At 35.7% G+C, this 55,715-nt stretch carries 61 protein-coding genes, 20 tRNA genes, 1 rRNA gene, 1 pseudogene and 4 riboswitches (1 of these 87 running past the window's edge); of the genes and pseudogenes, 66 read left to right on the forward strand and 17 right to left on the reverse strand.

What is annotated here, in order from left to right:
- The 23 genes from rrf to ACVWY7_RS03525 form a co-directional block, all read left to right on the forward strand.
- Positions 1–93, forward strand: a 5S ribosomal RNA gene (rrf, locus tag ACVWY7_RS03415); the annotation flags it as partial.
- A gap of 5 nt (positions 94–98) precedes the next feature.
- Positions 99–174 (forward strand) — tRNA-Val (locus ACVWY7_RS03420).
- Between the two features lie 8 nt (positions 175–182).
- Positions 183–266: transfer RNA gene (locus ACVWY7_RS03425), tRNA-Tyr, on the forward strand.
- An 11-nt stretch (positions 267–277) separates the two neighbouring features.
- Positions 278–352: transfer RNA gene (locus ACVWY7_RS03430), tRNA-Gln, on the forward strand.
- A gap of 4 nt (positions 353–356) precedes the next feature.
- Positions 357–432, forward strand: a tRNA-Lys gene (locus tag ACVWY7_RS03435).
- 14 nt (positions 433–446) lie between these two features.
- Positions 447–527 (forward strand) — tRNA-Leu (locus ACVWY7_RS03440).
- A 29-nt stretch (positions 528–556) separates the two neighbouring features.
- Positions 557–631 (forward strand) — tRNA-Gly (locus ACVWY7_RS03445).
- 16 nt (positions 632–647) lie between these two features.
- A tRNA-Leu gene (locus ACVWY7_RS03450) sits at positions 648–736 on the forward strand.
- 3 nt (positions 737–739) lie between these two features.
- Positions 740–813: transfer RNA gene (locus ACVWY7_RS03455), tRNA-Arg, on the forward strand.
- An 8-nt stretch (positions 814–821) separates the two neighbouring features.
- Positions 822–895: transfer RNA gene (locus ACVWY7_RS03460), tRNA-Pro, on the forward strand.
- 16 nt (positions 896–911) lie between these two features.
- A tRNA-Ala gene (locus tag ACVWY7_RS03465) sits at positions 912–984 on the forward strand.
- 20 nt (positions 985–1,004) lie between these two features.
- Positions 1,005–1,097: transfer RNA gene (locus ACVWY7_RS03470), tRNA-Ser, on the forward strand.
- A gap of 55 nt (positions 1,098–1,152) precedes the next feature.
- Positions 1,153–1,245 (forward strand) — tRNA-Ser (locus ACVWY7_RS03475).
- 20 nt (positions 1,246–1,265) lie between these two features.
- Positions 1,266–1,342: transfer RNA gene (locus tag ACVWY7_RS03480), tRNA-Met, on the forward strand.
- A gap of 4 nt (positions 1,343–1,346) precedes the next feature.
- Positions 1,347–1,422: transfer RNA gene (locus ACVWY7_RS03485), tRNA-Asp, on the forward strand.
- An 8-nt stretch (positions 1,423–1,430) separates the two neighbouring features.
- Positions 1,431–1,506 (forward strand) — tRNA-Phe (locus tag ACVWY7_RS03490).
- A gap of 9 nt (positions 1,507–1,515) precedes the next feature.
- Positions 1,516–1,588 (forward strand) — tRNA-Thr (locus ACVWY7_RS03495).
- 6 nt (positions 1,589–1,594) lie between these two features.
- A tRNA-Trp gene (locus ACVWY7_RS03500) sits at positions 1,595–1,665 on the forward strand.
- A 13-nt stretch (positions 1,666–1,678) separates the two neighbouring features.
- Positions 1,679–1,755 (forward strand) — tRNA-Ile (locus ACVWY7_RS03505).
- Positions 1,756–1,763: 8 nt separating this feature from the next.
- Positions 1,764–1,838 (forward strand) — tRNA-Asn (locus tag ACVWY7_RS03510).
- Between the two features lies 1 nt (position 1,839).
- A tRNA-Glu gene (locus ACVWY7_RS03515) sits at positions 1,840–1,911 on the forward strand.
- 129 nt (positions 1,912–2,040) lie between these two features.
- A complete protein-coding gene (locus ACVWY7_RS03520; RefSeq protein ID WP_000199022.1) occupies positions 2,041–2,460 on the forward strand; it encodes a CBS domain-containing protein in 420 nt (139 codons plus the stop codon).
- 294 nt (positions 2,461–2,754) lie between these two features.
- Positions 2,755–3,906: a DUF3965 domain-containing protein gene (locus tag ACVWY7_RS03525; RefSeq protein ID WP_000648923.1), complete on the forward strand. Its 1,152-nt coding sequence runs from the start codon at positions 2,755–2,757 to the stop codon at positions 3,904–3,906.
- Between the two features lie 228 nt (positions 3,907–4,134).
- Here the strand turns inward: ACVWY7_RS03525 and ACVWY7_RS03530 are convergent, their stop codons facing one another.
- Together ACVWY7_RS03530 and ACVWY7_RS03535 are read right to left on the reverse strand one after the other, a co-directional pair.
- Positions 4,135–4,467: a hypothetical protein gene (locus ACVWY7_RS03530; protein WP_001137826.1), complete on the reverse strand. Its 333-nt coding sequence runs from the start codon at positions 4,465–4,467 to the stop codon at positions 4,135–4,137.
- Positions 4,468–4,472: 5 nt separating this feature from the next.
- Positions 4,473–5,633: an SH3 domain-containing protein gene (locus ACVWY7_RS03535; RefSeq protein WP_001056057.1), complete on the reverse strand. Its 1,161-nt coding sequence runs from the start codon at positions 5,631–5,633 to the stop codon at positions 4,473–4,475.
- 269 nt (positions 5,634–5,902) lie between these two features.
- Positions 5,903–6,015, forward strand: a riboswitch (TPP riboswitch).
- Between the two features lie 60 nt (positions 6,016–6,075).
- A riboswitch (TPP riboswitch) is annotated at positions 6,076–6,179 on the forward strand.
- Positions 6,180–6,263: 84 nt separating this feature from the next.
- Between ACVWY7_RS03535 and tenA the strand changes: the two genes are divergently transcribed.
- From tenA to kdpDN, 18 genes are all read left to right on the forward strand, one after another.
- Entirely contained in the window at positions 6,264–6,959 is a 696-nt protein-coding gene (gene tenA, locus ACVWY7_RS03540; protein WP_000666826.1) for a thiaminase II, read from the forward strand.
- Entirely contained in the window at positions 6,928–7,677 is a 750-nt protein-coding gene (locus ACVWY7_RS03545) for an ABC transporter ATP-binding protein (RefSeq protein WP_073526360.1), read from the forward strand. Before tenA ends, ACVWY7_RS03545 begins: the two co-directional genes overlap by 32 nt.
- Positions 7,677–8,429, forward strand: coding sequence for an ABC transporter permease (locus tag ACVWY7_RS03550; RefSeq protein WP_212114557.1), 753 nt, complete (start codon positions 7,677–7,679; stop codon positions 8,427–8,429). Before ACVWY7_RS03545 ends, ACVWY7_RS03550 begins: the two co-directional genes overlap by 1 nt.
- On the forward strand, positions 8,426–9,433 hold the full coding sequence (locus tag ACVWY7_RS03555) for an ABC transporter substrate-binding protein (protein WP_073526364.1): 1,008 nt from the start codon (positions 8,426–8,428) through the stop codon (positions 9,431–9,433). The genes ACVWY7_RS03550 and ACVWY7_RS03555 overlap by 4 nt, the downstream gene beginning before the upstream one ends.
- Before the next feature lie 10 nt (positions 9,434–9,443).
- Complete coding sequence (gene tenI, locus ACVWY7_RS03560; RefSeq protein WP_212114559.1) at positions 9,444–10,064, forward strand: thiazole tautomerase TenI; 621 nt, start codon at positions 9,444–9,446, stop codon at positions 10,062–10,064.
- Positions 10,057–11,166: a glycine oxidase ThiO gene (gene thiO, locus ACVWY7_RS03565; protein WP_212114561.1), complete on the forward strand. Its 1,110-nt coding sequence runs from the start codon at positions 10,057–10,059 to the stop codon at positions 11,164–11,166. The genes tenI and thiO overlap by 8 nt, the downstream gene beginning before the upstream one ends.
- A gap of 15 nt (positions 11,167–11,181) precedes the next feature.
- Entirely contained in the window at positions 11,182–11,385 is a 204-nt protein-coding gene (gene thiS / locus ACVWY7_RS03570; protein ID WP_001049505.1) for a sulfur carrier protein ThiS, read from the forward strand.
- A gap of 2 nt (positions 11,386–11,387) precedes the next feature.
- Positions 11,388–12,158 (forward strand): thiazole synthase, encoded by a 771-nt coding sequence (thiG, locus tag ACVWY7_RS03575; RefSeq protein ID WP_000931990.1) that lies wholly within the window; start codon positions 11,388–11,390, stop codon positions 12,156–12,158.
- Positions 12,151–13,170, forward strand: a complete 1,020-nt coding sequence (gene thiF / locus ACVWY7_RS03580) for a thiazole biosynthesis adenylyltransferase ThiF (protein ID WP_001065438.1) — start codon at positions 12,151–12,153, stop codon at positions 13,168–13,170. The genes thiG and thiF overlap by 8 nt, the downstream gene beginning before the upstream one ends.
- A gap of 6 nt (positions 13,171–13,176) precedes the next feature.
- Positions 13,177–13,998 carry a bifunctional hydroxymethylpyrimidine kinase/phosphomethylpyrimidine kinase gene (thiD, locus tag ACVWY7_RS03585; RefSeq protein WP_011732513.1) on the forward strand — a complete coding sequence of 274 codons (822 nt, stop codon included), beginning with the start codon at positions 13,177–13,179 and terminating at the stop codon, positions 13,996–13,998.
- Between the two features lie 83 nt (positions 13,999–14,081).
- A riboswitch (cyclic di-AMP (ydaO/yuaA leader) is annotated at positions 14,082–14,229 on the forward strand.
- Between the two features lie 93 nt (positions 14,230–14,322).
- A complete protein-coding gene (locus ACVWY7_RS03590; protein WP_000424076.1) occupies positions 14,323–14,709 on the forward strand; it encodes a hypothetical protein in 387 nt (128 codons plus the stop codon).
- Between the two features lie 16 nt (positions 14,710–14,725).
- Positions 14,726–14,956 (forward strand): hypothetical protein, encoded by a 231-nt coding sequence (locus ACVWY7_RS03595; protein ID WP_033682530.1) that lies wholly within the window; start codon positions 14,726–14,728, stop codon positions 14,954–14,956.
- A 258-nt stretch (positions 14,957–15,214) separates the two neighbouring features.
- A riboswitch (cyclic di-AMP (ydaO/yuaA leader) is annotated at positions 15,215–15,360 on the forward strand.
- Between the two features lie 99 nt (positions 15,361–15,459).
- Positions 15,460–15,564 carry a SipW-dependent-type signal peptide-containing protein gene (locus tag ACVWY7_RS03600; protein ID WP_000887892.1) on the forward strand — a complete coding sequence of 35 codons (105 nt, stop codon included), beginning with the start codon at positions 15,460–15,462 and terminating at the stop codon, positions 15,562–15,564.
- On the forward strand, positions 15,561–15,641 hold the full coding sequence (gene kdpF, locus ACVWY7_RS03605) for a K(+)-transporting ATPase subunit F (RefSeq protein ID WP_000972378.1): 81 nt from the start codon (positions 15,561–15,563) through the stop codon (positions 15,639–15,641). The genes ACVWY7_RS03600 and kdpF overlap by 4 nt, the downstream gene beginning before the upstream one ends.
- Positions 15,642–15,660: 19 nt before the next feature.
- Complete coding sequence (gene kdpA / locus ACVWY7_RS03610) at positions 15,661–17,328, forward strand: potassium-transporting ATPase subunit KdpA (RefSeq protein ID WP_000638351.1); 1,668 nt, start codon at positions 15,661–15,663, stop codon at positions 17,326–17,328.
- A gap of 13 nt (positions 17,329–17,341) precedes the next feature.
- Positions 17,342–19,417 (forward strand): potassium-transporting ATPase subunit KdpB, encoded by a 2,076-nt coding sequence (kdpB, locus tag ACVWY7_RS03615; protein WP_001247979.1) that lies wholly within the window; start codon positions 17,342–17,344, stop codon positions 19,415–19,417.
- Between the two features lie 16 nt (positions 19,418–19,433).
- Positions 19,434–20,015 (forward strand): K(+)-transporting ATPase subunit C, encoded by a 582-nt coding sequence (kdpC, locus tag ACVWY7_RS03620; RefSeq protein WP_212114563.1) that lies wholly within the window; start codon positions 19,434–19,436, stop codon positions 20,013–20,015.
- 56 nt (positions 20,016–20,071) lie between these two features.
- The gene (gene kdpDN / locus ACVWY7_RS03625; protein ID WP_456523672.1) at positions 20,072–21,226 is read left to right on the forward strand and encodes a KdpD-like non-kinase potassium sensor; all 1,155 of its coding nucleotides are present in this window, start codon (positions 20,072–20,074) and stop codon (positions 21,224–21,226) included.
- 24 nt (positions 21,227–21,250) lie between these two features.
- Here the strand turns inward: kdpDN and ACVWY7_RS03630 are convergent, their stop codons facing one another.
- Complete coding sequence (locus tag ACVWY7_RS03630; RefSeq protein WP_456523673.1) at positions 21,251–22,432, reverse strand: MFS transporter; 1,182 nt, start codon at positions 22,430–22,432, stop codon at positions 21,251–21,253.
- 141 nt (positions 22,433–22,573) lie between these two features.
- On the opposite strand from ACVWY7_RS03630, the gene ACVWY7_RS03635 reads away from it, so the two are divergent.
- From ACVWY7_RS03635 to ACVWY7_RS03665, 7 genes are all read left to right on the forward strand, one after another.
- Entirely contained in the window at positions 22,574–23,035 is a 462-nt protein-coding gene (locus tag ACVWY7_RS03635) for a MarR family transcriptional regulator (protein ID WP_000683329.1), read from the forward strand.
- A gap of 128 nt (positions 23,036–23,163) precedes the next feature.
- A complete protein-coding gene (locus ACVWY7_RS03640) occupies positions 23,164–24,018 on the forward strand; it encodes a patatin-like phospholipase family protein (RefSeq protein ID WP_000892680.1) in 855 nt (284 codons plus the stop codon).
- 198 nt (positions 24,019–24,216) lie between these two features.
- Positions 24,217–24,612 carry a hypothetical protein gene (locus ACVWY7_RS03645; protein ID WP_000676979.1) on the forward strand — a complete coding sequence of 132 codons (396 nt, stop codon included), beginning with the start codon at positions 24,217–24,219 and terminating at the stop codon, positions 24,610–24,612.
- Between the two features lie 87 nt (positions 24,613–24,699).
- Positions 24,700–25,773, forward strand: a complete 1,074-nt coding sequence (locus ACVWY7_RS03650) for an ABC transporter permease (RefSeq protein ID WP_105989900.1) — start codon at positions 24,700–24,702, stop codon at positions 25,771–25,773.
- A gap of 9 nt (positions 25,774–25,782) precedes the next feature.
- Entirely contained in the window at positions 25,783–27,015 is a 1,233-nt protein-coding gene (locus ACVWY7_RS03655) for an ABC transporter permease (RefSeq protein WP_139371896.1), read from the forward strand.
- Positions 27,016–27,666 carry an ABC transporter ATP-binding protein gene (locus tag ACVWY7_RS03660; protein ID WP_000615286.1) on the forward strand — a complete coding sequence of 217 codons (651 nt, stop codon included), beginning with the start codon at positions 27,016–27,018 and terminating at the stop codon, positions 27,664–27,666.
- Positions 27,667–27,711: 45 nt separating this feature from the next.
- A complete protein-coding gene (locus ACVWY7_RS03665) occupies positions 27,712–27,915 on the forward strand; it encodes a hypothetical protein (protein ID WP_000432825.1) in 204 nt (67 codons plus the stop codon).
- Between the two features lie 97 nt (positions 27,916–28,012).
- Here ACVWY7_RS03665 and ACVWY7_RS03670 read toward each other — a convergent pair whose 3' ends face one another.
- Positions 28,013–29,314 (reverse strand): NCS2 family permease, encoded by a 1,302-nt coding sequence (locus ACVWY7_RS03670; protein ID WP_000482728.1) that lies wholly within the window; start codon positions 29,312–29,314, stop codon positions 28,013–28,015.
- A 201-nt stretch (positions 29,315–29,515) separates the two neighbouring features.
- On the opposite strand from ACVWY7_RS03670, the gene ACVWY7_RS03675 reads away from it, so the two are divergent.
- From ACVWY7_RS03675 to ACVWY7_RS03685, 3 genes are all read left to right on the forward strand, one after another.
- Positions 29,516–30,382: an SDR family oxidoreductase gene (locus tag ACVWY7_RS03675; RefSeq protein WP_001136281.1), complete on the forward strand. Its 867-nt coding sequence runs from the start codon at positions 29,516–29,518 to the stop codon at positions 30,380–30,382.
- Positions 30,383–30,448: 66 nt separating this feature from the next.
- On the forward strand, positions 30,449–31,210 hold the full coding sequence (locus ACVWY7_RS03680) for a L,D-transpeptidase (protein ID WP_000717598.1): 762 nt from the start codon (positions 30,449–30,451) through the stop codon (positions 31,208–31,210).
- A gap of 106 nt (positions 31,211–31,316) precedes the next feature.
- Complete coding sequence (locus ACVWY7_RS03685; RefSeq protein WP_000834195.1) at positions 31,317–31,568, forward strand: hypothetical protein; 252 nt, start codon at positions 31,317–31,319, stop codon at positions 31,566–31,568.
- Positions 31,569–31,601: 33 nt separating this feature from the next.
- Here the strand turns inward: ACVWY7_RS03685 and ACVWY7_RS03690 are convergent, their stop codons facing one another.
- The 9 genes from ACVWY7_RS03690 to ACVWY7_RS03730 form a co-directional block, all read right to left on the reverse strand.
- A complete protein-coding gene (locus tag ACVWY7_RS03690) occupies positions 31,602–31,817 on the reverse strand; it encodes a DUF1540 domain-containing protein (RefSeq protein ID WP_001115487.1) in 216 nt (71 codons plus the stop codon).
- Between the two features lie 72 nt (positions 31,818–31,889).
- Complete coding sequence (locus tag ACVWY7_RS03695) at positions 31,890–32,309, reverse strand: thioredoxin family protein (protein WP_000738456.1); 420 nt, start codon at positions 32,307–32,309, stop codon at positions 31,890–31,892.
- A gap of 12 nt (positions 32,310–32,321) precedes the next feature.
- Positions 32,322–32,741, reverse strand: coding sequence for a disulfide formation protein C (locus ACVWY7_RS03700; RefSeq protein WP_212114569.1), 420 nt, complete (start codon positions 32,739–32,741; stop codon positions 32,322–32,324).
- 164 nt (positions 32,742–32,905) lie between these two features.
- On the reverse strand, positions 32,906–33,154 hold the full coding sequence (locus ACVWY7_RS03705) for a YhdB family protein (protein WP_001195458.1): 249 nt from the start codon (positions 33,152–33,154) through the stop codon (positions 32,906–32,908).
- Positions 33,155–33,271: 117 nt separating this feature from the next.
- A complete protein-coding gene (locus tag ACVWY7_RS03710; protein ID WP_000761019.1) occupies positions 33,272–33,781 on the reverse strand; it encodes a PCYCGC domain-containing protein in 510 nt (169 codons plus the stop codon).
- Between the two features lie 45 nt (positions 33,782–33,826).
- The gene (locus ACVWY7_RS03715; protein ID WP_001095026.1) at positions 33,827–34,936 is read right to left on the reverse strand and encodes a GerAB/ArcD/ProY family transporter; all 1,110 of its coding nucleotides are present in this window, start codon (positions 34,934–34,936) and stop codon (positions 33,827–33,829) included.
- 16 nt (positions 34,937–34,952) lie between these two features.
- The gene (locus tag ACVWY7_RS03720) at positions 34,953–36,035 is read right to left on the reverse strand and encodes a Ger(x)C family spore germination protein (RefSeq protein ID WP_073526390.1); all 1,083 of its coding nucleotides are present in this window, start codon (positions 36,033–36,035) and stop codon (positions 34,953–34,955) included.
- Positions 36,032–37,549 (reverse strand): spore germination protein, encoded by a 1,518-nt coding sequence (locus ACVWY7_RS03725; RefSeq protein ID WP_000467476.1) that lies wholly within the window; start codon positions 37,547–37,549, stop codon positions 36,032–36,034. The genes ACVWY7_RS03720 and ACVWY7_RS03725 overlap by 4 nt, the downstream gene beginning before the upstream one ends.
- 125 nt (positions 37,550–37,674) lie before the next feature.
- On the reverse strand, positions 37,675–38,271 hold the full coding sequence (locus ACVWY7_RS03730; RefSeq protein ID WP_144507777.1) for a hypothetical protein: 597 nt from the start codon (positions 38,269–38,271) through the stop codon (positions 37,675–37,677).
- A gap of 232 nt (positions 38,272–38,503) precedes the next feature.
- Here ACVWY7_RS03730 and ACVWY7_RS03735 point away from each other — a divergent pair, with 232 nt between their 5' ends.
- From ACVWY7_RS03735 to ACVWY7_RS03790, 12 genes and pseudogenes are all read left to right on the forward strand, one after another.
- Positions 38,504–39,064, forward strand: a complete 561-nt coding sequence (locus tag ACVWY7_RS03735) for a nitroreductase family protein (protein ID WP_000214804.1) — start codon at positions 38,504–38,506, stop codon at positions 39,062–39,064.
- A 115-nt stretch (positions 39,065–39,179) separates the two neighbouring features.
- A complete protein-coding gene (gene spoVR / locus ACVWY7_RS03740; protein ID WP_212114588.1) occupies positions 39,180–40,598 on the forward strand; it encodes a stage V sporulation protein SpoVR in 1,419 nt (472 codons plus the stop codon).
- 118 nt (positions 40,599–40,716) lie between these two features.
- Positions 40,717–41,022 (forward strand): annotated as a pseudogene (locus tag ACVWY7_RS03745) (neutral/alkaline non-lysosomal ceramidase N-terminal domain-containing protein); the annotation flags it as partial.
- A 226-nt stretch (positions 41,023–41,248) separates the two neighbouring features.
- Positions 41,249–41,635, forward strand: a complete 387-nt coding sequence (locus tag ACVWY7_RS03750; protein WP_105989896.1) for a DUF2606 family protein — start codon at positions 41,249–41,251, stop codon at positions 41,633–41,635.
- 157 nt (positions 41,636–41,792) lie between these two features.
- A complete protein-coding gene (locus ACVWY7_RS03755; protein WP_000456206.1) occupies positions 41,793–42,056 on the forward strand; it encodes a metal-sensitive transcriptional regulator in 264 nt (87 codons plus the stop codon).
- Between the two features lie 88 nt (positions 42,057–42,144).
- Positions 42,145–42,705 carry a sulfurtransferase TusA family protein gene (locus ACVWY7_RS03760; RefSeq protein ID WP_144507779.1) on the forward strand — a complete coding sequence of 187 codons (561 nt, stop codon included), beginning with the start codon at positions 42,145–42,147 and terminating at the stop codon, positions 42,703–42,705.
- A gap of 38 nt (positions 42,706–42,743) precedes the next feature.
- Positions 42,744–43,874: an MBL fold metallo-hydrolase gene (locus ACVWY7_RS03765; RefSeq protein WP_000453271.1), complete on the forward strand. Its 1,131-nt coding sequence runs from the start codon at positions 42,744–42,746 to the stop codon at positions 43,872–43,874.
- Positions 43,875–43,913: 39 nt separating this feature from the next.
- Positions 43,914–44,144 carry a sulfurtransferase TusA family protein gene (locus tag ACVWY7_RS03770; protein ID WP_033682521.1) on the forward strand — a complete coding sequence of 77 codons (231 nt, stop codon included), beginning with the start codon at positions 43,914–43,916 and terminating at the stop codon, positions 44,142–44,144.
- A 30-nt stretch (positions 44,145–44,174) separates the two neighbouring features.
- Positions 44,175–44,534, forward strand: a complete 360-nt coding sequence (locus tag ACVWY7_RS03775; RefSeq protein ID WP_001092315.1) for a rhodanese-like domain-containing protein — start codon at positions 44,175–44,177, stop codon at positions 44,532–44,534.
- A 14-nt stretch (positions 44,535–44,548) separates the two neighbouring features.
- Positions 44,549–44,845: a rhodanese-like domain-containing protein gene (locus tag ACVWY7_RS03780; RefSeq protein WP_144507781.1), complete on the forward strand. Its 297-nt coding sequence runs from the start codon at positions 44,549–44,551 to the stop codon at positions 44,843–44,845.
- Between the two features lie 60 nt (positions 44,846–44,905).
- Positions 44,906–45,385, forward strand: coding sequence for a DsrE/DsrF/DrsH-like family protein (locus ACVWY7_RS03785; protein WP_000437725.1), 480 nt, complete (start codon positions 44,906–44,908; stop codon positions 45,383–45,385).
- 33 nt (positions 45,386–45,418) lie between these two features.
- Positions 45,419–46,183: a sulfite exporter TauE/SafE family protein gene (locus ACVWY7_RS03790; RefSeq protein ID WP_000060718.1), complete on the forward strand. Its 765-nt coding sequence runs from the start codon at positions 45,419–45,421 to the stop codon at positions 46,181–46,183.
- A 33-nt stretch (positions 46,184–46,216) separates the two neighbouring features.
- Here ACVWY7_RS03790 and ACVWY7_RS03795 read toward each other — a convergent pair whose 3' ends face one another.
- Positions 46,217–46,657 carry a hypothetical protein gene (locus ACVWY7_RS03795; protein ID WP_000642359.1) on the reverse strand — a complete coding sequence of 147 codons (441 nt, stop codon included), beginning with the start codon at positions 46,655–46,657 and terminating at the stop codon, positions 46,217–46,219.
- A gap of 148 nt (positions 46,658–46,805) precedes the next feature.
- On the reverse strand, positions 46,806–48,002 hold the full coding sequence (locus ACVWY7_RS03800; protein WP_144507783.1) for an LCP family protein: 1,197 nt from the start codon (positions 48,000–48,002) through the stop codon (positions 46,806–46,808).
- Positions 48,003–48,316: 314 nt separating this feature from the next.
- On the opposite strand from ACVWY7_RS03800, the gene ACVWY7_RS03805 reads away from it, so the two are divergent.
- A complete protein-coding gene (locus ACVWY7_RS03805) occupies positions 48,317–49,315 on the forward strand; it encodes a YhdH/YhfP family quinone oxidoreductase (protein WP_001016987.1) in 999 nt (332 codons plus the stop codon).
- Between the two features lie 34 nt (positions 49,316–49,349).
- On the opposite strand, the gene ACVWY7_RS03810 is transcribed toward ACVWY7_RS03805, so the two are convergent.
- Together ACVWY7_RS03810 and ACVWY7_RS03815 are read right to left on the reverse strand one after the other, a co-directional pair.
- Positions 49,350–51,005 (reverse strand): Na/Pi cotransporter family protein, encoded by a 1,656-nt coding sequence (locus tag ACVWY7_RS03810; RefSeq protein ID WP_212114592.1) that lies wholly within the window; start codon positions 51,003–51,005, stop codon positions 49,350–49,352.
- Positions 51,006–51,335: 330 nt separating this feature from the next.
- Positions 51,336–52,538 (reverse strand): MFS transporter, encoded by a 1,203-nt coding sequence (locus ACVWY7_RS03815; protein WP_000503262.1) that lies wholly within the window; start codon positions 52,536–52,538, stop codon positions 51,336–51,338.
- 318 nt (positions 52,539–52,856) lie between these two features.
- Between ACVWY7_RS03815 and ACVWY7_RS03820 the strand changes: the two genes are divergently transcribed.
- Entirely contained in the window at positions 52,857–53,945 is a 1,089-nt protein-coding gene (locus ACVWY7_RS03820) for a DUF871 domain-containing protein (protein WP_144507785.1), read from the forward strand.
- Positions 53,946–54,017: 72 nt separating this feature from the next.
- Positions 54,018–55,715: the 5' portion of a BglG family transcription antiterminator gene (locus ACVWY7_RS03825; RefSeq protein ID WP_000169823.1), read on the forward strand. Its footprint extends 243 nt past the window's final position; the window shows 1,698 of its 1,941 coding nt (coding positions 1–1,698); the start codon lies at positions 54,018–54,020; its stop codon lies beyond the right edge, outside the window.

A 55,715-nucleotide genomic window follows, 5' to 3' on the forward strand; every position in this document is an offset into this window, starting at 1 on the left:
CACACCCGTTCCCATACCGAACACGGAAGTTAAGCTCTCTAGCGCCGATGGTAGTTGGGACCTTGTCCCTGTGAGAGTAGGACGTTGCCAGGCAAAATGGAGGATTAGCTCAGCTGGGAGAGCACCTGCCTTACAAGCAGGGGGTCGGCGGTTCGATCCCGTCATCCTCCACCATATATGTCGGAGGGGTAGCGAAGTGGCTAAACGCGGCGGACTGTAAATCCGCTCCTTCGGGTTCGGCAGTTCGAATCTGCCCCCCTCCACCATTCTTAATTAATGGGCTATAGCCAAGCGGTAAGGCAACGGACTTTGACTCCGTCATGCGCTGGTTCGAATCCAGCTAGCCCAGCCATTAAGAGCCATTAGCTCAGTTGGTAGAGCATCTGACTTTTAATCAGAGGGTCGAAGGTTCGAGTCCTTCATGGCTCACCATTTTAACAAAATATGCGGGTGTGGCGGAATTGGCAGACGCACTAGACTTAGGATCTAGCGCCTTTGGCGTGGGGGTTCGACTCCCTTCACCCGCACTTTTAATAAAATAACTCATACATGTCTTGCGGAAGTAGTTCAGTGGTAGAATACAACCTTGCCAAGGTTGGGGTCGCGGGTTCGAATCCCGTCTTCCGCTCCAATTTTCAATATGACATGCCGGGGTGGCGGAACAGGCAGACGCACAGGACTTAAAATCCTGCGGTGGGTGACCACCGTGCGGGTTCGACCCCCGCCCTCGGCACCATATGCGCCCGTAGCTCAATTGGATAGAGCGTTTGACTACGGATCAAGAGGTTAGGGGTTCGACTCCTCTCGGGCGCGCTTACTCTCGGGAAGTGGCTCAGCTTGGTAGAGCACCTGGTTTGGGACCAGGGGGTCGCAGGTTCAAATCCTGTCTTCCCGATATTCCCAAAAAACATGGGGCCTTAGCTCAGCTGGGAGAGCGCCTGCCTTGCACGCAGGAGGTCAGCGGTTCGATCCCGCTAGGCTCCACTTTATTTATTATATGTCTCGGAGGTATACCCAAGTTCGGCTGAAGGGATCGGTCTTGAAAACCGACAGGCGGTGAGAATCGCGCGGGGGTTCGAATCCCTCTACCTCCTCCATTTTCTTTTTAAGTGGTTTAGACATAAATAATAAAATATTTCTTTTTTCCTTCATGGAGGTATACCCAAGTTCGGCTGAAGGGATCGGTCTTGAAAACCGACAGGCGGCGAGAGTCGCGCGGGGGTTCGAATCCCTCTACCTCCTCCATTTTTTTAATTTTATATTGTCGCGGGGTGGAGCAGCACGGTAGCTCGTCGGGCTCATAACCCGAAGGTCGCAGGTTCAAATCCTGTCCCCGCAACCAAAATGGTCCCGTGGTGTAGTGGTTAACATGCCTGCCTGTCACGCAGGAGATCGCCGGTTCGACCCCGGTCGGGACCGCCATTTATGTTGGCTCGGTAGCTCAGTCGGTAGAGCAGAGGACTGAAAATCCTCGTGTCGGCGGTTCGATTCCGTCCCGAGCCACCATTTTTTTATGCCGGCTTAGCTCAATTGGTAGAGCAACTGACTTGTAATCAGTAGGTTGGGGGTTCAAGTCCTCTAGCCGGCATCCTTTAGGGGCATAGTTTAAAGGTAGAACTGAGGTCTCCAAAACCTCCAGTGTGGGTTCGATTCCTACTGCCCCTGTTCTAAAGTATATGGGCCTATAGCTCAGCTGGTTAGAGCGCACGCCTGATAAGCGTGAGGTCGATGGTTCGAGTCCATTTAGGCCCACCATATATTATTCCGCAGTAGCTCAGTGGTAGAGCTATCGGCTGTTAACCGATCGGTCGTAGGTTCGAGTCCTACCTGCGGAGCCATGGCCCGTTGGTCAAGTGGTTAAGACACCGCCCTTTCACGGCGGTAACACGGGTTCGAATCCCGTACGGGTCATAAAAAAAGAGTCAGCAATGTGCTGACTCTTTTTTATTGTGCGTGAATCCTCCTTTATCAACTGATTTTCTTGAAATAAATAAAGGGATTTAGGAAAAGCTATGGTATGTATAAAAAGGAGGAGACAAAATGACACGAGTGAGAGACGTTATGAGTACTCATATTGTACAGTGTACACCGCTAGATAATGTATATGAGGCTGCTGTAAAGATGAAAGAAGAATCAATTGGATTGATTCCGGTTGTTGAAAATGAGCAAGTTGTTGGGCTTGTTACGGACCGAGACTTAGTTGTTCGAGGAATTGCTGAGAAACATCCTGGATCTAATAAAATTACAAATGTAATGACAACAAACATTATTTCAGTTTCTCCAGACGATTCTATTGAAAAAGCTACAGAGTTAATGGCCCAGCATCAAATTAGACGATTACCAGTCGTTGAGAGTGATCAACTTGTTGGGATGTTAGCGCTAGGTGATTTAGCTATAAGAGAATCAGCAGATGATCAAGCTGGATTTGCTTTAAGTGAAATCTCGGAGCATACGGAATAAAGCAAGACTTTAATTAGTGGGATAAGTTACGTATAAAAATCAGATGCATTATACTAGTATATAGAATTAAGCTAATATGTTAGCATGATGTATCTGAGACATTATATAATAAGTATACAGTTAGTAATTTCGACAGTTTATTTAAATTTGTCATTCCTAATTTTAAATAAGAGAAAAAATGATATACTGATAGATATAAGTATTATGTTAGATTTCGAATATAACAATATTTATTATTAATGATGTAATAATGGATTAATATCTCCTATGTAGACAAAAGGGAAGGGGAATTATATGAAGGCTGTACAGCGCGATCCAAATTGGAATTTGGTTACAGATACATATATAGAGCCAAATAATTTCGCTGAATTATTTTCTTTGCTTGTACCTTGTCACCCAAAAGGTGAAGGGAAAGAACGAACTATATTAGTGTGGAAAGAAAAAGAATTTTATAAAGAAGAAAATTTAGCGGCATTTATCGTATATGGAATGAATAAAGCAAAGAATTTACCGCAGTTTCATAAAGATGAAATTCCAACTTTAGTACGTATTCTTCGCTTATGCCAAGAGATTGGTTGGTATGAAGAAGCAAATACTTTTATGGTAAATCAAGGACTAGCTGAGTTTGTTCACACTTCATTGGAATATGAAACGTGGGATCTTTTGACGCAGGCGGTTGCTTTAAACTATTTAATTATTAAATATCGTATTGGTGAATTAACTGATGGGGATGTAGAAATTTGGGATAGAGTTAAATTTAATGAGAAATGTATAACAGACTGTAAGCATTTATTATCCCATAAAGAAGTATTAGAATTTACATTCTTTTATATGTGTAAGAGAGCTAAGTCACTATCAAAAGAGCAATTAAATAGTGACATGATGAGTCTAGCGATGTATTGTAACACTTTTGTGTATGACTTATATACATATGATTTATTACGGAAGTATCGTAAGTGTACAGATTTTCTATCATATTATGGACCTAGTCAAGCGGTGTTAGCTTGCCAAAGAGCTGTACTTTCTCAAATTTCAGATCGATTAGACCCACTCAAGACTACTCATGTAGATGATTATTTATATGTAATGAAAGATATGATGGAGCATATGACGATAGGAATAATGGATCGATATGATCATTTTATCGGAAAGTTATTATCATATGTGCCATTTTTCGAAATGATCCAAGTTCCACAACATGCATATTATTGTGAAGAATTATTGTATATTTGTAAGGGCATTGCATATAAAGAAGAAATATTACGCAATTATTTATTTATACAATTACATGATTGTTTACCATCATTCTTTAAACTATTTCTTAAAAATAAGCGTTATGCAACGATTCATGATATTCTATTTTATTGGTGCGATGATGAACAGAGAATGAGCTTAGAGAGAAAATATAATCTTAGCTTTATTTATGAAAAATATGCTTGTGGGTAAAGAGCATTTTCTATATAAATAAAAAAGGATCTCACATAAACGTGAGATCCTTTTTTTGTTAGTAAAGCAAGGAGAATGTGATTAAGACGAGAAATAACATTCCATAAAGGAGAGATTGTGCCGTATAGCTTCCTTGTATACCAAAAAAAGTATTTATTTTTTTATATAAATTCAATATATATTTTAGCGGATTATCTTTGAAAGATTGGTACACAGTGTCTCCTCTTTCTAAGCTTCTTGTTCGTGTTTTTTGTTATTAGGGACATGAATGTACCTAGCTATGAATAATAAAATAGCCATAAAGAATACGGGAAATACGGTAGTTAAATAAAAACCATTACTAATAATATTTGTTATTAGCGCACTTAATAGAAAGATTGCATTATAAATATGGGCAATTTTTTGTTTTAGTTGAACTTGAAAGGCTTCCATCATAATTTCTAAAGCAACAAAAGCAATGATAATAGATAAAAATAAAGTATTTGTATTGTAAATGATTAAACAACAGATTAAGCCTAAAAAGGCTAAGTATTCAATTAAGAGAGGTATATTGCGTGGCATACAATTTACCTAACTAAATATGGCAGTGGGTTTACTGCATTTGTCTTTTCAAAATTCCATTCTCCATTGTGCAATTCAAAATGAAGATGTTGCCCGTATGAATGACCTGTGTTTCCCATATGACCTACTAATTGTCCAGCTTGTACTTGATCACCAGCTTGTACAGTGCGATCTTTCATGTGAGCATAGACTGTTGTATATAATTTCCCGTTTATTTGATGGGCGATGAACACAACATTGCCATAGCTAGCTGAATAATATGATTTCACGACTTTACCTGCAGCCGCTGCCTGGATAGAGACATTACCCTGAGCTGCGATATCTATACCATAATGCATTTGTTCCCAGCGCATATCAAAGGTTGAGCTAATTCTTCCTTGAGTAGGGAATTTGAAAACTGCTGGAATGGAAGTAGGTTGAGCTGTTTGAGTTTGTGATTGCGTTTGATTTTGCACCACATAATGCTTTGCCACATATCCGTATCCTGTGCCAAAACGAATTTTATACCAAGTTCCTACAGTTTCCACTACTTGTAATTGTGTACCATTTTGTAATGAACCAAGTAGTGCGCTACTTGTACTAGCGTTGCTACGTACGTTAAGTTTAGGTGTTGCAACTGTGTATTTCGTATTATTTTGAACTGTGATGCCTTTTACTAAAGGCTGTGAATCATTGGATACGAATGCTTTTTGTACGTAACCTGCTTTGCCATTATGTAAAATTTTATACCACTCGCCTTGTTCTTCTTGAATGGTAACGAATTTCCCATTTGGTAATACATCTAAAATTGAAGATTCTAAATTAGGTTCAGAACGAACGTTTAATGCATTGGCATTGACGATATATTGATTATTAGATTGAAGTTTGTTTTTTAGTAGAATAGAATCTTTTTGTACGTAACCTACTTTATTATTAACAGATACTTTATACCAGCCATTAGTTGTTTCAAGTATATTCACTTTCGTATTAAAGCGAATTGTATCAATTGATGAGCTATTTGCGTTATCTTTTGTATGTAAGGCTACTTGATCGACTTTGACATATCCAGTTTTCACATTAGATAATTGTTCAGCGTTGGCTGTTTGTACATTTGTTTCTCCCATAGAAGGAAGTAAAGAAGCAATTGCGACAGTAGTTGCTGTTAAAGCAGTAGCTTTCATATTCATATAATAGAGACCTCCTCTAGTTGTATAGTTGTAATTTTATTATAGTATAAAGATATAATATAGTGGGTGTATTCACATAAATGTAATATGAAATCAATATAAAAATAAATTTTTTGAGGATAATGATTCCTTTTTATCCAATTTATTAGGATAATAATTTCTAAGATAGAATATAAGTATTATATGGCTTAGTGATTTTGTTGACAATTGAGAAAATTAAAACAGTTGATGATGTCTTATTACGGTGTTATACTGACAGTGATAATTTTATAGTTTGCTAGGAGAGCTGGTGTTGCCAGCTGAGAGTAAGACCTTAAGTCTTTGATCCTTTTTATTACCTGATCTAGATTATGCTAGCGTAGGGAAGCAATTCGGACACTAATAATGAGTCCCCGTTTCTTTGCGTATAGAAACGGGGCTTTTTTATTTGAAAATTTCATATTGAAACCACTAGGGGTGCTTGTTGTGCTGAGAGAGGAATAATCCTTAACCCTTATAACACCTGATCTAGGTAATACTAGCGAAGGGAAGTGGAACAACGAATAAATTATAATTTTATTTGCTGTAACCACTTCTTATATAAAGAAGTGGTTTTTTATTTATACACACATATCGGAAGGGGATAGAGAAATGAAATTTTGCGATAGATTATTAGAAACTGTACAACCAGTTTGGGAGATGAGTCATAATCATCCGTTTGTAGTAGGTATGGGGGATGGTACGTTAGAAAAAGATAAGTTTCAGTATTATATTATTCAAGATTATTTATACTTGTTAGATTATGCAAAGCTATATGCTATTGGCGTTGTAAAGGCAACGAATCCACAAGTAATGGGGAAATTTGCTGAACAAATTGATGGAATATTAAATGGAGAAATGACAATCCATAAACAGTATGCAAAAAGACTTGGAATTTCTATAGAGGAGATAGAGTCTGCAAAGCCATCTGCTAAAAATTTAGCTTATACAAATTACATGATGTCTGTATCTCAAAATGGCACACTTGCAGAATTAATAGCAGCACTTCTTCCGTGTATGTGGAGCTACTGGGAAATTGGAAAGCGTTTAAATGATATTCCTGGAGCAAGGGATCATGAATTTTTTGGTGAGTGGATTCAAGGATATAGTTCTGAAGAGTACGGCAACCTCTGTATTTGGTTAATCGATTTATTAAATGAAATGGCAGTTGGAAAGTCTGAAAAAGAGCTAGACCGATTAGAGGAGATTTTCCTATATTCCAGTCGATTTGAATATTTATTCTGGGATATGTCCTATCGTAAGGAGATGTGGGGATTTGAGGAGCAAGAACATACTACAGTTTCATAATGTTTCTTTTCATTATGATGAGAAGCCAATCATCAATGAATTAAATGCTTCTATACAAGATAAAGAGTTTGTAAGTATTATCGGACCGAGTGGTTGCGGAAAAAGTACTTTATTTCGTCTTATTACAGGTTTGGAAGAAGCAAGTACGGGACAGATAGAGCTGACAGAAACAAAGAGACACCCTGTAGGGTATATGCCCCAAAAAGATATGCTCTTGCCGTGGAGAACGATTATTGAGAATGCTGCCTTGCCGCTAGAGTGCCAAGGTGTACAGAAGAAAGAAGCACAAATAAAGGCAAAGGAACTGTTACAGAAATTTGGTTTACAAGGGTATGAGACAAAATATCCGAAAGATTTATCTGGTGGTATGAGACAACGCGTATCTTTTATTCGAACTTTATTAACAGGCGGAGAGATATTGCTCTTAGATGAACCGTTTAGCGCGTTGGATGCTTTAACGAAGGCATCTTTGCAGGAATGGCTGTTTGAACAATGGAAAGAGTGGGAAAAAACAATTTTATTTATCACTCATGATGTGGAAGAAGCATTGTTTCTTTCTAATCGAATTTTCGTTGTAGAAAATCAACCGATAACTACTTTAACCGAGAGGATTGTACCGCTTGATCGTAATCGGACAAGAAAAGATTTATATAAGCCTGAAGTGTTAGCGCTTAAAGATGAGCTACTTAGTATGTTACAAAGGCAGGTACTTGTATAATGAGCCGTTTGAAAGAATTAATTCCTGCCCTTACGCTTTCTAGTATTTTACTTACTATATGGGAAGTAGGAGCAAGAATTGTAGATGAAATGTACATTTTACCGTCACCATCTGCAATTGTAATGAAAATATGGAAACTAAAAGATATATTATTTACGGTTCATTTGCCGGCAACATTATATGTCGTTTTGATAGGTGTTGTTATTTCTGTTGTATTAGGTGTAGGGCTAGCGATGTTAATGAATGCGAGTTTATGGATGGAGAGAGCATTTTATCCATTATTAGTTGCTTCACAAACGATTCCTATTACAGCGCTCGCTCCGCTTTTCGTTTTATGGTTTGGATATACGATTTGGAGTAAGGTCGTTGTTACAGTTTTAATTACGTTTTTCCCAATTGCGGTCAATACGTATGACGGGCTACGCAGTACGAAAAAAGAATGGGAAGAGCTTTTAGTTACGTACGGGGCAACGAAAAAAGGTGTTTTTCTTAAATTAAAATTGCCGTCTGCTCTTCCTTATTTTTTCTCAGCTTTAAAAATTGCAGTTCCGCTTAGTGTAATTGGGGCAGCAATTGGTGAATGGCTCGGAGCGCAAGCGGGGCTAGGATATTTCAGTAAGAGAATGATGACACAGTTAGACGGAGCAGGTGTATTTGCACCCATTGTATTGTTATCATTATTAGCTATTTTCTTCGTCATCCTTATTTCGGTATTAGAAAAGAAATTCATTAGTTGGAGGAAGCATTCATGAAATTTTTAAAACGCATCTTTGTGTTTACATTATTAGTTGCAATGATTGCTGGATGTTCTAGTAATTCAGCATCAGATAAGAGTAAAAAAGAAAAAGAAAAAGAAATAACGGTCATGCTGGATTGGTACCCAAATGCGGTACATAGCTTTATTTATGCAGCAATTGAAAAAGGTTACTTTAAAGAAGAAGGAGTAAAGGTGAATATTAAATTCCCTTCCAATCCGACTGATCCATTAACGTTAGCAGCTGCAGGAAAAGTAACGGTTGGCTTATATTATCAGCCAGATGTTGTTATGGCAAAAGCAAACGAACAAATTCCGGTGAAATCAATTGGAGCTGTCGTACGTTCCCCATTAAATCATGTTGTATCGCTGAAGTCTGCAGGCATTCAATCGCCAAAAGATTTAGAGGGGAAAACAGTTGGATACTCTGGAACACCTTTAAGTGAGATGTATTTAAAAACGATGGTAAAAGAAGCTGGGGGTAATCCAGATACAGTGAAAGTAGTCGATGTTGGCTTTGATTTAGTACCGGCATTAATTACGAAAAAAGTGGATGCGGTAACAGGGGCATACATTAACCATGAAGTACCTGTTATGCGTCATGAAGGTCATGAACCAGCATACTTTAATCCAGCAGATTATGGTGTACCGAATTATCATGAGCTTGTATTTGTAACGGGTGATAAAACGTTGAAAAAAGATAAAGAAGCGTTGCAAGTTTTCTTGCGTGGAACGAAAAAAGGTTATGATTTCATGAAGAAAAATCCAGATGAAGCATTAAATATTTTATTAAATCATCAAGAAAAAGAAAACTTCCCACTTGTACCGGAAGTTGAAAAAGAAAGTATGAAGATTTTATTAGAGAAGATGGAAACGAAAGATGAGCCATTCTTATCAGATTCAAAAGAGTCATGGGAGAAACAAAATAAATGGCTGAAAGACAAAGGAATGACGAAAGAAATCGTTCCAGCCGATGAGCTATTCGAAAATATTTTAAAGTAGGCGAATGAATATGAAAAATGAGCTTCATGTAATCTCAAATGGTCACATGTCATTCGAAGAGTTAGTGAGTGTAGCGATGCAAATCGAGAACGAGATTGATTATTTGCATATTCGTGAGCGTGAGAAAAGTACGAAGGAATTGTATGAAGGGGTGGAAAGCCTTTTGAAAAAAGGCTTTCCAGCATCAAAGCTTGTTATCAATGATCGAATTGATATTGCTATTTTATTAAATATCCCGCGTATACAGCTAGGGTACCGAAGCACAGATGTAAGGTCAGTGAAAGAAAAGTTTTCTTATTTGCATGTCGGTTATTCTGTACATTCTGTAGAAGAGGCGATAGAGGCTTTTAAGAACGGGGCTGATTCGCTCGTTTATGGTCATGTATTCCCGACAGAATGTAAAAAAGGTGTGCCAGCGAGAGGGCTTGAAGAAATTTCGGACATTGCAAGGAGCTTATCGATACCAATTATAGCTATTGGAGGGATTACTCCTGAAAATACAAAGGATATTTTGGCAAGTGAAGTAAGTGGAATTGCTGTTATGTCTGGAATTGTAAGTAGTAGTAACCCATATAGCAAAGCGAAGTCTTATAAGGAATCAATAAGAAAGTGGGCGGAAAAACATGTGTAAGAAGTATGATGTAGCGATTATTGGCGGAGGTGTAATTGGTAGTTCAGTTGCACATTTTCTAGCAGAAAGAGGACATAAAGTAGCGATTGTAGAGAAGCAACAGATTGCATCTGAAGCCTCGAAAGCAGCTGCTGGTCTACTTGGTGTTCAGGCAGAATGGGATGCATATGATCCACTATTTGATCTTGCTAGAGAAAGCCGTGCTATATTTCCACAACTTGCAGCAGTTTTACGTGAAAAAACAGGTATCGATATTGGGTATGAAGAGAAAGGTATTTACCGCATTGCTCAAAATGAAGCGGAGAGAGAAAGAATTCTTCATATTATGGATTGGCAGCAGAAAACAGGTGAAGATTCTTACTTTCTAACAGGAGATCGTTTACGAGAGCAAGAGCCGTATCTATCTGAGTCAATTATAGGTGCTGTATATTATCCAAAAGATGGCCATGTTATTGCGCCAGAGCTTACGAAAGCATTCGCGCATTCTGCGGCAATTTCCGGTGCAGATATATATGAGCAAACAGAAGTGTTTGATATTCGTATTGAAAATAAGAAAGTGATTGGGATTGTTACAAGTGAAGGTATGATCGCGTGCGAGAAAGTTGTTATTGCCGGTGGTTCATGGAGCAAGAAGTTACTAGGTTATTTTCACCGCGAATGGGGTACATATCCAGTTAAAGGAGAAGTAGTAGCAGTAAAAAGTAGAAAACAACTTTTAAAAGCACCTATTTTCCAAGAAAGATTTTACATTGCTCCAAAACGCGGCGGACGTTACGTAATTGGAGCAACGATGAAGCCACATACGTTCAATAAAACTGTGCAACCAGAAAGTATTACTTCTATATTAGAGCGTGCTTATACAATATTACCGGCTTTAAAAGAAGCAGAATGGGAAAGTACGTGGGCAGGGCTAAGACCACAATCGAATCATGAAGCTCCTTATATGGGAGAGCATGAAGAAATAAAAGGTTTATATGCTTGCACGGGCCATTATCGAAACGGTATTTTATTAAGTCCTGTTTCTGGTCAATATATGGCTGATTTAATAGAAGGAAAGCAAGAGAATCACTTGCTAGATTCATTGCTTTCTAAAACGGTTTAGAAAGGGGATGGAAGTTTGAATTTGAAAATTAATGGTAATCAAATTGAAGTGCCAGAGAGTGTAAAAACAGTAGCCGAGCTACTTACACATTTAGAGTTAGATAACAGAATTGTTGTAGTAGAGCGTAATAAAGATATTTTACAAAAAGATGATCATACAGATACATCTGTTTTTGATGGAGACCAAATTGAGATTGTAACTTTCGTAGGAGGCGGTTGATTATGTTAAACATTGGACCATTTTCATTTCATTCTAGACTTTTATTAGGAACAGGAAAATTCCCTGATTTTGATGTACAGCAAAAGGCAATTGATGTATCTGAGGCTGAGGTTTTAACCTTCGCAGTACGTCGTATGGATATATTTGATGCAAAGCAGCCTAATTTATTAGAAAAACTTGATGTGAAAAAATATAAGTTATTACCGAATACAGCTGGAGCAAAAAATGCTGAAGAAGCTGTTCGTATTGCAAAATTAGCAAAAGCTTCAGGGCTTTGTGACATGATTAAAGTTGAAGTTATTGGTGATGATAGAACGTTATTACCTGATCCGGTAGAAACGTTAAAGGCATCTGAAATGTTACTAGAAGAAGGATTTATCGTACTTCCGTACACATCCGATGATGTTGTATTAGCACGTAAATTACAAGAACTTGGCGTGCATGCGATTATGCCAGGAGCATCACCAATCGGTTCAGGGCTTGGTATTGTAAATCCATTAAATTTAAGTTTTATTATTGAACAAGCGACAGTACCAGTTATCGTTGACGCTGGTATCGGTAGCCCAGCTGATGCGGCATTCGCAATGGAATTAGGAGCGGATGGTGTGTTATTAAATACGGCTGTGTCAGGAGCAAAAGATCCTATTAAGATGGCACAAGCAATGAAATTAAGTATTGAGGCAGGACGTTTAGGCTTTGAAGCAGGTCGTATTGCACGTAAACGTTGTGCAACAGCAAGTAGTCCTTTAGAAGGAATGAGCGTAGTTGAATAATCGATATTCTCGCCAAGAATTATTTTCTCCGATTGGGGAGGAAGGCCAGCAAAAGATAAGAGAAAAGCATGTACTCATTATCGGCGCAGGCGCACTAGGTAGTGCAAATGCAGAAATGTTTGTAAGAGCAGGTGTTGGCACAGTAACAATTGTTGATCGTGATTATGTCGATTGGAGTAATTTACAAAGGCAGCAATTGTATGCAGAGAGTGATGTGGAAAATAATCTTCCGAAGGCTGTAGCAGCAAAGAAGCGTCTAGAAGAGATTAATAGTGAAGTAAGAGTAAAAGCGCTCGTTCAAGATGTAACAGCTGAGGAATTAGAAGAGCTTGTTACAAACGTTAATGTAATGATTGATGCAACTGATAATTTCGAAACGCGTTTCATTGTGAATGATATAGCACAAAAATATTCTATTCCATGGATTTACGGAGCATGTGTAGGGAGTTACGGCCTTTCTTACACAATCCTTCCTAGTAAAACGCCATGTTTATCTTGTTTATTACAATCGATTCCGCTTGGCGGAGCGACATGTGATACAGCGGGGATTATATCACCTGCTGTATCTCTCGTCGTTTCTCATCAAGTAACGGAAGCTCTTAAACTGTTAGTGGAAGATTACGAATCACTTCGAGATGGACTTGTATCGTTTGATGTATGGAAGAATGAATATTCATGTATGAATGTGCAAAAGCTTCGTAAACATAATTGTCCTTCGTGCGGAGAGAATGCATTATATCCTTATTTAAACAAAGAAAATACATCGAAAACAGCAGTTTTATGCGGGAGAAATACAGTTCAAATTAGACCACCTTATAAAGAGGAAATGGATTTTGAACGATACAAAGAGCTGCTGAATGATCGTGTAAATGATTTAAATGTAAATCCATATTTATTATCATTTTCTGTGGAAGAAAAGAGATTAGTTGCTTTTAAAGATGGTCGCGTACTTGTACATGGAACGAAAGATATAAGTGAAGCAAAAACAGTTTATCATCGTTATTTTGGATAGAAAAGGATGAGTGGGATGAAAGTAAATAAAGCTTTAACAATTGCAGGATCTGATAGCGGTGGCGGTGCCGGCATTCAAGCAGATTTAAAAACATTCCAAGAGCTTGGCGTGTATGGAATGACGGCTATTACGGCAATTACTGCTCAAAATACGCTTGGCGTTCAAGGGGTATATCCAGTTTCGTTAGAAGGTATTACGGAACAGTTGAATTCAATTGGTACGGATTTAACACCAGATGCTGTAAAAATAGGTATGTTATTTAGCAGCGAAATTATTCAAATTGTAGCAGAATATATTAATAAATTTGGCTGGAATAATATTGTACTAGACCCTGTTATGATTGCTAAGGGCGGTGCATCATTATTACAAGAAGAAGCAGTACAAGCATTAAAAGAATATTTATTACCAGTAGCAACTGTTATCACACCGAATGTTCCAGAAGCAGAAGTGTTAACGGGGCTGGAAATTCATAACATTGAAGATAGTAAAGAAGCTGCAAAAGTACTGCATGAATTAGGTGCGAAATATGTACTTATGAAGGGCGGACATGCAGAATATCAAGGTAATGAAGTAATTGATTTACTCTTTGATGGAGAAGAGTTTATTGAATTTAGAAGTGAGCGAATTCCTTCAAAGCAAACACACGGAAGCGGCTGTACATTTGCTTCAGCAGTTACAGCAGGGCTTGCGAAAGGCTACTCGATGGAAGAGGCAGTTCAAGAGGCAAAACGATTTATTAGTATAGCAATTGAAGAGCCGTTGCATATTGGAAGTGGTCATGGACCGACGAATCATTTTGCATACAAAATGAATAAAGCACAAGTGTAAAGAAAAGAAAGTCAGTTTATAACTGGCTTTTTTTCTGTTTACTTTTTCCAAATACAGGAGTAATATATCAGCCAGAATATATTTTTTGTAATACGCTGAGTCCAATTATATGGAGCGGAGGAACCAATTTGTGCAGTGTCACTCGGGGTGAATCTTTCAATTTTGAAAGTAGGGCTACTCTCAAAGCCCGAATCCGACAGCTAACTTCGTAAGCGTCTTGAGAGAGGACGGTGCCATGATGGATACATCACTTCATCGATCTGATTAGTATAGGGGAATATCAATCTACGTTTGAGTTCTTTTATGCTAAGGAGGATGAGGTACATGGAACTAACACTTATTTGTGTTGGAGAAGAAAGCAAGGTAAATAGTTTAATAGATTTAGTAGCATATCAACATGAGTTAATTATTTTCACAGCAAATGAAGAGATAGCGGCCGAAGTGAGGAATTGTGGATTTGATTGGACGTATAGTTGTAGTAAGGAGCAAGATTTTACTAGTATTTGTGAGTGTATTAAGAAGGTAATTTTACTAGGGGATGAGCTTCCAATCGTTAGCTTCTTCACAGAACACATTCGCTTTTCTTTTCAAGCACCTATTACTGTTGTTACAAGGAATAAACGATATCCAGCGAGGCTCTATGAAACAATTGGAGCTGCATTTGTCGTGTTTACGAATTGTGATAATATATCTTTTTTATTTTTTGAATAGGGTGGGTGAAAAGAAGATGAAGGTGTTGTTACTAGGAGATATAGCGAATCGTTGGGCGGTATCGGTAGAGCGAGTTCAAGAATTGGTGATGCTCGACCCCATTTTTCCAAATCCCTATATCATACTGCCATCAAAAGACGCTTTATATTTAAAAACAGATGTTATCGAATATGAGCAACTACATGCAGAATTGTCACAAGTTTATATTCGCGGGAGAAATTTACGTACTTTTTTACGAGGAGAATAAATAGTGAAAAAAAAGAGCGAATGTTAAGTGCAACAAGCGATGCACTTCATGTCATTCGCTCTTTTTATTTCGTATTTAAAAGATCATTTCTATGAAAAATCAAGAAAAGACGAGAAAATAGATGGAATAATATTAATAATACTTAATGTAAGCGTTTAAATGGATGGATATTTTCTTATTTTCAGTAATTTAGCTCTTTACAAGTGAAATATAGAGGAGTATATTTACTCTCATAAATCATTCATAAAATTTCCAAAAAACCTAAAATCGCTGAGTTCCAGAAATGGAGCGGGGGAACCAATTTTGTGCATCGTCACTTGGGGTGAATCTTTCAGTTTTGAAAGTAGGGCTACTCTTTAGGCCCGAATCCGACAGCTAACCTCGTAAGCGTTTAGAGAGGAGGTTTACTTTTTGTTGTTCATTTTTTGAACACTGAGTAGAGCTCAGTGTTCTTTTTTAATATTTTAATGGTAAATTTTAACAATTAGAAATGAGGGATAGCTATGTTAGATGTTGTAATGATCGGGATTTTTGTTGTGTTAGTTGCATCAATGGTAAGTCTTGCAAGTTGGTCAGATAAAGTTGTGAAAGAAGGGAAGCAATCATGATGATTGCTTTATCGGTTATTGTTGCAGCAATTACAGTGTACTTAGTTTATGCATTATTAAATCCGGAAAAGTTTTAATTAGGAGGAGTCATTCATTATGATCTGGGTTGCAGTCGTTATTACAATGTTATTGTTTATTCTTGTGGCAAAGCCAACGGGAATTTATTTAGAGAAAGCTTTTCAAGGTAGTAAAAAGCTAGATAAAGTATTCGGGCCTTTTGAAAAACTTATTTTTAAAATTACAGGTGTAAAAGAATACAATCAAACGTGGAAACAGTACGCATTATCATTAGTTTTATTAAACGGATTTATGATTGTTGTCGTATATTTCATTTTCAGACTACAAGGAGTATTGCCATTAAATCCAGCACACATCGAAGGAATGGAGCCTACGCTCGCTTTTAATACAGCAATTAGTTTTATGGCTGATACAAACTTACAGCATTATAGCGGTGAAAATGGTTTATCTTATTTATCACAATTAATCGGAATTACATTCTTAATGTTTGCAGCACCGGCAACGACGTTAGCACTTGTAATGGCGTTTATAAGGGGACTTGCTGGAAAAGAACTTGGTAATTTTTTCGTTGATTTTACGAGAGCATTAACGAGAGTGTTTCTTCCTATCGCATTTATGGCGGCACTATTCTTTGTAGCACTTGGTGTACCACAAACGTTAGACGGGGCAGTTACGGCGCAAACCATTGATGGCGCGAAGCAAAGTATTTTACGCGGACCAGTTGCATCATTCGTTGCCATTAAGGAACTTGGAAATAACGGCGGTGGATTTTTCGGAGCTAATTCTACACATCCTTTTGAAAATCCAGGGCAAATGAGTAATATTTTGCAAATGATGCTTATGATGTTATTGCCAACAGCACTTCCATTTACGTACGGACGAATGGTAGGAAATAAAAAACAAGGTCGTATCCTTTTCGTTTCACTATTCATGGTGTTTTTACTAGGGTTTATAACGATTACGACATCCGAACTAAACGGGAATCCGGCATTAAATGCAATGGGTATTGAACATGTACAAGGAAGTACAGAAGGAAAAGAAGTAAGGTTCGGAACTGTCTTTTCTTCACTATACGCAACAGTAACGACAGCTGCTGAAACCGGAGCCGTGAATACGATGCATGATACGTTAACACCAATTGGCGGTCTAGTCCCGCTCGTAAATATGATGTTAAATACAGTATACGGCGGCGTTGGAGCAGGCTTTGTGAACATTATTATGTATGCGATTATCGCAGTCTTTATATCTGGATTAATGGTCGGACGGACACCAGAGTTTTTAGGTAAGAAAATTGAAGGTAAGGAAATGAAATTAATTGCGGTAACGATACTATTTCATCCATTGCTCATTTTAGGATTTTCGGCATTAGCTCTTTCAACAAGTTTAGGGACGGATGCTATTTCTCATTCCGGTTTCCACGGTTTAACGCAAGTTGTATATGAATATACATCGTCAGCTGCGAATAACGGATCTGGATTTGAAGGATTAGGAGATAATACACCGTTTTGGAATATTACGACTGGTTTAGTTATGTTTTTAGGACGCTACTTCAGTTTAATTACGATGCTAGCTGTGGCAGCTTCGCTAAAAGAGAAAACGGTTGTACCAGAAACAGTTGGAACGTTCCGGACAGATAATGGTTTATTTGGAGGCATCTTTATTGGGACGATTGTAATTGTTGGTGCGTTAACATTCTTCCCAATGTTAGTATTAGGCCCAATTGCAGAATTTCTTACATTGAAGTAATGGAGGGTAAATGATGAGACCGGTAGTAGTAAAAGAAAAACAAATACATGTTGTAGAAGATGAGGTTAGACAAGCGAAAACGATGGATCGTGATATCGTGAAACATGCGATGAAACAATCCTTTGCGAAATTGAATCCGAAAGTTATGATAAAGAATCCGATTATGTTCGTTGTAGAAATTGGGTTTGTCATTACGTTCATTTTATCGTTTCTTCCAAGTCGTTCTAGTAGTGTACCAGGATGGTTTAATATAACAGTTTCTCTCATTCTATTATTTACAGTTTTATTTGCGAACTTTGCAGAAGCGTTAGCGGAAGGTCGTGGTAAAGCGCAAGCTGATTCTTTAAAGCAGTCGAAGAAAGATGTGTTTGCAAATGTTGTAAAAGAAAATGGAGAAATCGTTCAAGTTTCAGCAACTGACCTTAGAAAAGATGACGTTGTTATTGTAAAGCAAGGTGAGATGATTCCAAGTGATGGTGAAGTCATTAAAGGATTAGCGTCTGTTGATGAATCTGCGATTACAGGGGAATCAGCACCTGTAATAAAAGAAGCGGGCGGTGATTTTTGTTCCGTAACAGGCGGTACGATGGTTGTAAGTGATGAGATTACGATTGTCATTACGAGTAATCCTGGTGAATCCTTTATTGATAAAATGATTTCGTTAGTAGAAGGAGCTGCTCGTCAAAAAACACCGAATGAGATTGCTTTAAATACAGTATTAACGAGCTTAACTCTTATTTTCTTAATCGTTGTTGTGACGCTGCCGATTTTTACGAATTATTTAGGATTTCAAATTGATACAGCTGTACTTGTCGCGTTGTTAGTTTGTTTAATTCCAACGACAATTGGTGGGTTATTATCGGCAATTGGTATTGCCGGGATGGACCGCGTGACAAAGTTTAATGTGTTAGCGATGTCGGGTAAAGCAGTGGAAGCTGCGGGTGATATTAATACAATTATTTTAGATAAAACGGGTACGATTACTTTCGGGAACCGAATGGCTCATACATTATTACCTGTAGGAAATGAAACGATTGAGCAAGTTGGAAAGTGGGCTGCTATTAGTTCTGTTTTAGATGAAACACCAGAAGGTCGATCTGTAATTGAGTATGTGCAGGCGAAATCTATATCATATAATAGAGAACTTGCGGAACAAGGCGAGTTCATTCCATTTAAAGCAGAAACGAGAATGAGTGGTGTTGATTTACAGGACGGAACGAAAGTGAGAAAAGGTGCTGTAGGTAGCGTGATTGAATGGGTTAGGTCACAAGGCGGAACAATTCCGAAAGATGTAAATCAAAAAGCAGATTTCATTTCAAAAGAGGGCGGAACACCACTTGTAGTTGCAGTAGATAATCGTATTTACGGTTTAATCTATTTAAAAGATACAGTAAAACCTGGTATGCGTGAACGTTTTGAACAGTTGCGTCAAATGGGGATTAAAACGGTTATGTGTACAGGGGATAACCCTTTAACAGCAGCAACGATTGCAAAAGAAGCTGGAGTAGATGAATTCGTTGCTGAGTGTAAACCAGAAGATAAAATTGCGGTTATTAAAGCAGAGCAAGATAAAGGGAAACTTGTAGCGATGACAGGTGATGGTACAAATGATGCGCCGGCATTAGCGCAAGCTGACGTTGGATTAGCAATGAATAGTGGTACGACAGCTGCGAAAGAAGCAGCAAATATGATTGATTTAGATTCGAACCCAACGAAGATTATTGAGGTAGTAGGAATCGGTAAGCAATTATTAATGACACGCGGTGCGTTAACGACGTTTAGTATTGCGAATGATATCGCAAAATATTTCGCTATCATTCCAGCGATGTTTACACTTGCGATTCCGCAAATGGAAGCATTGAACATTATGAAACTAACATCACCACTGTCAGCGATTTTATCAGCATTACTATTTAATGCAGTTATTATTCCGTTACTCATTCCGTTAGCGATGAAAGGTATCGCATATAAACCGATGAGTTCGAATGCATTACTTGGCCGAAACCTACTTATTTATGGGCTTGGCGGAGTGATTGTACCGTTCATTGGAATTAAAGTAATTGATATGATTGTCGGCTTGTTTATATAAGGAAGAGGGGAAAGAGATGGCGAAGAAACAAAGTATACTATCACCGGTTATCCGTATTACTTTTACATTTTTAGTGTTGTGCGGACTTGTATATCCGCTTATTGTTACTGGTATTGCACAAGCGGTAATGAAGGATAACGCGGATGGAAGTCTAATATATAATGATAAAAATGAAGTGATTGGTTCTAAATTAATCGGTCAAAATTTCACAGATCCACGTTATTTTCATGGGCGCGTTTCTAGTATTGAATATAAAGCAGAAGCGTCTGGTTCAAATAACTATGCACCGTCTAATCCAGATTTAGAGAAACGAGTAGAGAAAAGTATTGAAGAGTGGAAGAAACAAAATCCGAGCGTTCCAGTTACAGAAGTACCAATCGATTTAGTGACAAATTCAGGTTCAGGGCTTGATCCTGACATGAGTCCGAAGGCAGCTTACGTACAGGTAGAGCGTATCTCGAAATTAACGAATATCCCGAAAGAAACGCTAGATCAATTGATTAAAGATCAAACGGAAGGTGCGGCACTTGGTTTATTTGGAGAAACCCGCGTAAACGTCTTAAAGTTAAATTTAGAGTTACAGAAAATAATGAAATAGTAACAGTGCTACCTCAATCTAATGGATTGAGGTAGTGTTGTTTCGAAAGAAAGGTTGTGTGTGTTTTGTATGCGGATGACTATAAACCGACGTTTCAAAGGCGAACGCCAGAGGAATATTTAGAATATATTCGTCAGCAAAACCGCGGGAAGTTAAAGCTATATGTAGGGGCTGCTCCAGGAGTAGGGAAAAGTTATAAAATGCTCTATGATGCTAGAGAGATGAAAAAGGACGGTATGGATATTGTAATTGGTTTAATTGAAACGCACGGGAGAAAAGAGACGGAAGAAGCAATTGCTGATTTAGAAAAAGTTCCTTTGAAAGAAATACAGTATAAAGGAAAAGTATTTTATGAGCTTGATGTGGAAGGCATTATAAAACGTGCACCGCAAGTTGTTGTGGTGGATGAACTTGCGCATAGTAATATTCCTGGATCTAAAAATAAGAAACGCTATATGGATGTACAGGAATTGATAGATGCCGGTATATCCGTATTATCAGCGTTTAACATCCAACATTTAGAAAGTGTTCATGACATTGTAGCTCAAATTACAAATGTGAAAGTAAGAGAACGTATTCCAGATTTTATTTTGCAAAAGGCGAATGAAATTCAGCTAGTTGATGCAACGCCGGAAGTACTTCGGAAGAGGTTAATAGACGGAAAGATATATAAAGAAGAAAAAATTCAGCAAAGCTTACAAAATTTCTTTACGCTTAATAATTTAGGAGCACTAAGAGAACTATCGCTTCGTGAAGTGGCCGATGATATGGACGAAAAGATTAGTCAAACAGTAATAGAACCGATCGGAGTAAAAGAAAAAATTCTCGTTTGTGTACAATATAGTTCAACAGCAGGGAAGTTAATAAGACGGGGGTGGCGCATGGCTGCTCGGTTAAATGCTGAATTGTATGTATTAAATGTTGAAAGAGAAAATATAGACTCTCTTTCAGCTAGTAAAAAGCAAACGATTGAAGATTGGAAGGCGCTCACGAATCAATTTGATGCAAGGTTTGTGTTAGAAGAGTCGAAAGGGAGAAAACCAGCAGACGTTATTATTGAAGTCGCGAAAAGATTGCAAGTAACACAAATTTTACTTGGGCAATCAGCGAGAACGCGGTGGGAAGAAATTCGAAAAGGTTCGATTGTAAATGAAATTATGAGACAGACGAAACATATTGATATTCATATCGTTGCGGATCAAAGAGTTTAAAATAGAGCCGACCTTTCGGGGGCTCTATTTTGCTTTTTGTAAAGCATGAAAATGTAGCATTTTCATTGCGTATAAAATGATAAGTAGAAATGTAATTGCACCTAGGAAGAAAATCCAAAAGTAGTTTTGGTTAAATAAAAGAAATCCCCCTACAATAGGTCCAGTCCCCATACCGAGATAGCGGATGAAGTTGTACATACCGATAGCTGTTGCGCGTTCTTGTACAAATTCTTCTGTTAATAAAGTAGTGTGAGTTGGCATAGAAAGTCCCATACTAAAACCGTATAAAGATGTAACGATAATGAGGAATGGGATATTGATGCTATATGTGAAAGAGAATAAAGTGACACACATAATATTGAAGAAACTCGTAATGAATAAAGCTTGCTTTGTTGTGAGTCGTTTTTGCAAAAACTTGTAGTAATAACTTCCTATCATAATAGAAAGAGACATTGGTACAAAGATAAGACCAATTTCACTTGCAGCTAGATGAAATGAATTTGCTAAAATGCTCGGTAAAAAAACGAGAAAGCAAAAGTAAATACAAAATTGAATGAAGCCAATAAGTGTAATAGAATATCCAGTTTTATTTTTTAAGATAAGCCAGTAATTCTTTTTTGCTTGCGGTTGTTTCATTACAGTTGGTTTTGTTTCCGGAAGTAGTGAAATGTTTATAATTAATAAGAGAATGCCGAGTATAGATAAAAACAGAAATACGGAGAAGTGGCCATTTATACTACCAAGATAACCACCAATGAGAGGACCAATCGCAGGTGCGAGAGCAAGTAACATTTGGTATAGGCTCATCGCTTCTCCGCGTTCTTTTCCTTCAAATAAATCGCCAATAATCGTTGCTGAAACTACAGGTATAGCGGCTATTCCTATAGCTTGAACAGCTCTAAAAAAGAGAAATAAATAAATGTTTGCCGAAAAAGCACATCCTATTGAACCAATTGTACTAATAATTAAACTAGGGATAAGGACAGACTTTCTTCCTTTTGTATCAATTAAAGGTCCATATATGAGCTGCATAATCGCAAGAACAAATGTGAAAAGTGAAACTGTTACATTTACAAGATAAAGAGAAGTGTGAAAAGAATTTTGAATCATCGGTAAGATAGGTGTGTAAATATTTTGAGAGAAGGAACCGAGTAAGGCACTCATACAGACAACATATAAAATGAAAGTTAGCTTAGATTTTTTCATCTTGTTAACCTCCTTGTGTTTTTTATTTCCTTGGAAACTAAATTTATTTTAACACGATTTTCTCACTTGTAAAGATGAAAAAATGGTTTTAAAATGGTATATAGTTAAATTGTTTCTTCGGAAACTTAGGAGGAGAACGGATTGAAGCATACAACGAAGCAAATGGAAATACTTTCGGACATTCGTACACTTTTGCATAAAAAAGAAGAACATTTAAAACGACAAAACGAGAAGTTTCTTTATGAGACGGGTGTAAGTAGTATGTCTTTATCTGAGTTACATGTAATCGAATGTATCGGAAAAAATGGTTTGATGAATGTAACGGCAATTACGACAGAAATGGGTATGACGAAGGGAGCGATCTCTAAAATTTGTACAAAGTTGTTTCAAAAGCAATTCGTTGAGAAGATGCAAATGTTAGATAATCAAAAAGAAATTTTCTTCCGCTTAACGGAAAGTGGAAATGAAATATATAAAGCTCATGAGAAATTGCATAAACAAGCTGAAGAAAAGTGGCTGTTACTTTTAGATAGATACACGAAAGAAGAACAAGATTTTATTCAAAGGTTCGTAAAGGATGTCTCCGATCATTTGGAAATATAATTGGAAGAAAAAATTCCGTTTTCTCAAGTCTTTTAAATATAATTTCTGAAAGAACTCATATATAATAGAAAAAGATACTTAACATGGTGAATAATTAAAGAGTCAATATATATAGAGGAGAGAGTAACATGCTTGAAAATACAGGGTTAGTATTAGAAGGCGGCGGTATGCGTGGTGTATATACGGGCGGGATATTAGAATACTTTATGGAACAAGATTTATATTTTCCATATGTAATCGGTGTATCAGCTGGTGCTTGTCATGCAGCGTCGTATCTTTCCAGACAAAGAAATAGAAATAAAACGGTCAATATTGATTATGCATCACATCCGAAATATTTATCGTATAAAAACTTATGGAGAAAACGTCAGTTATTTGATATGGATTTCATTTTTCATGAAATTCCAGAAAAACATGTCCCATTTGACTTTGAAACATACTTTAATAGCCCGGAACGTTTCCTTGTAGGAACGACGGATTGTGAAACAGGACAGTCTGTTTATTTCGAAAAAGAAGGAACGAATGATGATGCGCTAAATTTATTACAAGCGTCTAGTTCATTACCTTTCATTGCACCAGTAGTAAATTACCGAGGTAAACAATTATTAGATGGCGGGATTTCTGATCCAATTCCAGTTCGTAAAGCACAAGAAGATGGATTTAAAAAATCAGTTGTTATTTTGACGAGAAATCACGGTTACGCAAAGAAAAAATCAAGATTTGGATGGGTTGCTGCGAAAGCGTATAAAAAATATCCGAACCTTGTGAATACGATGCTAAATCGTTATGAAGTGTATAATGAAACACTTCACTACATTGAAAAAGAAGAACAAGCCGGGAATTTATTTGTTATTCGTCCAGAAGTACCGCTTCAAGTAGATCGTATGGAAAAAGATACAGCAAAACTACAAAATCTATATGAGCAAGGCTATGAAGATGCAAAGAGACAATTTGCAGATTTAAAGGCGTTTTTGCAAAAATAAGTATTAGGCTGTGGAGAAGAATTTCTCTGCAGTCTTTTTTGTATTGCTTGCTTATCCGTTACTTTTTAAAAATGTATGAATGTTTAAGTGTTTAAAGAGTTTGTAAAACATATGGGTGTCTTATTGAGGAGAATTTATTTGAAGGATATTATGATGAGGTAGCGCTACAAAACTATTTAATTTATGAGGTGATTGTTAATGAAGGGAAAGGTTTTTTCGATTGCGACTTTAATGTTATTAGCAACATCAATCTCAACAAGTGCATTCTATCCAACTCTAAGCGGTCACAAAAGCGGTAATCTACTATCTTACAGAGCTCAAACAACTACGAATCAAAATGCATCTCGTTGTTCAGTAGCAATTTCTTTTATTAATTCAAAAGGAAGTTATTCATATATTGAAAGTGCTTCGGATAAATTAGGATCACATGAATCTGGAAGAGCATTAAATGCCACGGTTAGTAATGGTGCATATAACGCTTTTGGTGCAAAGGGCCTGTATTCTGAGCACTATGCTAATGAGAATAATGACTATCAAGAAGATACACACAAAGGTACTTTTGATAGTAACGGTAACTTACGATTACAGTGGTAAAAAGCATTAAACAGTTGTCTTTATAAATATTTGGATAAGGAGAAGGGGATGTGCATCATCTCCTTCTTATCTAAAAGGAGCAGAGACATGTATTTAGCCTTTAAAAATATAAAAAACAACAAACTGTTTTCAGTCATTCTTCTTATGGCATTTTTTATTTCTTTTCTTTCAATATCAATAGCCGCACTTTTAACAGAGTCTAAACGGAATTTTATATCTGCTTTTCAAATTGGTTTCCCAGAAAAAAATCAAATTTTAAATGTTCCGATAGCGAATGCAATTGAATTGGAAGCGATAATTCCTGTCATACAAGATATTTTTGTAAAAAGTGATATTTACGTAGAGCATTTAAAAGCATTGAATAGTTCAGGTGCAATAAAAATTGTAGCTGTGAACTTAAAAGATGATTATTATTGGACGCCATATATTTCTGAAGGGCAATATTTTCATCGTGAAAATGTAAATGATATGGTTGTTGGTGATCAAACGAATGTAAAGGAGTTATATGAATTTGATGATACATATAAAAAGATAGGGACTATATCGAGAAAAGACAGTGACGTCGGTGTATCAGACATATACATTCCACTTCAAAATTTACCTACTATATCTAAAAAAGGTATTATCGCGAATAAACAATTACAATTAACAGTTGTTAACCCTACATCATCTATCCATAAAGAAATAAAAACATTTATGAATAAGAGCAAAGAAGTAATTTCGGGTGAGGTTCAAATATTGAATAAAAGAGATTTTCAGGGACTAAATGTAACACATGTAGATCCAGCAAATAAGTATTATTATAAATTTATTCTTGTTGCAGTAGTTTCTGGTATTTCAGCAGTGTTGTTTTGGATTTATAAAAAAGAAAGGGAGATTTCATTAAAAAAAGCAGTAGGTGCTTCTAATAGATCTATTTACTGTGAACTATATGTTCAAATTTTGTTTATTTCTCTAGTGGCGATGTTGTTGGTTTTTCTGGTGTTAGAAATGTTTTCTGGAACAATTCATACGTATTTTCAGACATACTTATTAAAACCGTTAACACCATATGTATTGATATGTAATGTTGTTTTTATAATTTTTCTTACAATGTTTGTTACTGTAATTCCAATCAAGCACATTATAAATATATATCCTGGAAAACGTTTAAGAACGTAGGTGGTCGTCATGTTTTTTATATTTGATTCTATACGATCTGTGAAAAAGCGGTTGTTACCAAGTTTGATTATAGTAATTTCTTTAATTATTTCATTTTCTTCAGCTATAGAATTTATTAGTAATCTGTCGGGATATCAAAAAATGATGACAGTAGCAAATAATTTATCGACTCATAAAAATTTCTATGAACTTTATGCGACGCAAGATATAACATTGTTTAGCGAAGAAAAAGCGAAAAATGATTATCAACAATTCATGCAAGGGTTATCTAATACGATACCAATAACAAATACAACAAATTATTTGTTCCGTAACTATTCACTTAGCTTAAAAAAAGCAAATGGAACGATAAAGACTCTTATTATTGATAAAGATATTAATAAGTACTTTCATATCCGACTTTCACAAGGAAGGTATTTTGAGGAATCAGAATTTCATAAATCAGTATTTGATATTAGACCTGTTATATTAGGAGCTAATTATAAAGAAAAGGTATCTATTGGTGATGTTATACCATCTGGAAAAATGAAGCTAAAAGTAATTGGCTTTTTAGAAAAAAATTCACCATTTACATATCCTAGGAGCGGTGAAATATCGGATAATCGTATTACATTATTAGATGACATGGCTATTTTACCAATTGGAACAGAAGAAATAGAGTTCTATAGTGTAGAACTGTTATACAATGGGTTAATTATAGAAACAAATGAGAAGATAAATATAAATGAATTTCAAAAGAAAGTATTAAAGGTAACAGAAGGTAAGGGGTATTCGTATTATGTTACAAATCCGAATAAATTGTTAGAAAATGAAAAGCAAGGTATTGATAATATGTCATACCCCTTATTATTAAGCGGTACAGTCTTATTTTTTTCATTTCTATCTATCGTATTAACATCAATGGCAGCACTTTATATGGAGCGTAAAAATATTTCTATTAAATCAGCGTTAGGTGCAAGTACTTTTCAACTATGTCTTCCATTTATTATTGAGTATATGTTGTTATTCATTTTATCGATATGTATAGGAATTACGTATTTTCAATGGGAGAATAGCGGAGTGATTGAAATTCAAAAAGGACTAGAAAATAGTACCGTATCTTTTTTTGGAACGTTACAAGTCTCTGAAGAATCATTGATCGTTATAAGTATGTTATCAATTGTAATGATCTTCATTATATATACAATCATTTATTTCAATGTATTAAAAATAAAAAATACATATATGAAAGAGGTGTTATAGATGATTCAGCTTGCAAATGTGGCTAAGGGCTTTGGAAAAAATAATTTTAGTGCTTTAAAGGATATTAATCTCACAATAGAAAAAGGCGAAATGATAGCTATTATGGGACCTTCTGGTTCTGGGAAATCTACTCTCCTTAATATTATTGGCTTAATCGATAGCCCCTCTGTTGGAAAGTATTTTTTAGATGGAATGGATACGAGTACATTAAAGTCAAACTACCATAAGTATAGAAACACGGAAGTTGGATTTGTGTTTCAGAACTTTTCGTTACTCGATGATTATACAGTTGTTGAAAATGTAATGCTTCCGCTTGTATATAGAAGAATTTCTCATAAGAAACGTATGAAAATATCAAAAGAAATGCTGAAAATGGTAGGGCTGGAGAGGCATATTAATAAATATCCTTACGAGTTATCAGGAGGAGAACAGCAAAGAACAGCGATAGCAAGGGCTTTAGCACAAGATACAAAAATTATACTTGCTGATGAACCGACCGGTGCTCTGGATCAAGAAAACGGGAAGAAAATTATGAGTATCTTAAAAGAGATTAATAAACAAGGGAAAACGGTGTTAGTTGTTACACATGATCAAAAGGTAGCTGCATACTGCCAGAGGACGATACGACTACTTGATGGCAATATCCAATAAAAAAATGGTATAATATGGATGTAAGTATGTAGAGAGGTGATACATATGGAAAATGTGTATAAAGGACTTAGACATACTGGATTTACTATGATGTTTATTTTTGGTGGCGTATTTCTACTACGTTGGTTCATACATGATGAAATGCTACTGGATCAGCTTATTGGTTGTAGTGTAGGGATGGTAATGGTTCTTTCTTCAGTTTTCATTCAGAAGTATAGTAAAGAATTACAGGTAGAGGAGAAATATTAAAATGTTATAAGCTTCTTCATGTTTTGGAGGGAGCGTTATAGTTTGAATGATTGTTATAAAAGAAAAGTAGAGCATCGGATTTCGATGCTCTACTTTTTTAATGTGGTAAGAAAATCAATTGATAAGCAAACAAAATTCCAAATACATATACAAGTGGGTGAACAGCACGGAATTTACCTTTTGCTACTTTCATAAGTGGGTATGAAATAAATCCAAGTGCGATACCTGTTGCGATACTTGATGTAAGTGGCATGCTTAAGATTACCAAGAATGCTGGGAATGCTTCATCAAATGCGTCCCAATCGATGTGGCGAACTGAACCCATCATAAGGCTACCAACGATAATTAATGATGGTGCAGTAATAGCTGATACACCAGAAACGGCACTTACTAAAGGTCCAAAGAATGCTGCTAGAGCGAATAGAACAGCTACTGTAACAGTTGTTAAACCAGTACGACCACCAGCTGCAACGCCAGCAGAAGATTCAATGTAAGCTGTTGATGGTGTTGTTCCGAACATAGAACCGATTGTTGCTGAGAATGAGTCAGATAGAAGAGCTCGTCCAGCTTTTGGAAGCTTTCCGTCTTTCATAAATCCACCTTGTTGAGCAACGCCAAGTAATGTACCTGTTGTATCGAATAATGTAACAAGGAAGAATGAGAATACAACGCCGTATAATCCGTAGTTAATTACGTCAGATACAGCAGTAATTGGATTGGAAACGATAATTCCTTCTGGTAATCCAGGCATTGATGTAACGCCGTTTGAGAATGTTAATTGTCCTGTGAAGAAAGCAATAATACCAGTTAATAGCATACCGATAAATAGTGCGCCATTTACATTTAAAGACATAAGAACAATCGTAATTCCAAGTCCAGCTAATGCTAGTAGTACTGGAGCAGAGTGAAGATCACCAAGTCCAACTAAGTTTGCTTCATTTTTTGTAACGATACCTGTTAAACGTAAACCGATAAAGGCGATGAAAAGACCGATACCAGCAGTAATTGCATGTTTTAAGTTTTCAGGAATTGCTTCCATTAATTTTGTACGGAAAGATGTGAATGATAACAAAATTAAAATCATACCTGCTACGAATACAGCAGAGAATGCAATTGCGAAAGTCATGCCTTCATGAGCTTTTACAACAGAGTAAGAGAAGTAAGCATTTAATCCCATACCTGGTGCAATTGCGATTGGTAAGTTTGTAAAGATCGCCATAAATAATGTTCCGACAACAGCAGCGATAATGGTTGCTGTAAATGCTTGTTCGAATGGAACTCCTGCATCCCCAAGGATGACAGGGTTTACGACAATGATATATGCCATTGTTAAGAAGGTAATAATACCTGCCATAATTTCAGTTTTAATAGAAGTTTTATGTTTTGAAAGGTTAAACATATAAACATCCTTTCTGTTTACGAATAATTTTCACAACAGTTATATATAATATTCGTTTTTTAACTATTTTGCAATAGTTTTGCATAAAAAGTTTACAACAATTCATATTTTGTGTCTTAAATTCGAATATTAATCGTAATATGATGTGCGAATTTCAGTTTTTATTATGCACATTATAAGAAAAAGGAGTTGAAAGAAACTATGCCGCAGCAAAAAAACTTTGTAACAATGCCAGCGCAACATCAAAACAAACAGCCTGGCATTGAATCATTAATGAATCCTCTACCGCAGTTTGAAGATCCAAATTATAAAGGAAGCGAAAAGTTAAAAGGAAAGAATGTATTAATTACAGGTGGAGATAGCGGAATTGGACGAGCTGTTTCCATCGCTTTTGCGAAAGAGGGAGCAAATATTGCGATTGCGTATTTAGATGAGGAGGGAGATGCAAATGAGACGAAACAATATGTTGAGAAAGAAGGCGTAAAGTGTGTATTGTTGCCAGGTGATTTAAGTGATGAACAGCATTGTAAAGATATTGTACAAGAGACTGTCCGGCAGCTAGGTAGTTTAAATATTTTAGTAAATAATGTCGCGCAGCAATATCCGCAGCAAGGACTAGAGTATATTACAGCAGAACAGTTGGAAAAGACTTTTCGTATTAATATTTTTTCTTATTTTCATGTTACGAAAGCAGCACTTTCTCATTTAAAGCAAGGGGATGTCATTATAAATACGGCATCTATCGTTGCATATGAAGGAAATGAAACGTTAATTGATTATTCCGCAACGAAAGGAGCTATCGTTTCTTTCACAAGATCACTTTCTCAATCGTTAGTGCAAAAAGGGATTCGTGTAAATGGTGTTGCGCCAGGACCAATTTGGACACCACTTATTCCATCAAGCTTTGATGAGAAAAAAGTATCACAGTTTGGGAGCAATGTTCCAATGCAAAGACCTGGTCAACCATATGAATTAGCGCCAGCATATGTATATTTAGCGTCTAGTGATTCATCCTATGTTACCGGGCAAATGATACATGTAAATGGGGGCGTTATTGTAAATGGATAGTTTTCATTTATAAGAGCAAAGTAAAGTTAATTCCACTTATTATAGTGAGCGCTAGGGGGGATATAGATGAAAAAAATTTGTTTCGTCATACTATTATTTTTCATCCTACCGGTTAGTGCTTTTGCTAATACAGATCATTTAATATTAGTGAATCTTACGACAAATCAGTTGTCTTTTTTTGAAAATGGAAATTATACAAAAACATTCCCCGTAACAACTGGAAGAGATCGTACACCTACGCCTGAAGGTAATTTTTGTATTATAAATAAATATAAAAATAAAGAATACCATCGAAAAAAAATAGCTGGGGGTGCACCGAATAACCCTCTTGGTACGAGATGGCTTGGCCTAGATAAAAATGAATATGCGATTCATGGGACAAATCGGGAATGGACGATTGGAAGTAGGGAATCAAATGGGTGTATTCGCATGCATGACAGGGATATACAGTGGTTATATGATCGAGTCCATTTACAAACAAAAGTAATCATTTCTCGTTTTCATACGAGCCCCGAATATGAAGCGAATAAACTTGGTTACCGCGTTGTGAGTTGGAATGGTCGTAAAATAGAAGAAGAACAAATTGGTATACTTACGTTAGTAGACCGCGTGGATATATATTGGCAAGAACCAAATGGGCAGTTAACGAAAGTGAAAACGGTATTGCCAAACGAAAGATATGCAGTGTACTCAAAACGAAAAGATGGAATATATTATATAGGAAACAATTTGTATATTGTGGATGAAACAGGAGAAAAAATTCGTTATGAGCAAATTCCTTCTTCGATTTTAAGTAATATATATAAAAGGAAATATAATGTTCCGTAATGGCTACCGTATTATAGACGGTAGCTTATTTCTACTTTGAGTTTAACTGCAACTATTGTATTTTGCTGAATATAATACAGTACGGATAGGGGGGGGCGGTTATATCATGAAAAGTGAATTTGCTTTTAAAGTTTTCTTAGTAACGACCTGTTTATTTATCGTGTATTTGTATGCGTTTCTCGTCTTTTCGTTTTATGTTCCATACGTTGATTTAATATTGTTCTTCGGATTTATTTGGGCGTTTGTTAAGGCGAGGGAAGGGGAGAAAAGTATATATCGGCGTATTACGTTATGTGGGACGGCAGTTCTTGTTATTTTGTACTTTTTTATTATGCATGATTTTTGGAGGGGAATGTAAAAAAGCATACGAGTAATCGTATGCTTTTTATGTTTAATATTTTGGTTTAAAAGTATGACAACAAGTCTCTACACTCGTTGCTACAGAACTTTCTAGCGTCTCGTTTATTAAAACTGCATTTGTATACGAATTATTTTCAGTTTGACCCGATTCATCGGAATCTGGCTGAACGATAATCGCACTGGCTTGACAAAAGTTACCTTGTCCCCAAAATGAGCAATTGGAAACAGAGCATCTTACTTCTGGCATAAAACCCCCTCCTTATACATTAGTTTGGGATTTTACACGCATTTCATGTATAGAAGGAGTTTCCTTTTCTCGTTATTTCTTTGTTTGTTCAAACCATTCTTTGAATTTGTCTTTTGATTGTTCTCCGCTAATACGGCTTACTTCTGTACCGTCTTTAAAATGAATAATTGTCGGTGTTCCTTGGATATTATATTTATCCCAAGGCTCGTTTAAATTTTCAATATCAATTACTTTCATATCAACATTAAAATCTTTCGCTAAAGGTACAACAATAGGAGAGACCTTTTGACAATGAACGCAAGAGGTTTGATAGAAGTAAATCGTTTGTTCTTTTTTATCTTCTATATTTTTATTGAGATCTTCAAGAGAAATTTTATTTGAGTAGTAACCTTTTTCATCTGTCGATGCATTTTTCTTTTCCATTTGTGTTACAGCAAAGATTGCCGCAAATAAGACGATAATAATACCGCCAAATATAAGCATTTTTTTCATTCTTTCATCTCCTTATTTGTTTTTGATGACAATAAAGCTACAAACAGCGATTGTAATAAAGCCGATAAGTGCTAAAAACGGGATTGTCACAAAGCCGAACCAGTTTATGTATTCTCCCGTACATGGTACGCGGCCGCAAGCTGCCCCTGCAGCTGAAAATGCTGCGACTTTTTGAATTGCATAGTGATATAAAGAAATACAAGCACCAATACTTGCGATTGGTAAAGAATAACTTGCAATGCGATAGTCTTTTTTTACTACAGCGATACCGAGCCATAAAACGAATGGATACATGAAAATACGTTGATACCAACAAAGGACACAAGGTTCAAATTTCATGATTTCGGAAAAGTATAGACTTCCTAGTGTCGCAATAAAAGAAGCTCCCCACACGGTAAATAAAGCATATTCTTGCTTTTTTTCTCGTCCCATATTTTATACCTCACTTATAATAGTTACATACTAAATTATAGTATGAAGTGGTACAGAAAAGAAAGAAAAAATATGTTTATCAATAAAAGTTTTATAAGGGGAAACTTTTATTGATATGAACATTTTAAAAAGCGCTATCCTCCAGAAGAGGATAGCGCTATAATTTACATTTGAATTTGCTCTACTTCTTCTATATGTGACTTTTGGGATGCGTGGTCAATATATTGAAATAGGAGCTGCAATTGTTTATCAACTTCTGGCAGTTCTTTACTGTATTGATAAGCGTGTAAAAAATGCTCAATACGCTTAGAAAATAATTGATCGTTCGTTTGAACCATAAGAACGAGTAATTTATCCCAATTACAGCAATACGTGTAATAGAGAGCTTTATCATAGTCGTTATATGTTTGCACTGTGTACCCTCCTTACCGAGAGTTATATATAGTGTGTGATAAGTAAGGAGAAATACACTTGAAAGAATTTGTTAAGAAAAAAAGTGAATGAAAAAAAACGAGGTGTTTCCTCGTTTTTTAAGCTTTTGGCATTGGCGTAGGTGTTGGTTTTCCGTATCCTTCTTTATATTTATTGTCGATATAGTTACGAATTTCAAGCGTTGATTTTCCTTTTTGTTTCATCGAAGCCGATTCAACTGCAATTTCTAGGCAATTGACGCAAGTCGTTGCATGGGAATCCCAAACAACTTCACCATTCTTTTTAATTTCACGAATAAAGCAATTTTTATTGTTTTTATGTCCTACACTTTCACCGCAACCGCAGTAACATGGAATCCAATCTAATAGCTCTGCATTTTGTCCAGCGACAGTGTAGATATCTTTCATTTGTGGATCAAGCTTGTCTAGGAAGGTAGGGAGTGTGTCGACTCCTTTTGTTTTCTCTTGAATGTCAGCTTGCTGAGTATGCGATGCATGGTCATGCTCTTCTTTTGATTCAGATGATTTTTTTTCATTAGTACTAGTAGCTCCGCATCCAGCAAGAATTAAACTCAGTACTGCAAGTAAAGAAAATACATATTTCTTCATACGCTTGTCCCCTTTACAAATGTATTAATCAAATTGTATCAGAGATTATGGTGTGTCGGGTGAAGATTTTTTTGACCGATTTTTGAAATGCCATCGTAGTGAATGGAATACAAATAAAATCGGGATATAAGCGTATACAATATATAAGCCAGCTTGAGATAGGACTGTGTTTAATGTGTTGATACTTTCACGGTTTTTAAAGAATAAAGAAGCTGTAAAAACGATGAAAATGAAAAACGGTAATGTAAATTTAAATGAAATATGAAATGAACGCTTCATCGTTTGGCATGATGACCAAATAGTTAAACAAAGGTTTGGCAAAATAATTAAAAACCAAACAAAAATAATAATATATTCAAACCGTTGAATGAAAGGAACTTTAATTATTTTTAACATCGTTAAAGTAGGCCAAATAGTATGATTTAATTGTCCTTCACTATAATACATAAAAGATACAATAGCTAAAACTACATAAATCAAAGTGCTAAAAAAAATTCCTGCATGAGCCCATCTTTTTAAAGACTTACCTTTTTCAATAAATGGATAGAAGATAAGGATTGTTTCAAAGCCGAGAAACTCTAATGCAGATTGTTTTGCAGATATAAGCATGTCAAAAGGTGAATGTGTAAAAATAGGTAAAATATTACGGAAATGAGCGTATTTCATTGGATAGACTAAAAAGAATACAACGAAAATAGGAAGTACAATACCCCAAAAACATATCCCTGTCACAGAACGGAAGCCACCTTTTATAATGTAGTAAGTGACTAATAAAAACATAAGGGTAAGTTTCCATAACTTAATGGTAGGGAAGATCCAAACTTGTATCACTTCCATATATGTACGAAGAACAGTAAGGCAAAATAATAAGCAATAAAGAGTGAAAATGACAGAAAATATAGAGCCAAACCATTTTCCAAAACTTGTTGTATGAATGCTAATTAAATCTCCATCTTTTTCTAACATTTTTAACATACAAAACAGCACAATATGGGTTGCAATCCCCGCAATAATAAGAGAAATCCAGGCATCATAACCAGCGTTTTTTAAAATTACACGTTGATACCCAAGAACTCCTATTCCAATTTGAAGGGAATGTAATAATATAAAGGCAAAGTATGGAGAGACTGTCTTTGATTTATTCATTGTATTCATTGCTTATTTCACCTCACTATTCCCCGATTCCAGATTGTACAATATTAAGATCTAAATTTATATCTACGGCTACGTTTTTATACATATTTCGAATTTGTTTTATATTCCATTTTCTCGTATGACTTCTAATTTCATCGCGTATGCCTAAAGGATCAATTTCCTTTTTTTGAAATTGTTTTATTAAATCTTCACAGTCTTTTTCAACATTGCGTTCAATTTGTTTCTTTATATAGTTGATATTTGTTTCTTTTCTCAAATCAATCCAATTAGGAGAGTTTTTAATTAAACCATTTAATTTTAAATGGATTTTTACTTTTGGTATGTCGCCAGTTTGATCTATATCATATTTATTTTTCCCAGCTAAGTTTTGTATAACAACCATACCTTTATGTTTATCCTTTGTTATTGCTGCTTCGTAACGTCCATTTTTTGTAGGATTAATAAGTAATTTTGCTAAAACAGAATGTCTTTTATCCGTATACATGACGACTTTATCGCCTTTTAAAAAGGCAAGTCCTTTGACAGCGACAGAATGATTATCGTCCATTTTAATATAAGGAACATAGGCATCACATACAGAAGAGTAATAATTATATAAAAAAATGTTTAATGCGGTTTGTGGAATGTTCTCATTTCTTATATTTTGCTCGAGTAAATCAGCAATATATAAAGAACCATTTTTTTTTCCGTAATTTAAAAGCTCTTCAGCTGATCCATCTACAATTGCTAGTTGTACATCACGTCCTATATTTGGATCACGTTGTAAGTTAGTAATAATTTCTCCCATTCCACGTTCTCCTAGAGTCTTTCCAAATAAGACGACACGCATTTGACCTACAACAACATTGTGAGGAGATTTAGCATTCAATCGTGAAGCGATTGTTTCAAGTGAACGAGCAGATGTTGATTGTGTCTCAGGCTTAGACTGTACACCATGCGTGTATTCTGGGAATAAGATCGTCCCTTGGAATTGTTTGTTTTTTGTAATATCAAATCCAGCAATATGAATAATACGCTGTGTATCCACTATATACGTTTGTGTACAGCCAGTCTGTAGAACAAAAAAGATTATAATAAGGAACAAGAAAAGTTTTTTCATTGATTATCACCATCACGTTTTTGCTTCACTTTGTTCGGGTTATAGCGCCATTTTGATTTCGGTCTAAGGAAAGAAGGCCGTTGTGCCGTTTGACTAAATGGTAATCGAAGAAAACCTTCTGCTGTACCTAAACCACGAAATGGATATAAAGGTAATAAATAAGGTGATCCAAGTGATTTTAATTTAATTAAATGAGCTAAAATAAATACGAATCCGACAATAAGGCCTAATCCTCCGAATGCGCCGGCTAAAAGAATAAGTGGAAAGCGTAACAACCGGATAGTAGAAGACATCTTTACAGTCGGTGTTGTGAAAGATGCAAGGGCAGATAAAGCAACTGCAATTAATAAAATTGTACTCGTTAAAGCTGCTTCAACCGATGCTTGTCCAATTACAATCCCACCAACAATTCCAATCGTTTGTCCAACTTTTGTCGGTAAACGTGCTCCCGCTTCACGAAGCAATTCAATTGTAATTTCTAAAAAGAGCGCTTCTAGAATAGGAGGGAAAGGTACGTTAGCTCTCGAGAAAATAATAGGACCTAGTAAATCGGCAGGAATCATTTGATAATGATATGTTAAAGCCGCTGTATAAATAGCGGAGGAAAAAAGAGAAAATATAGCTCCGAAAAAACGAATAATACGAAAGAACGATCCAATCATCCACGGTAAATAATAATCTTCTGGTGAAATGAAAAAATCTAGTAACGTTGTTGGTCCTGATAAAGCATACGGAGAGCCATCTGTTAAAATTAAAACTTCACCGTTGATTAACGCAAATACAGCCCGATCTAATCGTTCTGTAGGTAATAGAACAGGAAAAGGTGAATTACTATTATCACTAATAAATTGCTCAATCATAGTTGCGTCAAATGGGACATCAAAGTCAATGTCTTCTAGCCGTTGTATTGCGGTGTTGATAAATTGTTCATTTGTAACTCCTTCTATATAAGCAACTGCTACTTTTGTTTTTGACATAGATCCGACGGTCACTTCTTTAAATATGAGTTGCTCCGTGACAATATTTCGGCGTAATAAGTGTATATTTGTATCAAGGTTTTCAACGAAACCGATTTTAGGCCCGATTACGCTATATTCATTTTCTGTATCGTTATTTAATCGTATTCCTAAAACAGTACTTTCGGCACGAATTAAAGCATATTGATCGGGATTCGAATTGTTTTTTAAGCGTAATAAAATATATCCCCCTAATAATTTCTCACGAATATCATCAATAGAAGGGGAGGTAATAATATCTTCAATAGAGACGATATTACATAAATCAGAGATGTTTTGGATTCGATCCGATTCCTTTTTTAGAGGAGTTAAAATAAATTGTTTAATAATAAGTGCTTCCACGACAGATTTATAATAAAACAAGCATAATGTTTCATTTTCAAGTACGTTATAAGAGACAAAATCGCTAGATTCTGTCATGCTTTGTATAAATTCTGGAATAGAACAAAGTGTTTTTGTACTATTCTTTTTGGATTTCTTAGATGATAAACCGAACATTTTCTCACCCCTAACATATATCATTTCCTTGTGTTAGTTTTTGGGAAAGACGGGAATTTATACTTGAAAATTGAAAGTTCATAAAGAAAAGGAAGAGTATTGAAAATCTCTTCCTTTTTGGTGTATTAATTTGTTCTCTTTTCCTTAATTGACTTTACTAATTTAATCATTTCTGCTCGTATATCTTCTTTCTTTACATTTAATTTTTCAGCAATTTGTTTCATATCCATTCCGTCTTTTTTCATTTTTAGCAAATCATCAAGGGGAGTATTACTTTTTTGAGAAATAATTGTTAATACCGTGAGCTGACGTAATCCGATATTATATTCTTTCATTTTTTGTTTTAGTCCGTCTGGTGTAGATTTTTGCATAGTTGCTAATTGTAGCAGTAGTGCTTTTTTTGTTTCTTTATTCATATGATGCTTTTTCAACTTACTTGGATCTATCCCGAAATGCTCGGCTGTTTTCTCCCAAGATTGATTTTGCTTATAGTAAGCTAAAACGTCCTTAATTTCTTTTTTACTCATTTTTGCAATGTAGGCAGCTTTCCAAATTTCATGTTTGTTATAGCCGAGTTTTTCGAGCGACTGCATTTCTTCTTCTGAAATTGGTTTATGATGATGCAATGTTACTTCTTTTGGCGTAGCGGCGGAAGTAGGGAAGACGGTTGCACCGAATAATAATATTGCCATAGACATACTTACTGCGATTTTTTTGTACATGTAAATTCCTCCTAGATGGATAATGTGGAAAACTTTACATATATCATTTCCATAAAATGTGAAATACTTGTGAACAAATTAAGTTTTTTTATTCACAGTATGAACTGAAGTTTTTGGAAGTTTTCCAACATAAAACATTGATTAATAGTAAAAAACTAAGGTATAATCGAAATTGAAAATCAATATCAATAATAAACGTATACATATAGATAAAAATAAGGGAGAGAAAAATATGACTACATATACTTCCATCGCAAATGTAATTAAAGAAAGACGTTCTGTTCGTACATTTACAGATAAAGCAGTAGACAAAGAGTTATTAATTGAACTATTAAACGACGCAACGTGGGCACCAAACCATAAGCACCGTGAGCCGTGGAATTGTAAATTATATATTGGAGACGGCCGCCAGAAATTAGTAGATGCAGTATTAAATTCTTTCACAGAAGAAGAAAGAGCGAAACGCGGAAAAATTTTATCAGATCGTTTCTTGAGCACGCCAGCACAAATCGTTGTATATATAAATGAAGACCCACGTCAAATTCAACGTGACGAAGATTACGCTGCAACATGTGCATTTATGCAAAACTTCCAACTTCTTGCTTGGGAACGCGGTTTAGGTTGTGTTTGGAAATCAGGCGGATTAAACTACAATCCATTATTTATAGAAGGAATCGGTTTAACTAGAGGTCAACGCATCGTTGGAATTCTTCACCTTGGCTATTTCGATAAAGCACCAGAAGGAAAAGATCGTACGCCGATTACGGAGAAGATGGAGATTATTGAGGGTTAAATAGGTGAGGCATTCTCGTTTTTACGGGGGTGTCTTTTTATTATGCAATCAATCCTCATGAAAGCTTGTTCTCAATCATACACTTTCTTAAGGGAAAGTGTAAGGAGGGAAAATAATGAGAGCAAGTGACGATAAAGCACTGCAATATGCGATTGCGGAAATTACGGAAATTGCGACTGGATTTGGGCTAGATTTTTATCCGATGCGTTATGAAATATGTCCAGCGGAAATTATTTATACATTTGGTGCATATGGGATGCCGACGCGTTTTTCACATTGGAGTTTTGGAAAACAGTTTTTCAGAATGAAATTACAATACGATTTAGGTCTTAGCAAAATATATGAACTCGTTATTAACTCTGATCCATGTTATGCCTTTTTACTAGATACGAACTCGTTAATTCAAAATAAATTAATTGTAGCGCACGTGTTAGCGCACTGTGATTTCTTTAAAAATAATATTCGTTTTTCAAATACGAAGCGAGATATGGTAGAAAGTATGTCAGCAACAGCTGAACGGGTGAAGGCATATGAGCATAAGTACGGAAAAGAAGAGGTAGAAACATTTTTAGATGCCGTACTTGCCATTCAAGAGCATATTGATCCGTCGCTTATGCGTCCGAAACTGGCGTGGAGTATTGATGATTTAGAAGAGGAAGAAGTAGAGAAGAAAAAGGCATCACAATACGATGATTTATGGAATTTAGATAATCGAAATAAAAAGCAGGAACGCTCTAATGTACGTAAAAAGAAGAAAATCCCACCGCAACCAGAAAAAGATTTACTCCTCTTTATTGAAGAATATAGCCGTGAGTTAGAAGATTGGCAGCGAGACATATTAACGATGATGCGCGAAGAAATGTTATACTTCTGGCCGCAACTTGAAACGAAAATTATGAATGAAGGCTGGGCGTCCTTCTGGCATCAACGCATACTTCGCGAAATGGACTTAACATCGGATGAAGCAATTGAATTTGCGAAATTAAATGCGGGCGTCGTTCAGCCATCCAAAACAAGCATTAATCCATACTACCTCGGTATTAAAATGTTTGAAGATATTGAGGAACGCTACAATAATCCGACCGAAGAAATGAAGCGACGAGGCGTCAAACCAGAATCTGGCCGTGACAAAATCTTTGAAGTACGCGAAATTGAATGGGACGTATCGTTCTTAAGAAACTACTTAAATAAAGATCTCGTAATGAGAGAAGATATGTACTTATTCCAGCGCCAAGGAAAAGAATATAAAGTAATAGATAAAGAGTGGGAACATGTACGTGATCAGCTCGTAAATATGCGTACAAATGGTGGCTTCCCGTACTTAGTAGTAGAAGACGGAGACTACTTAAAGAACGGAGAATTGTATATTAAACATAGCTACGAAGGAATCGAGCTCGATTTAAAATACTTAGAAAAGGTATTACCATATCTTCATCAACTGTGGGGAAGAACAGTGCATATGGAGTCGATCGTAGAGAGTAAGGGTGTTGTGTTTTCTTATGATGGGAAGATGGTGCATCGGAAGTATGTGTGATGGCAAGAACGGACATAGAATGCTATGTCTGTTCTTTTTTATTTGGAAAAAGGTAAAATATGCTATTCTTAAACAAAAGGGAGTTACATAGAGAAATGGAGCGATTCAAATGAGCAGTTTAGAAGTGCAACTGTTTCAAATTAATGATGGTATATTCTCTGGTATACCGATGGAACCTTTTTCAGAGACTGCGTTAGAAATGAAAGAGAGTCTTCAAAATGAACTAGCTTTCTTTGGTGGATATACGAACGGATATATTGGTTACTTACCAACGAAGGAAGAATTCGCATATGGTGGATATGAAGTGGAATTAAGCCCTGTAGTGTATGGACCGGTTACGAATTTATTGATGCCACTGGAGGAAAATACTGCGGAGCTGATTGTGAAGAAGGTTACGGGTTTATGTAGTAAAGTGAACCTTTAATGAGACAGATTTTTGAACGCAGAGTAAAGAATATGATAATTGTGTGATTACGTTGACTTCTAAAAAAAGAAAAACTAGAATTTATAAAGGGACCTTCAATTGTTTGCTATCATTTGTATAGGAGGTAAGTTATGTTGGATAGCTTTATTTCTATAAGATGTAGGTTGGCTCTTTATAGTACTTTTTGTGAATTAGAAGATGTACTTTGGAAATCGGGTGACAGACGATGTTTTTAATAATCTTAAAAAATGGTCTGAATAAATATAATAAGCTTTTATGGATTTTATGTTGTGTATTGGTCATCATCATAATGTCTAGTTCTATAGCAAATAATGAAAAGAAGTTTAGTAAGGTTGTTAATTCTGTAACTTTTCATGTGAAAAATAAAGAAAAACAGCCAATAAAAGATTTTGAAATTATACTTATGAAAGACGAATCACCTAAACCCAGTAAAGAAATTGGGATCTCAATAGGGAAAACAGACGCAGAAGGAAAAGTTATTTGGAGGAATGTGAGGAAGGGAATTTATATGGTATTTTTACCAAATAGTGAGACGCAAATAGTTAGGATTAACGATAGAGATGAAACGAGGTTAATAAATATATCATTGTAAAAAACGAATCCATTTGGATTCGTTTTTTAGTGGTAAATAAAGCGGTGAAAAAGTTTTAAAAATCAATCCCTTTACAATATACCCTTAAGGGTATATGATATTATACAAAGTTACAAAGTAATGTATAATATAGTTATAATTACGGAGGTGGTCTATAGTGGAATACAATCAAGATATGAAAAATAGATTGAAACGTATTGAAGGTCAAGTTCGTGGCGTGCTTCGTATGATGGAAGAAGGAAAAGATTGCCGAGAGGTTATTACACAGTTAACGGCATCTCGTTCTGCACTTGATCGTACAATTGGCCTCGTTGTTGGAACAAATTTAGAGCAATGTTTACGTGAACAGTTTGAAAGTGGTAATGGTTCAAATGAAGAATTAATTAAAGAAGCTGTTCAATTACTTGTAAAAAGCCGATAATCTGTCAAACATAAGTGTTGACAGATTTTCAAAAACATTTTATTATACCCCTACAGGTATATGTATATAAGTTGTGGAGGAATCGACTATGAGTATAAAAGTGGATATGAGTTTAGATTGCAAAGGTTTGGCTTGTCCGATGCCGATTGTGAAAACGAAGAAGGCGATAGAAGGATTAGCATCAGGGCAAGTGATTGAAGTTAAGGCAACAGATAAAGGGTCTACTGTAGATATAAAAAGTTGGGCGAATAAAGTAGGGCATCAATATATCGGTACAAAACACGAGGGCGATATTTTGATGCATTACGTTAGAAAAGCACATGAGCATGAAGTGAATGAAATTGTGAAATATCCTCATACAATTACGAATACAGAGTTGGAAGAGATATTAGTAAGTGGTGAAGAGTGTACTGTATTAGATGTTCGTGAAGCAGCGGAATTCGCTTTTGGTCATATTCCATCTGCTACTTCGATGCCGTTAGGTGAACTAGAAAGTCTAGTCTTAGATAAGACGAAGCAAATTTATGTTGTTTGCCGAACTGGTAATCGCAGTGATGTAGCTTGCCAAATGTTGAAAGAGAAAGGTTATACAAATGTGAAAAATGTTATTCCCGGTATGATAGAGTGGCAAGGGAATATAGAGAATTAAATTTTTTTAAATGAAAATATACCTCGGGGGGTAAGAAGATGGAAGTTAAATCATTACAAGCAAAAGATGTTGCAGAGAAAGTTTTATTCGGAGAGTTGTTTATTTTAGATGTTCGTAATGAGACGGATTATGAAGATTGGAAAATTGAAGGGAAACAAATCTCATCTATAAATAAACCGTATTTTGATTTGTTAGATGGTGTAGATCATATTGTAAGTGAATTACCTAAAGATAAAGATGTTTTAGTAGTATGTGCAAAAGAAGGGTCTTCTATATTTGTGGCAGAGCAATTAACAGAGGCTGGATTAGAAAACATTTATTATTTAGCTGGTGGTATGAAGGCTTGGAGTGAATATGTAAAGCCTATAAAAATTGGAGATTTAAAAAATGGCGGAAGTATGTACCAGTTTAACCGCCTTGGAAAAGGCTGTTTATCTTATATGGTCGTTTCAAACGGTGAAGCAGCAGTTATTGATGCAGTAAGAACAGTTGAAGCATATGAACAATTTGCGAAAGATCATGGCGTTACGATTACGAATGTAATGGATACACATTTACATGCAGACCATATTTCTGGAGGACGTAAGTTAGCTGAAAAAGTAGGGGGGACGTACTGGTTACCACCAAAAGATGCGGAGGAAGTTGTTTTCTCATATGAACCGCTCGTTGAAGGATCTGTTATTACGGTGGGGGGTACTAAAATTGAAATTGATGCATTATACTCACCGGGGCATACGATTGGAAGTACATCATTTATTGTAGATAATTCCTATTTATTATCAGGCGATATTTTATTTGTAGATTCCATCGGGCGTCCAGATCTTGCTGGGAAGGCTGAGGATTGGGTAAGTGATTTACGTAATACTTTGTATAGCCGATATAAAGAACTATCTCAAAGTTTAATTGTGTTACCGGCTCATTATTCAAAAATAAGTGAAATGGACGAAAGTGGTATTGTTAGTGCAAAATTAAAAGATTTATTTGAGCATAATGCGGGATTAAATATTGAGGATGATGGAGAGTTCCGTAAAGTTGTAACAGAAAACTTACCACCTCAGCCAAATGCATATGAAGAAATCCGTCAAACGAATATGGGTAAAATCCACCCGAGTGTGGATGAAGAGCGTGAAATGGAGATTGGTCCAAATCGTTGTGCAGTTCACAAATAAATAAACGAACAACCGAATGAATGAAAAATGGAGGAATAGATGATGAATGTAAAACAAGTATTAGATGCGAAAGACTTAGCATGTCCAATGCCGATTGTAAGAACGAAGAGAGAGATGGATACGTTGCAAACTGGAGAAGTGTTAGAAGTACAGGTAACGGATAAAGGATCAGTTAAGGATATTCCAGCGTGGGCAAATAAAAGTGGCCATGACATCGTAAAGCGTGAAGAGGAAGGCGATGTGCTGAAGTTTTGGATTAAGAAGGCGTAGTATTTTTATAAATGTAGAAAGGTTGGTTATATGAACACAATATTAAGTACGCTTTTCATTGTACTTGCTGCATGGTTTGTTATTTCACGCTTTTTACCTGTGAAAGGTGTTCAAAATATAAACGGAAAAGAATTAAAAAATATAGTAGGAAAACAGGGAAAGTACTTTATCGATGTTCGTACAGTAGGTGAATATAGAGGAAATCATATGAAAGGATTTCAAAATATCCCGCTAAATGACTTAGCTAGTAAGACAAATCAATTAGATAAGAATAGGGAAGTAATCGTTATTTGTCAGAGTGGAATGAGAAGTAAACAAGCAGCGAAAATGTTAAAAAAATTAGGATTTCAGCACGTTACCAATGTTTCAGGCGGGATGAATGGTTTGTGAGGAGGAAGTGTAAAATGAAAGAAATGACAGCAAAAGAATTAGAAGAAAAATTGTTACGTAAAGAAGCAGTGAATATCATAGACGTACGTGAAGTAGAAGAAGTAGCTGAAGGGAAAATTCCAGAAGCGTGTAACATTCCACTAGGGCTGTTAGAATTTCGTATGCATGAGTTGGATAAAAAGAAAGAATATATTATCGTTTGTCGCTCTGGCGGGAGAAGTGGAAGAGCTGTTCAATTTTTAGAAGGTTACGGTTTTCGAGTGATTAATATGGTAGGTGGTATGTTAGCGTGGGAAGGTAAGGTAGAATAGGGCGAAACGATTTTTTATAAAAATAATAATACCCCTACGGGTAATTGGAGGGAGAACAACATGGAACAACAAAAGAAAACAACAATCGTTTTATTTAGCGGAGATTATGATAAAGCGATGGCTGCTTATATTATTGCAAATGGTGCAGCTGCTTATGATCAAGAGGTAACTATTTTTCATACTTTCTGGGGATTAAATGCTTTAAGGAAAGATGAACATGTAGAGGTAAAGAAAACTTTCATAGAAAAAGTGTTTGGAAAGATGATGCCACGCGGCGCTGATAAGATGGGATTATCTAAAATGAATTTTGCAGGTATGGGACCAAAGATGATTAAAAGTATTATGAAAAAACATAATGCAATGCCGTTACCAGATTTAATTGATTTGGCGAAAGAACAGGGGATTAAACTTGTAGCTTGTCAAATGACAGTAGATTTATTAGGGTTAAAAGAGGAAGAGATTATGGAAGGGGTAGAGTTTGCAGGAGTAGGAGCTTATTTAGCAGATGCTTCGGATGGGAATGTGAACTTATTCATTTAAATCACCTTCTTTTTAGAAGGCGGGGGATATAAGGTGAGTTTAGTCGTATTACTTTTTATAATTGGGTTTATAGGATCGTTTATATCAGGAATGGTTGGAATTGGCGGTGCGATTATTAATTATCCGATGATTTTATACATTCCGGTATTGCTAGGATTTACTGGCTATACTGCACATGAAGTGAGTGGTATTACAGCGGTGCAAGTATTCTTTGCAACCTTTGCAGGGGCATGGGCTTATCGGAAAAGTAATGCTATGGATAAAACGCTCGTTGTGTATATGGGAGCTAGTATATTAATAGGAAGTTTCATAGGTAGTTTTGGTGCTAATGCATTAGAGGAACATACGGTCAATGTTGTTTATGCAGCGTTAGCCACAATTGCTGCTATTATGATGTTCGTACCGAAACGAAATAATGGTGATGAACTGAAATATAATAAATGGTTAGCAAGCTTGTTAGCGTTTATTGTAGGTGGAGCATCAGGTATTATAGGTGCTGGAGGTTCGTTCCTTTTAGTTCCGATTATGCTAGTCATTTTAAAATTGCCAATACGTAGAACAATAGCAACATCTATTGCTATTACGTTTATTTCCTCAGTAGGGATTACAACTGGAAAAGTAATAACTGGGCAAGTAGTTGTAATGCCAGCTCTTATTATTGCGATTGCAAGTATCTTTGCTGCGCCGATTGGAGCGCGAGTTGGGAAAAGGATCAATCAAAAAGCACTACAATATATGTTATCGATTTTGATTGTAGGAACTGCTGTTAAAATGTGGATTGATATGATATCGAAATAAAAGGATGGCGCTGCTTGCAGCCCATCCTTTTATTTATGCCCAAATCACTTTCATTAAGTTTTTGTATTCGTCATTTGCTAATTTATATAGCATTCTCGTATGTTCAAAGACAAGTGCTGGATTAAAGTTTGGTTCTGAGAATGCAAGAGATGTTGAAATATCAATTGCATTTTGCTTGTTTAATGTGAATTTTGCAAATCGATAAGATGTGTTTAATTCATTAATAACGTGCAAAATATCATTTGTTGCTGTTGCATCAGGTACGTGAGCAACATTGAAGCAGTATATATCTACAGTAGGATGTTCGTTTTGGAAAGCAGCGATAAGTTGAATTTTTGCGCCAGCTTCTGTCTCTAACCCTACTGAAAAATGAACAGAACCATCATTTTCATCTATATTTTCTTCCATGTATATATCGTTGGATTTTAAGTAGTCTTTAAAATCTGAGATGTTATGTTTTACTGCAGCTTTCATATGTATGAGCCCCCTGATAATTGGAATAGATTGCTACTATTTATTATAATTTAAAAATATTAAAAAAGATAGTTAGAAAGTTCTGATTTTTAATTGTGAAGAAATAAAAAGAAGCAGTACTCTACCTCCATAGAGAACTGCTTCTTTATTATTCATTGTCGTTAGACGATGTTTCTTTGTCTTCATTGCTATTTTTTGATTCATTGTTACTTGATTCGCGTTCACTTGAATTTTCAGACTTAGATTCTTTTGTTTTCTCTGTACTTGTTTTTTTCGAATCAGAGTCTGTTTTTGTATATGCAGGTAATCCAAGATGAGTACGAAGATCGTTTGTAACTTTTGCTAATTCTTTTTTATCTGGGTTGTAGAAATATGTTCGGCCGCCACCAGCAGATTTGCTACATGTATCGTCGCCTTTTTCCATATAGCAGTCGTCACCTTGAATTTGTAATTTCTCGATTGAAGAATCCGCCCCATATTTATAGAATGAAAGCATATCATCAAATGTTAAGTTTGTAACGAATTGTCCGTTAATATCATCAATGATATTACCAACTTTTGTTACAGATCCAACGCTTGTTAATTGCTTTAAAATTGCTTCAATAACGAGCTGTTGACGTTGTCCACGCATTGCATCACTATCGATGTGGCGCGTTCTAGCAAGTGCAAGAGCTTCTTCACTATTTAGCTTTTGAACACCTTTTTTCAGATGAATCGCATCAGCAGTATCATTACTATCTTGTTCAGTAAATTCAACTGGTACATCAACTTCAATACCGCCTAAATCGTCGACAATTTTCATAAATGATTTGAAGTTAAATTTTACAAAGTAATCAACAGGAACATTTAGTAATTTTTCAACTGCATCAATACTTGCTTGTGGCCCACCATCTTTTCCGTTTTTAGTAGAACCGTATGCATGAGCGTGTGTAATTTTATCTTTTTTCTTTTCCACTGGAATATACGTATATGTATCTCGTGGAATACTTAATAGTTTTACAGTTTTGCTATCTTTATTAAACGTTGCAAGCAATAGTGCGTCAGTTCTTATAGCTTCACCATATTCTTTTCCTCGGACATCGCTTTCATCAACACCCATTACTAAGACAGAGACATTGTTTGTAATAGGTTTTACAGCTTTATCACGTAAATCAGATTTATCACCGCGTGCTAAATCGTGTGCGGCATTTCGAACAGCAGAAGATGCTTTATTTACTAAAAACCAAGTATAACCGCCACCTACTATTAAAAAGAATAGAATAACGCTTATAATAATTTTTATTTTTTTCTTACTTTTTTTCGGTTTACTGCGTGTATTTTCTTGCAAAGATGGGTTTTGCTCCATTTCCTGTACTCCTTCATTTGGATTGAAATACGACACTCATATCCACTTATTATAATGAAATTTAGCGAAAAAAAACATTACAAAACATTTACATTTCGTAAAAATTCAATATATTTATAAAAAGTCAGATATTCTATATTATATTTTTTAGATATAGAATAAGTATAAGTTGTTTTAGTAGAAATGAAAATATGTATTGTGAGAAAGTGATAGAGAAGTAAGATTTGTTGAAATATAGCCAAGAAGAAACGAGTAGGTTTACTTATTTCTTCTATATAATAAAGAAGAAATTTACGGATAAAGGAGAGAGCATAATGAATCATACATCATTCCGAGCAATTGTTGTGAACGAAACAGAAAGTAAGCAGTTTGTAAGAAACGTTGTAGCGAGAGAAGTAAGTAGTTTACCTGAAGGGGACGTATTCATACAGGTTCATTATTCTTCATTAAATTATAAAGACGCTCTTTCAGCCACAGGTAATAAAGGTGTTACGAGAATATATCCTCATACGCCAGGAATTGATGCAGCAGGAGTGGTTGTGAGTAGTAAGGATGCTACCATTAAGGCGGGAGATCAAGTCATTGTAACGGGATATGATTTAGGGATGAATACTTCTGGTGGTTTCGGAGAGTATATTCGCGTGCCGGCGTCTTGGATTGTTCCTTTACCAGAGGAAATGTCATTAAAAGAAAGTATGATGTACGGGACAGCAGGTTTTACAGCTGCCTTATCAGTATATAAGCTTATTAGAGCAGGAGTAACGCCTAGTATGGGCGATGTTTTAGTAACGGGTGCTACAGGTGGCGTAGGAAGTGTAGCTGTTAGTATTTTAAGTAAGTTAGGGTTTAGCGTAGTAGGAGCGACAGGGAAAATGGAAGAGGAAGAGATGCTACTACGTCTAGGAGCGAAAAAAGTGATTCATCGCGCGGAATTGAATGATGAATCCGGAAGACCAATGTTAAAAGGAATATACGCCGGGGTTATCGATACTGTAGGTGGACATATGTTAGAAACAGCTTTAAAAATGGTAAAGTATGGCGGGTGCGTAACGACATGCGGTAATGTGGCAGGGCAGGAATTACAAACAACGGTATATCCTTTTATTTTGCGAGGTATAAGCCTGTTAGGGGTAGATTCAGTGCAATGTCCAGTCGATGTGAGAAGAGATGTGTGGACGCTCTTAGCAAGTGAATGGGAAAATAAAGAGCTACGATCTTATACAGAAGAATGTACATTAGAAGAGTTAGATGAAAAGTTTACACTTATATTGCAAGGGAAATTAAAAGGAAGAACTGTTGTAAATATGAAATAAAAAAAGAGACGCTTACATTAGCGTCTCTTTCCTATTATAATGATTGTTTTAAATTGATTTTACCTTGTTCACCTAAAACACCATCAGCAATATTTACAGCGTGATCACCAATACGCTCTAAGTTGCTTACCATATCAACGTAGATGATACTTGCATCACCTGAACAGCTACGTTCGTTTAGACGTAATACGTGACGTTTACGAAGAACACGTTCCATTTGGTCAATTTTACGTTCTTTTGCAATAACAGTTTGAGCTAGTTCAGTATCGAAGTTTGTTAAAGCTTCAACTGCATCTTGTAATGTTGAGATTGTTAACTCAAGCATTTCATTTAATTCAGCTAGGGCTTCGTTTGATAGGGAAACACGGTTTGAAATTTGGAAATCAACAAGTTCTACAAGGTTTTCTACATGATCACCGACACGTTCAATATCTCCAACAACACCTGCTAGAACTGAATGCTTCTCAGAGTCTGTTGGTGAAAGTGGTTTTTCTGATAGTAAAACTAAATACTCGGTAATTTTTTTATCTAAATTGTTAATAGCTCCTTCTAATTGAGTAGCCATGTCAGCGTGTTTTTTATCTTGTGTGTTTAAAAATTGGTTTGCTTCTTTTAATCCATGTAATGAAAACTCAGCCATACGAATAATCTCTTTTTGTGCTTCAGTTAAAGCGATAGCTGGAGATTGTTCAATAAAGATTGGATTTAAATGTTGCGGTTTGAAATCAATAGCAGCATCTTCCCCGCGAATAATTTTCGTTACAATCCATGCTAATACAGCGATGAATGGGAATTGAATAATAGTATTTGTTACGTTAAACGTTCCGTGTGCAAATGCAATTGTCATTTCTGGATTTAAGTTTAATGACGTTTGGAAATATTGAATTAAATTTGTAAAAGGTATTAATAAAATTGTAAAGATGATTGTACCGACAATATTAAAGATAACGTGAACTAATGCTGCGCGTCTTGCGGCAATTGAAGTACCGATTGCTGCCAATATAGCTGTAATTGTTGTACCGATGTTATCACCGAACAATACAGGAAGAGCAGCTTGTAAATCGATTGCACCTTGACCGAATAGTTCTTGTAAAATACCGATTGTTGCACTTGAGCTTTGTACAATTAAAGTGAAGACTGTACCAACAACAATACCTAGAATTGGATTATCACTCATGCTAACCGTTAATTCTTGGAATGATTCTAAAGAGCGAAGAGGCTTCATACCTGTGCTCATTAATTCTAAACCGAAGAATAACATACCAAAACCGAATATAACTTGACCGAAAGAATGTACTTTTTTATTTTTAAAGAAGAATAGTAAGATAGCTCCAATTGCCATAATTGGGAGAGCGTATTCTCCGATTTTAATTCCGATAATAAATGCAGTAACTGTCGTTCCGATGTTCGCACCCATAATAACACCAATTGCTTGTCTTAATGTCATAAATCCGGCACTTACAAGTCCGACTGTTAAAGCGGTTGTTCCTGAACTTGATTGGATTAATACGGTAACTAACATACCTGCTAGTACACCCATCAGTGGGTTTGTTGTAAAGCGATCTAGAATATCGCGAAGACGATCTCCAGCTGCTTGTTGCAGTCCATCGCCCATGTATTTAATTCCGAATAAGAAAATACCTAATCCACCAATGAACTGGAAGATCATATCTTGAACATTGTATTCCACGCATTCCACTCCTTAAATTTCATGTACGATGTAATTATTAACTAAATCGTGAGCCACTGTAAACGATTTATCAGTAAAATTTACACTAAATTTACAAAGGGATAAAAAGTTTACAATTCTTTAAAGAAACAGCTGTATTTTATTGGTTTTTATCTTTTGTAAATCGTATTTCTGTAAAAAAATCACACTTTTTAGAAAAGTGATGTTCGGTTGGATATCAAAGAAAGCGTCTGCGAGTTCATCGTATATTTTTTGATGAAAGGTAAAAAAATATGTAGGAAAATGCATGTAGTTTTATAACGTCAAAAATACGTAAAAAAGCCACTGGAATTATCCAGCAGCTTTTTCCGTATTTTTATCACCATGCTTTTGTTTTTTTACACTTGTAATGTAAATGAACAGGAAAGCAATAAGTAGTAGAGAGGAATAACGATATACAGTTGCGTAGTTTGTAAAATGTGCAATGAATCCAAAAATAATCGCGCCAGCACCAATTCCAAGGTCAAATGCTGAGAAGAATGTAGCTGTTGCGACTCCTCGTCGGTGCGGTGCTACTCGGTCGATCATCCACGCTTGTAGTGCAGGTTGAATCGCTCCGAAACCACTTCCGTAGCATGCTGCTGCAATAATTAAGCTTGGAATGGTAGTTGTATACGACAATAAAATAATCCCTGTAAACGTAATAATAACTCCTGGAATAATTACGAATGAATGACCTTTCGCATCATATAACTTTCCGGAAAATGGACGAGTAACAGCGATTGCAAGTGCATTAAATAAGAAGAAGAGGCTTATATCAGCAATGCCGACTTCCGTAGCAAATAACGTAATAAAGCTTCCGATTCCCCCGTACATTAATGTAATACATAATATTAATAATGAAGGAAGTAAAGCTTTGCGCTCAATAAATCCATCGAGAAAGGTACCAGATGTTTGCTTTGGTGGTTGTGGTGATTTTTTAATTTGAAGTAGTTTCGTTAATATTAATGAAACAATTGTACAGGAAAGTGCACATAAAAAAAGAATCGTGAAGTTATATGTTTGCATAAGCCAAAGTCCGATAAGTGGACCGAGCGCCATTGCAATCGTTCCAGAAAGGCCGAAATATCCCATGCCCTCACCGCGGCGAGCTTGCGGAATTAAATCGGAAACGACAGTTCCATATGTAGTCGTTGTAATACCAAAACCGGCTCCGTGTAAAATTCGAACGGCAAGCAATAGGAAAACCGTTGAAGCGAAAAGATAACTACCCATAGCGAGTAAACAAATAGCAGTGCCAATCATTAAAATGATTTTTTTGCTGAATTTTTGCAAGGCATTTCCAGTTAGCGGTCTAACAAAAAGTGCCGCAACAGTAAACATGCCGACAACAAATCCAATATTGGAACTTGTACCTCCAATTTCTTTCACATAAACAGGTAAAGTCGGAATTAACATTTGAAATCCTAAAAACATACATAAGTTTGCTAGAATTAGCGCGACAAATTCTTTCGTCCATAACGGTTCTCGTTTTACGAGTATTGCTTCTCCCATATATTCATCCCCTATATAAAAATTTCTCTTTTCTTTCGAGTATATGTATTGGCCAATGTAACAGTCAAGGAAGGTGCCTTGAAAACGTACAACAATTTTCGAGGTAAAAAACTGACAAATTTGTGGAAAGACTACACAACTATGAAAAAAAGATGTAAAGTATAGATGTATAGACTGGTAGTTGTTATGAATGATAGAAATTGTTTTTTCTTTAACGAAAGCGGATTCAAAAAGTAGTGAAAGAGAAGGGGATATATACTTTTTCACTACATATATTTGAAAAGGTTTACAATATGATGAAGAAAGAGGCGTGTACATATGAGACGATTAGGTATTTCTATTTATCCAGAACATTCAACAGTAGAGAAAGATAAAGAGTATTTAACATTAGCAAGTAAATACGGATTTACTCGTGTATTTACATGTTTATTATCTGTAGATGGTGAAAAAGAGAAAATTATAGAAGAGTTTAAAGAAACGATTTCTCATGCAAATGCGTTAGGGTTTCAAGTGTTAGTTGATATTAGTCCAGCTGTTTTTGAACAGCTAGGTATTTCGTATAATAATTTATCGTTCTTCCATGAACTAGGTGCGTACGGTATTCGTTTAGATGTTGGTTTCTCAGGATTAGAAGAATCAATTATGACGTACAATCCGTATGGCTTAAAAATTGAGATTAATATGAGTAACGGTACGAAGTATGTAGATAACATTATGAGTCATAGACCAAATCGTGAAAATTTAATTGGTTGCCATAATTTTTATCCGCATCGTTATTCCGGATTATCATACGATCATTTTATTACATGCTCGAAACAATTTAAAGATTACGGTATGAGAACGGCTGCTTTTATTTCATCATTTGATGCAACATATGGACCTTGGCCAGTAACAGAAGGATTATGTACGTTAGAGCAGCATCGTGAATTACCAATGACAACACAAGCGAAGCATTTATTTGCAACAGAATTAATTGATGATGTTATTATTGCGAACGCTTATGCATCAGAAGAAGAATTACAAGCACTAGGTGCATTAAATAAAGAGAAACAAACATTTGATATAGAGTTATATGATACAACGACAGAACTAGAAAGAATTATCGTATTAGACGAACCTCATTTTTATCGCGGGGATGTATCTGAATATATGATTCGCTCGACACAAAGCCGTGTGAAATATAAAAAGGAAGAGTTTAAACCTCATAATACACGTGAAATTAAGCGCGGCGATCTTCTAATTGATAATGAGCAATATGGCCAATATAAAGGTGAATTGCAAATTGCATTAAAAGATATGGTGAATACAGGAAAAACAAATGTAGTTGGTCGAATTGTAGAAGAAGAGATTTTCTTATTAGATTATTTACAAGCATGGGATAAATTCGGATTTACATTAAAGAAATAGATAAAATAAAAGGGAAAAACTACTGACTTCAGCAGCTTTTTCCTTTTTATATATATAGTGAGAGGAAGAGCTATGACAAAGGTGCATCAGCGATTAATTTCTATTTTAGAGGAGTTTTTAGAAGAGAAATCGATGTTAAATCGAGCTTTTTTAGCGAGCCGTTTACATGTATCAACGAAGACGATTCAAAAAGATATAAAATTATTAAATGATATATTGGAAGAAAACGGAGCGAAAATTGAATCGCAAAGAGGGACTGGATACGAGCTAGAAATTATACAAACGAAGAAGTTTGAAGAGTTTTGTGTGAGTCTATTTCAAAAACAGACGGAAAAAATCCCAACTTCTTATGAAGAAAGGATAGCGTACATTCTGCAACGTATTTTAACCACCGAGGGATATGTGAAGCTTTCACAGTTAGCAGAGGAGATTTATGTAAGTAAATCGACTGTAAATTTAATTATGAAAGATGTTACAGATATATGTGGTCGCTATCAATTACAAATTGAAAAGAGACCGTATTATGGTATACGTATTGTGGGAGAGGAGTTTCATATTCGTTCTTGTTTATCACAATATAGTTTACCGCGTTATGACCATACTCCATTTCATGAGCAATTTGAGCAGAGTGATATATATTTATCGTTACCTCATATACCGCTTATCCGTTCGGTTATATTAAAGTATATCGAGGGAGGGACGATATATTTATCAGATATAGAAATTGATAATTTAGTCATTCATATTGCAATTGCATTAAAGCGTTGTGAAAATCAGCATTATATGAAAGGGCTGAATAAGGAGCAAGCTGAACTTATAATAAAGAAAGAATATGCAATTGCGAAACAGATTGTAGGGGATTTAGAGAAAGAGTTGCATCTTTCATTTCCAGAAGAAGAAGTTTTATATGTGACAATGCATTTATTGAGTACTGCTGTCACATCGAAAGATCGTTATGAAAATGTGGAAGAACTATTAGGGAAAGATCTATATGCATTTATGCAACATATTCTTTTTAAAGTAGCGGAAGAACGGAATCTTATTTTTTATTATGATGAAGAATTATTATTTGGATTTGGTGTTCATTTAAAAACGTTATTAAACCGTTTGAAGTATAAGTTAAATACGAGAAACCCTCTTTTGGCAGAAGTGAAAAAGAATTATCCGTATGCTTTTGAAATTGCGGTTCTCGTTGGGGATATAATTGGTGAATATACAGGTGAGTCGATTCCGGAAAGTGAAATTGGTTATATTGCAATTCACTTCGGCGGAGCAATGAGCCGTTTACAGGAACAAAATCAAAAGAAGAGATGTTTATTAGTTTGTGCGACTGGTCAAGGAAGCGCCCAGCTATTGAAATATAAAATTTTATCACAGTTCCGAGATAAATTAGAGATTGTAGGGATTACAGGTTACTACCAATTGAAAGTGGAAGATCTGTATAAAGAAAAGATAGATTGTATTATTAGTACGATTCATATACCAAGTGGTTTACCTGTACCTATTATAAAAGTAAACTCAATATTTGATGATAACGAGATTAAGTCAATTGGTCAGCAGTTGTTTACGCATGTGAATAATAGTGTACAGCAATATATGAAGGAAGATTTAATCTTTTTAAATCATAGTGCTTCTACGAAGGAAGAGGTTATCCAATTTTTATGTGAGAAAGCCGCTGAGAAAAACTATGTACCAGAACACTTTTATGACTCTGTTATGGAAAGAGAGAATACATCTCCTACAGCGGTTGGAAATTTAGTTGCGATTCCA

The organism is Bacillus sp. TE9106W (assembly GCF_054062215.1).

What these genes read in the sequence shown, in the direction of transcription:
- ACVWY7_RS03525 (WP_000648923.1), top strand. Translation starts at nt 2,755, where the DNA reads ATGAAGGCTGTACAGCGCGATCCAAATTGGAATTTGGTTACAGATACA.
- ACVWY7_RS03775 (WP_001092315.1), top strand. Translation starts at nt 44,175, where the DNA reads ATGAACACAATATTAAGTACGCTTTTCATTGTACTTGCTGCATGGTTT.
- thiG (WP_000931990.1), top strand. Translation starts at nt 11,388, where the DNA reads ATGTTAAACATTGGACCATTTTCATTTCATTCTAGACTTTTATTAGGA.
- kdpF (WP_000972378.1), top strand. Translation starts at nt 15,561, where the DNA reads ATGATGATTGCTTTATCGGTTATTGTTGCAGCAATTACAGTGTACTTA.
- ACVWY7_RS03595 (WP_033682530.1), top strand. Translation starts at nt 14,726, where the DNA reads ATGAAGGTGTTGTTACTAGGAGATATAGCGAATCGTTGGGCGGTATCG.
- ACVWY7_RS03805 (WP_001016987.1), top strand. Translation starts at nt 48,317, where the DNA reads ATGAATCATACATCATTCCGAGCAATTGTTGTGAACGAAACAGAAAGT.
- ACVWY7_RS03665 (WP_000432825.1), top strand. Translation starts at nt 27,712, where the DNA reads ATGGAAAATGTGTATAAAGGACTTAGACATACTGGATTTACTATGATG.
- ACVWY7_RS03660 (WP_000615286.1), top strand. Translation starts at nt 27,016, where the DNA reads ATGATTCAGCTTGCAAATGTGGCTAAGGGCTTTGGAAAAAATAATTTT.
- ACVWY7_RS03645 (WP_000676979.1), top strand. Translation starts at nt 24,217, where the DNA reads ATGAAGGGAAAGGTTTTTTCGATTGCGACTTTAATGTTATTAGCAACA.
- thiD (WP_011732513.1), top strand. Translation starts at nt 13,177, where the DNA reads ATGAGTGGGATGAAAGTAAATAAAGCTTTAACAATTGCAGGATCTGAT.
- ACVWY7_RS03600 (WP_000887892.1), top strand. Translation starts at nt 15,460, where the DNA reads ATGTTAGATGTTGTAATGATCGGGATTTTTGTTGTGTTAGTTGCATCA.
- ACVWY7_RS03780 (WP_144507781.1), top strand. Translation starts at nt 44,549, where the DNA reads ATGAAAGAAATGACAGCAAAAGAATTAGAAGAAAAATTGTTACGTAAA.
- kdpA (WP_000638351.1), top strand. Translation starts at nt 15,661, where the DNA reads ATGATCTGGGTTGCAGTCGTTATTACAATGTTATTGTTTATTCTTGTG.
- ACVWY7_RS03675 (WP_001136281.1), top strand. Translation starts at nt 29,516, where the DNA reads ATGCCGCAGCAAAAAAACTTTGTAACAATGCCAGCGCAACATCAAAAC.
- ACVWY7_RS03730 (WP_144507777.1), bottom strand. Translation starts at nt 38,271, where the DNA reads ATGTACAAAAAAATCGCAGTAAGTATGTCTATGGCAATATTATTATTC.
- ACVWY7_RS03760 (WP_144507779.1), top strand. Translation starts at nt 42,145, where the DNA reads ATGAGTATAAAAGTGGATATGAGTTTAGATTGCAAAGGTTTGGCTTGT.
- kdpB (WP_001247979.1), top strand. Translation starts at nt 17,342, where the DNA reads ATGAGACCGGTAGTAGTAAAAGAAAAACAAATACATGTTGTAGAAGAT.
- ACVWY7_RS03800 (WP_144507783.1), bottom strand. Translation starts at nt 48,002, where the DNA reads ATGGAGCAAAACCCATCTTTGCAAGAAAATACACGCAGTAAACCGAAA.
- ACVWY7_RS03720 (WP_073526390.1), bottom strand. Translation starts at nt 36,035, where the DNA reads ATGAAAAAACTTTTCTTGTTCCTTATTATAATCTTTTTTGTTCTACAG.
- ACVWY7_RS03735 (WP_000214804.1), top strand. Translation starts at nt 38,504, where the DNA reads ATGACTACATATACTTCCATCGCAAATGTAATTAAAGAAAGACGTTCT.
- ACVWY7_RS03640 (WP_000892680.1), top strand. Translation starts at nt 23,164, where the DNA reads ATGCTTGAAAATACAGGGTTAGTATTAGAAGGCGGCGGTATGCGTGGT.
- ACVWY7_RS03685 (WP_000834195.1), top strand. Translation starts at nt 31,317, where the DNA reads ATGAAAAGTGAATTTGCTTTTAAAGTTTTCTTAGTAACGACCTGTTTA.
- ACVWY7_RS03785 (WP_000437725.1), top strand. Translation starts at nt 44,906, where the DNA reads ATGGAACAACAAAAGAAAACAACAATCGTTTTATTTAGCGGAGATTAT.
- ACVWY7_RS03555 (WP_073526364.1), top strand. Translation starts at nt 8,426, where the DNA reads ATGAAATTTTTAAAACGCATCTTTGTGTTTACATTATTAGTTGCAATG.
- ACVWY7_RS03655 (WP_139371896.1), top strand. Translation starts at nt 25,783, where the DNA reads ATGTTTTTTATATTTGATTCTATACGATCTGTGAAAAAGCGGTTGTTA.
- ACVWY7_RS03550 (WP_212114557.1), top strand. Translation starts at nt 7,677, where the DNA reads ATGAGCCGTTTGAAAGAATTAATTCCTGCCCTTACGCTTTCTAGTATT.
- tenA (WP_000666826.1), top strand. Translation starts at nt 6,264, where the DNA reads ATGAAATTTTGCGATAGATTATTAGAAACTGTACAACCAGTTTGGGAG.
- ACVWY7_RS03715 (WP_001095026.1), bottom strand. Translation starts at nt 34,936, where the DNA reads ATGAATACAATGAATAAATCAAAGACAGTCTCTCCATACTTTGCCTTT.
- tenI (WP_212114559.1), top strand. Translation starts at nt 9,444, where the DNA reads ATGAAAAATGAGCTTCATGTAATCTCAAATGGTCACATGTCATTCGAA.
- ACVWY7_RS03750 (WP_105989896.1), top strand. Translation starts at nt 41,249, where the DNA reads ATGTTTTTAATAATCTTAAAAAATGGTCTGAATAAATATAATAAGCTT.
- spoVR (WP_212114588.1), top strand. Translation starts at nt 39,180, where the DNA reads ATGAGAGCAAGTGACGATAAAGCACTGCAATATGCGATTGCGGAAATT.
- ACVWY7_RS03700 (WP_212114569.1), bottom strand. Translation starts at nt 32,741, where the DNA reads ATGGGACGAGAAAAAAAGCAAGAATATGCTTTATTTACCGTGTGGGGA.
- ACVWY7_RS03680 (WP_000717598.1), top strand. Translation starts at nt 30,449, where the DNA reads ATGAAAAAAATTTGTTTCGTCATACTATTATTTTTCATCCTACCGGTT.
- ACVWY7_RS03815 (WP_000503262.1), bottom strand. Translation starts at nt 52,538, where the DNA reads ATGGGAGAAGCAATACTCGTAAAACGAGAACCGTTATGGACGAAAGAA.
- ACVWY7_RS03520 (WP_000199022.1), top strand. Translation starts at nt 2,041, where the DNA reads ATGACACGAGTGAGAGACGTTATGAGTACTCATATTGTACAGTGTACA.
- kdpC (WP_212114563.1), top strand. Translation starts at nt 19,434, where the DNA reads ATGGCGAAGAAACAAAGTATACTATCACCGGTTATCCGTATTACTTTT.
- ACVWY7_RS03590 (WP_000424076.1), top strand. Translation starts at nt 14,323, where the DNA reads ATGGAACTAACACTTATTTGTGTTGGAGAAGAAAGCAAGGTAAATAGT.
- ACVWY7_RS03820 (WP_144507785.1), top strand. Translation starts at nt 52,857, where the DNA reads ATGAGACGATTAGGTATTTCTATTTATCCAGAACATTCAACAGTAGAG.
- ACVWY7_RS03725 (WP_000467476.1), bottom strand. Translation starts at nt 37,549, where the DNA reads ATGTTCGGTTTATCATCTAAGAAATCCAAAAAGAATAGTACAAAAACA.
- ACVWY7_RS03530 (WP_001137826.1), bottom strand. Translation starts at nt 4,467, where the DNA reads ATGCCACGCAATATACCTCTCTTAATTGAATACTTAGCCTTTTTAGGC.
- ACVWY7_RS03695 (WP_000738456.1), bottom strand. Translation starts at nt 32,309, where the DNA reads ATGAAAAAAATGCTTATATTTGGCGGTATTATTATCGTCTTATTTGCG.
- ACVWY7_RS03670 (WP_000482728.1), bottom strand. Translation starts at nt 29,314, where the DNA reads ATGTTTAACCTTTCAAAACATAAAACTTCTATTAAAACTGAAATTATG.
- ACVWY7_RS03795 (WP_000642359.1), bottom strand. Translation starts at nt 46,657, where the DNA reads ATGAAAGCTGCAGTAAAACATAACATCTCAGATTTTAAAGACTACTTA.
- ACVWY7_RS03535 (WP_001056057.1), bottom strand. Translation starts at nt 5,633, where the DNA reads ATGAATATGAAAGCTACTGCTTTAACAGCAACTACTGTCGCAATTGCT.
- ACVWY7_RS03690 (WP_001115487.1), bottom strand. Translation starts at nt 31,817, where the DNA reads ATGCCAGAAGTAAGATGCTCTGTTTCCAATTGCTCATTTTGGGGACAA.
- ACVWY7_RS03710 (WP_000761019.1), bottom strand. Translation starts at nt 33,781, where the DNA reads ATGAAGAAATATGTATTTTCTTTACTTGCAGTACTGAGTTTAATTCTT.
- thiO (WP_212114561.1), top strand. Translation starts at nt 10,057, where the DNA reads ATGTGTAAGAAGTATGATGTAGCGATTATTGGCGGAGGTGTAATTGGT.
- ACVWY7_RS03765 (WP_000453271.1), top strand. Translation starts at nt 42,744, where the DNA reads ATGGAAGTTAAATCATTACAAGCAAAAGATGTTGCAGAGAAAGTTTTA.
- ACVWY7_RS03630 (WP_456523673.1), bottom strand. Translation starts at nt 22,432, where the DNA reads ATGAAAAAATCTAAGCTAACTTTCATTTTATATGTTGTCTGTATGAGT.
- ACVWY7_RS03770 (WP_033682521.1), top strand. Translation starts at nt 43,914, where the DNA reads ATGATGAATGTAAAACAAGTATTAGATGCGAAAGACTTAGCATGTCCA.
- ACVWY7_RS03650 (WP_105989900.1), top strand. Translation starts at nt 24,700, where the DNA reads ATGTATTTAGCCTTTAAAAATATAAAAAACAACAAACTGTTTTCAGTC.